The following is a 57671-nucleotide window of genomic DNA, read 5'->3' on the forward strand; positions in this document are numbered from 1 at the left end:
CGGGCCGACGTCAGTCAGTTCTGACCCAGGTCAGTCGCCACGCAGGATCGCGAAGATCCGCAGCAGCTCCAGGTACAGCCAGACCAGCGTCACGACGAGACCGAAGGCAGCCGTCCACGCGAGCTTGGCCGGGACGCCGGCCTCCACGCCACGCTTGATGGAGTCGAAGTCGACGATGAGCATCGCCGCCGCGAGCACGACCGCGATCAGACCGACGGCGACGCCGATCCAGCCCGAGCGCAGCGGGCCGTACTCGCCCCCGCCGACCCCGAAGAGCATGAGACCGAGGTTGATCAGCGAGAACACGAGGTAGCCGACCATCGCGATGAGCAGGGTGCGCTGGAACTTCGGCGTGACCCGGACCTTGCCGGACTTGAAGAGGAAGAGCGAGACCGCGAACACCGAGAGCGTCGCGAGCACGGCCTGACCCACGATGCCGTTGTAGAACGACTCGTAGAACTGGCTGATGCCACCCAGGAACACGCCCTGCGCGGCGGCGTACAGGAGGATGAGCGGCGGGCTCGGCTCCTTCTTGAACGCGTTGACCAGCCCGAGCACCAGGCCGACGATCGCGCCGACGATCCACAGGCCGGGCGCGAGGACCCACGTCGCCGCACCGGTGACGACCAGCACGGCCAGCAGGCCGGCGGTCTTCATGATGACGTCGTCGTAGGTCAGGCGGCCCGTCTCGCGCGTCGTCGCAGCGGGGGCGTCGTACATCTGGTCGAGCGTGGCGGCGTCGGCCACCTGCGCTCCGGCGGTCCCGTAGGAGACCGTCGACGCGGGCGACTTCTGACCCCGACGCTGGACGGGGTCCTGGAAGACCGGACTGTTGTTGAAGATCGGATTGGCCATGGCGTCCTCCTGGACGGATCGGGCGCTGTCAGACAAGGCTGTCACCGTAGCGAACGTCGACGGGGGCGCGTTCGTTCCCGGGTCTTTTCCCACCTCGGCCTTTCGGCTGGGCCGCGGTCCCCCCATAGTCCGATGTATGTGGTTGCGGCGCACCCCTAGGGTCGTCACGGCTCCACTCCCGACGACGAGGACACGCGATGATCGAGGCCCACGACCTGACGAAGAGATACGGCAGCAAGCTGGCGGTGGACGGCATCTCGTTCACCGTGCAGCCCGGACGGGTCACCGGATTCCTGGGACCCAACGGCGCCGGCAAGTCCACGACCATGCGGATGATCGTGGGCCTCGACCGGCCGACGCACGGCACGGTGACCGTCAACGGCCGCCGTTACGCCGAGCACCGCTCCCCCCTCACCGAGGTGGGAGCGCTCCTCGAGGCCAAGGCGGTGCACACCGGCCGCAGCGCACGCAACCACCTGCGCGCCATCGCGGCGACGCACGGCATCGGCGACAAGCGCGTCAACCAGGTCATCGAGATGACCGGGCTCGACACCGTCGCCAAGCGGCGGGTCGGCGGGTTCTCGCTCGGCATGGGCCAGCGCCTCGGCATCGCGGCGGCCCTGGTGGGCGACCCGCAGACGCTGATCCTGGACGAGCCGGTCAACGGCCTCGACCCCGAGGGCGTCCTGTGGGTGCGCAACCTGGTCAAGTACCTGGCCGCCTCCGAGGGCCGCACGATCTTCCTGTCCTCGCACCTGATGAGCGAGATGGCCGTCACGGCCGACCACCTGATCGTCATCGGCCGCGGGCGGATCATCGCCGACGGCCCGGTCGACTCGGTGATCGCACAGGCCACCACGGCCACCGTCCGCGTCCGGTCGCCGCAGGCCACCGACCTCGCGGCGCGCCTGGCCGGCCCGGCGATCACCGTGACGCCCAGCGCGGACGGGCTGCTCGAGGTGCACGGCGCCACCGCCGCCGAGATCGGTGAGATCGCGGCGCGGTCGGCCATCGTCCTGCACGAGCTGACCCCGCTGTCCGGATCGCTGGAGGAGGCGTACATGTCGCTGACCTCCGAGGCCGTCGAGTACCACTCGGCCGCCCTGCCCGGCGAGGAGCCCCACGCCGCGGGCGCCCACGCCGCCACCCCTGCCACCGGAGAGGACGCCCGATGAGCGCCGCTGTCGCCACCGAGCCCCACCGCCACGCCACGGCCGCCAAGCCGGGCAAGCTCACGTTCGCCCACCTGCTGCGAGGCGAGTGGATCAAGTTCTGGTCCGTCCGCTCGACCGCGTGGACGATGTCGATCTTCCTCGTGGCGATCGTCGGGCTCGTCCTGCTCTTCACGCTCGCGGTGCTCAACGCCCCGTCGCCCGAGCAGGGCGGTCCGCCCGAGGGGACCGCGGTCAGCCCCCTGGACGCGTACATCCCCGCCGTCTATCTCGGGCAGTTCGCGCTCGCGGTGCTCGGGGCGCTGACGATCACCGGTGAGTACACGACCGGCATGATCCGTTCGAGCCTGACCGCCGCGCCCAAGCGTCTGGGCGTGCTGTGGTCGAAGGCCGTCGTGCTCGGCGTCGTCACGCTGGTCGCCGCCGCCGCGGGGGTCGCGCTCGCCGCGGCGCTCCAGGCGCTCTTCTTCGGCGGCCAGGACATGGCCGTCGACCTGAGCGCCGACTCGGCGCCCCGGGCGTTGTTCGGCACCGCGCTGTACCTCGCGACGATCAGCCTGCTGTCGTTCGCGTTCGGCGCGCTGCTGCGGCACTCGGCCGCCGCCGTCGCGACGATCCTCGGGCTCCTGCTCGTGCTTCCGATCGTCTTCTCGCTCGTGCCGTGGAAGCCGCTCCAGTACGTCCTGCCGTTCCTGCCGGGCGCGGCCGGGCAGCAGATCACGATGACCGACGCCGCCATCGAGGCCCAGGCCGCAGCGACGGCCGTGGGCGCCGACCTGAGCGCGTGGGAGGGCTACGGCGTCCTCGTGGCCTGGGTCGTGGTCGTCCTGGCCATCGCGGCCGTGCTGCTCAAGCGTCGCGACGCCTGACGCCTGAGCGCGACGGGGACGGTCCGGAGGGGACCGTCCCCGTCGTCATGCGTGACCCAGGGTCCGGTTCGGTTCGGCACCGTTCGACGAGGCCTCATGATGTATCTGTAGGGACCAGGTAACTCCGTGTATGCTACACCGAGGATCCTGGAGGTGAACCGTGACCGCTGACACCGAGCACCCGGCAGTGACCGAGATCGAGGCGCAGGTGGCGCTGCTGCTGCGCCTGGCCGACCGCAACCGCCGCTCCACCAGCCGCCTGGCCACGTCGCTGGAGCGTTCGGCGTACCTGGCCCTGCGCCTGCTCGACGCCACGGGACCGGCCGGCATCAACGAGATCGCGGACCACCTGCGCCTCGACGCCTCGACCGTGACGCGGCAGGTGCTCGCCATGGAGGCGGCCGGCTACGTCACCCGCGAGCGCGACGTGCACGACGGTCGGCGCGCGGTCGTCACCACCACCCCCGCGGGCCGGAGCGCGCTGGCCGAGACGCGCGCCGCGCGGGCCGAGGTCTACGCCGACGTGCTCGCCGACTGGACCGACCAGGACCGGGGCCTGCTGGCCGAGCTGCTGACCCGGCTCAACGGGGACCTCGACGCTTACGCCACCCGCACCTGACAGCGGGCTCGGCTAGCGTGGACGGCCGCACCCGCCCCGACGAAGGACCTCGATGACCGCACCGCCCCGTCCCCGCCCTGCGCCGTTCGTGGCGGAGGTGGTCCGGACCGAGCACCTCGCCGCGACGATGGTGCGGGTGGTCGTCGGGGGCCCCGGCCTGGCCGGCTTCGCGCCGTCGCCGCACGCCGACTCCTACGTCAAGGTGCTCTTCCTGCCCGCGGGCAGCCCGCGCCCGCTGCGCGAGGACGGCCGGCTCGACCTCGACGCCGTCCGCGCGAGCCTGCCGCCGGACGCGCAGCCGCGGCAGCGCTCGTACACGGTCCGCGCGTTCGACCCGGCGGCCGGCGAGCTCACGCTCGACTTCGTGGTGCACGGCGACGAGGGGATCGCGGGACCGTGGGCGGCGAGCGCGAAGCCCGGCGACGAGGTGCTGCTCAGCGGACCCGGCGGCGCGTGGTCGCCCGACCCGGGCGCGGCGTCGCACCTGTTCGCCGGCGACGCGAGCGCGCTGCCAGCCATCGCCGTCGCACTCGAGAGGCTCCCCGCGGACGCCGTCGGCCACGCCGTCGTCGAGGTGCACGGCCCCGAGGACGAGATCCCGCTGACCTCCCCCGCGGGCGTGCAGGTCCTCTGGGTGCACCAGGGCGTCGCGGTGGCCGGCCTGGCGCTCGTCGACACGGTCGTCGCCCTGCCCGAGCTCCCGGCGCCGGTGAGCGCGTTCGTGCACGGCGAGGCGGGGGCGGTGCGCGAGCTGCGCAAGCACGTGCGCACCGACCGCGGGGTCACCCGCGAGCAGCTGTCCGTGTCGGGCTACTGGCGCCTCGGCACCGACGACGAGGGCTGGCGCGCGACCAAGCGGGACTGGCTGGCCACGATCGAGCACGCGGAGGCGGCGCAGGGCCTCTCCTGAGCACCGGACTCGGGCCTTTCGTCACGTCCGCGCCGCCCGTGCCGGCGGGAGCATGGAAGTCATGTACACGACGTACCCCGAGGGCTGGCTCCGGCTGACCAAGAACGACCGCCAGCAGCACTTCTTCCGGGACGGCATGAGCATCTGCGGCCGGTTCGTGACGCCCACCACGCGGTTCCCCGAGGACGACGGCCCCGACCGCGGCGAGTGCCCCGGCTGCCGGGCGATCTTCGACACCGACAAGGGCACCGTCCGGTACTGATCGCGTCGTCGGTGCCCCCGCCCGGGTTCGAACCGGGACTGTGCCGGGTTTAAGCCGGCTGCCTCTGCCAGTTGGGCTACGGGGGCCGCGCGCCACATCCTGCCAGGGCCGCCGTACCGGCCGAGCCGAGGCCTAACCGATTCACGCCTTGCCGGGCACGCCGCGAGGCCGCGAATGTGAGCGCTCACACGATCGCAGCCCCGGTCGCGAGGACTCGTCGGGGCGTGGCCCGGAAGAGACGACGATGACCCCTGCACGCACCCGCACCGGCCGGCGCAGGCGGTTCGGCGCCCTCGCCGCGGCGGCCTCCCTGGTCTGCACCGCGACCCTCACCGCCCTGGCACCCGCCGCGCACGCCGCCGCGCCGCCCCTCGTGTCCGCACAGTCGGGCCGGTGCCTCGACGTCGCCGGCAACGACGCCACCCCCGGCGCCGGGATGCAGATCTGGGACTGCAACGGCGTCGCAGGCCAGGGCTGGACGCTGACGGCCGCCGGGGAGCTGCGCGCGTTCGACGGCACCCGGTGCATCGACGCCCTCAGCTGGGGGACGACGGCCGGCACGAAGCTCATCTCGTGGAGCTGCACCGGCGGCGCCAACCAGCGCTTCGCCTGGGGGTCGAACGGCGCGCTGGTGCACCAGCAGTCGAACCTGTGCGTCGACGTGACCGGCTCACGCACCGCCAACGGCACACCCGTCGCGCTCTGGACGTGCAACGGCCGCGACAACCAGCGCTGGTCGGCGCCGGCCGCCTACCCGGGTCCCGGGACGATCACGGGTGCCACGTGGGCGCACGACCCGACGGTCGTGAAGCGTCCAGACGGCTCCTACCTGGTGGCGACGACCGGGCGTGGCATCCCGCTGAAGACCTCGTCGAACCGCACGGCCTGGACCGACGCCGGCGCCGCGTTCCCGAACGGCACGCCGTGGACCTCGGCGCACACCACCGGCGACCTGTGGGCACCTGACCTGTCCTACCGCAACGGCCAGTACTACCTGTACTACTCGGCCTCCACGTTCGGCAGCTCGACCTCGGGCATCTACCTGGCCACGAGCCCCAGCGGCAACGCCGGCACGTGGACGAACCGCGGCCTGGTGGTGAGCACCACCAGCTCGAGCGGCTACAACGCGATCGACCCCGACCTGGTGGTCGACCAGCAGGGCCGCTGGTTCCTGAGCTTCGGGTCGTTCTGGTCCGGGCTCAAGCTCATCGCGATCGACCCGTCGACGGGCCTGCGGTCCGGGAGCACGATGACGTCGCTCGCCTCGCGCAGCGGAGGCATCGAGGCCCCCGACATCTACTACCGCGGCGGCTACTACTACCTGTTCGTCTCCTTCGACGCCTGCTGCCGCGGTGCGCAGAGCACGTACCGGATCGCGGTCGGCCGGTCGGCGTCCGTCACCGGTCCCTACGTCGACCGCAGCGGGGTGGCGATGACGAGCGGCGGGGGCACGCAGATCCTCGCCGGCCACGGGTCGATCCACGGTCCGGGGCACTCCGCGACCCTGACGGACGCGGACGGGTCGGTGCTCTTCTACCACTACTACACCGACGCGGGCGATGCCCGGCTGGGCATCAACCGGCTGAGCTGGGACGCGTCCGGCTGGCCGTACGTCAGCTGACCGCAGACGGGACGAGCCCCCGACCTGTGAGGGTCAGGGGCTCGTCCGCGAGTGGGTCAGGCGCTCTTGGTGCCCTTCGCTGCCTTCTTCTCGGCAGGCGAGCCGGCCTCGGCCTTGATGGCGGGCAGCGCCGGGTCCGCCTCGCCGGGCTCGACCGCGCGCGGCTTGGCCGGCACGGACGCGGCGCGGAACTCGGCGCGCGGGTCGTGCAGGGTGCCGAGCGCGACGACCTCGCGGCGGAACAGCAGCGAGCCCGTCCAGCCCGCGGCGATCTTGATCTTGCGGTTGAAGGTCGGCATCGCGGCCACGTGGTACGTGCGGTGCAGCACCCACGCCAGGAAGCCGCGGACCTTGATCCGGCCGAACATCTGCGCGACGCCCTTGTACATGCCGAGCGACGCGACCGCGCCGATGTTCTTGTGCTTGTACTCCGTCGGCTCCGCCGAGCGCAGCACGCGCGCGAGGTTGTCGCCCAGGTGGTTGCCCTCGCGCAGCGCGTGCTGGGCGTTCGGCGGGCAGAACTGGCCCGGGTTGTACAGGTCCGGCACCGCGGCGCAGTCCCCCGCGGCGTACGCATCCGGCACCGGGGTGCCGTCGGCGTCGACCACCTGGAGGAACGCGTTGCAGGTGACACGGCCCATCTTGTCCAGCGGCAGGTCCGAGTTCTGGAGCACCGGGTTGGCCTTGACGCCGGCCGTCCAGACGATGGTCTCGGCGTCGAACTCCATCTTGTTCGACAGGACCACGTGGCCGTCGACGCAGCTGTTGAGGAAGGTCGACAGGTGGATCTCGATGTCCCGCTTGCGCAGCTGCTCGAGCGTGTAGCCGCCCAGCTCCTCGCTGACCTCCGGGAGGATGCGCGGCGAGCCCTCGACCAGGACGAAGCGCACCTCCTCCTGCTCGATCGCGTTGTAGTACTTGACCGCGGCGCGGGCCATGTCCTCGACCTCGCCCAGCGCCTCGATGCCGGCGAACCCGCCACCGACGAAGACGAACGTGAGCATGCGCTTGCGCAGCTCCGGGTCCCAGGTGCTGGCCGCCAGGTCGATGCGGTTGAGCACGTGGTTGCGGACCGCGATGGCCTCTTCGACGTTCTTGAACCCGATGCCCTGCTCCGCCAGGCCGGGGATGGGCAGCGTGCGGGCGACCGAGCCGAGGCCGACGACCAGGTGGTCGTAGGTGATCCAGTACGGGTCACCCTCCTCGGGCGTGATCTGCACCGTGCGCCCGCCGTGGTTGATCTCGCTGACCTTGCCCTGGAGCACGTCGACACCCTTGAGGGCGCGGCGGTGCGGGGCGACCATGTTGCGCGGGTCGATCGAGCCGGCCGCTGCCTCCGGCAGGAACGGCGCGTAGGTCATGTACGGCCGGGGGTCGACGACGACGATGGCCGCCTCCCGCTTGCCCAGGCGCTTGCGCAGCCGGCGGGCGGTGTACAGACCGACCGTGCCGCCGCCAAGGATCACGACGCGGGGCACCTTGCGGGACTTGCCCGACCGAGCCGCGGCCACCGCAGCGGCCGGGCTGGTGGCGACATCGGAGACAGGCGTAGGCATGTGTCAACGGTAGCCGCGCGGGGATGGTGACGCCCTACGGGGAGCCGGTGACCCTGCGCACAGTGGCGCTCAGGACCGCGGCACGGCGTTCGCGGCGACCACCGTCGAGTACCACCGCGCGCTGTCCTTCGGCGTCCGCTCCTGGGTCTCGAAGTCGACGTGCACGAGCCCCCAGCGCTGGCTCAGGCCCTCGGCCCACTCGAAGTTGTCCAGCAGCGACCACGCGTAGTACCCGGTCAGCCGCACGCCGTCGCCGATCGCGCGCGCGGCCTGCTGGAGGTGCGCGCGCAGGAACTCCAGGCGCTCGGTGTCGTCGGCGGTGCCGTCCGCCGTCGGGTCGGGGATGCCGTTCTCCGTGATGACCAGGGGCGGTGCGTCCGGGTAGTCGATGAGCAGGTCCATCAGCAGGTCGTACAGACCCTCCGGGTGCACCTGCTGCCAGGGCGCCAGCGACGTCGGGTACAGCTCGACCTGGTTGCCGGCGTCGTCCACCCCGGTGACCCCGTAGTACTGCACCGCGACGAGGTCCAGCGGCGCGGAGATCACCTCGAGGTCGCCGTCCTGGACCAGGTCCTCGAACGCACCCGGGTCCGCCGGCAGCTGCCCGGCCAGCGTGCCGATCGCGTCCGTCGGGTACCGGCCGAGCAGGATCGGGTCCAGGAACAGCCGGTTCTCGACCGCGTCCGCCCGCACGGCGGCGGGGTCCGCCTCGAGGTCCACCGGGTAGACCGGCAGGAGGTTGAGCGCGATGCCGATGCCGCCCGCGGCACCGCTGGCCCGGAACGCGCTCACCGCCCGGCCGTGCGCGAGCAGCTGGTGGTGGACGGCCGCGGCCGCCTGGTCGACGTCGGAGATGCCCGGCGCGTGCGCACCCCACCGGTAGCCCACGTACGCGGTGGTCTTCGGCTCGTTGATCGTCAGCCAGGTGGCGTCGACGTCGCGCAGGGCGTCGAACATGATCGCCGCGTAGTCCGCGAAGCGGTCCGCCGTCGCGCGCACCGCCCAGCCGCCGTCGTCCTGGAGCGGCTGCGGCAGGTCCCAGTGGTAGAGCGTGATCGCGGGGTGGATGCCCCGGGTGAGCAGGCCGTCGACGAGCCGCCGGTAGAAGTCGACCCCGCGCTGGTTCACCGCCCCCGACCCCGTCGGCTGGATGCGCGGCCACGCGACCGAGAAGCGGTAGGCCGGCAGCCCGAGGTCGGCGATCAGGTCCAGGTCGGACTCCCAGCGGCTGTAGTGGTCGGCCGCGGGGTCACCCGTCGAGCCGTCCGCGATGCGTCCGCGCTCCGCCGCGAAGGTGTCCCAGATCGACTGCCCACGGCCGTCCGCGGTGGTCGAGCCCTCCACCTGGAACGCCGACGTCGCCGCGCCCCAGACGAACCCCGCGGGGAACGCCATCGGCTCGGCGGGCGGCTCCCACCCGGGCACCGTCGGCGCGGGCTCCGGCGGCGACGACCCGCGCGAGCAGGCGGCGAGCGCACCCGCGGCGGCCCCCAGCTGCAGGAGCAGACGTCGGTCCAGGACGGGACCGGCACCGCGGTCAGGAATGGCATCCACGAGCCCTCAGCCTGCCACTGCGCGGCCGCCGCGTCGGGCGGTCAGGGGGTCGAGGTCGGCGAGGGTGCGTCAGCCTCGGCGCCGAGGGTGACGTCGGCGGGTGCGTCGAGGGCCGGCGCCTTGGCGAAGGGCCACGGCGGCATGGACGCGCTGGTCCCGGCGGGCAGCACCTGCGTCCCGTCGTCGTAGGTGAACTGCGACGTGGGCGCGCCGTGCAGCGGGTAGACGTTCCAGCGGGCGCGGCCGTCGGCGTCGGTCCGGCTGACGAACGACCAGGGCTCCGTGCCCTCGGGGAACCAGTACTGCCCGAACCCGTCGTCGTAGGTGGTCCGCACCGGCCGTCCGCGGTCGTCGTAGACCTGCACGTCCGTCAGCGGGTTGCCCTCGGCGTCGTACACGAACAGGTTGCTCACCTGCATGCCGTCGACGACCACCCCGTCGACCGGCGTCTCGCGGTAGATCGTCTCCGTGTCCAGGCCACCGAGGCTGCCGTTGATCCAGCCGGCGTAGATCCCGTCGCGCTCGGCACTCTCGTCCTGCAGCCACCCGAGGAGCGGGAGCACGGCGACGACCGCGACCACGTTGGCGGTGGTGGCCAGCCAGCTCACCCGGCGGGAGGTGAACCACGCACCGCGGCCCCACTGCACGCTCAGGACGACCGAGCCCGCCAGCACCAGGAACGCCGCCAGGTTCGGCGGCACCCACAGCGACCGGTCGGAGCCGAGCATCAGGGCGACCAGCTCGTAGACGACCCACCCGCGCACCAGCCACCAGACGGGCCGCAGCGCCACGAGGAACGACTCCACGGGCGCCCACCAGGCCTGCGCCCGCAAGCGCAGCAGCGTCCACCTGCCGAGCCGGCGCGCATCCTCGACCGGATCGGGGAACAGCCGCGACCGCCGTCCGTGCGCCGCCGCGGGCGCCAGCCCGGCCGCCGCCCGCAGCTCGGCCGCGTACGCCTCCGGCGGCCCGAACTGCTCCAGCAGCCCCCGACCGTGCGCCACGTGGCGCTCGTCGGCCAGCGCGTCGGTCAGGTCCGCCTCGAGGTCGTCGGTGAGGTCCTCCACCAGCTCCGGCCCGAGGTCGGCCAGGCTCCGGCGGACCGCCGCGGCGTACCCCTCGACGTCCAGCACGTCCGTGGTGTCCAGCACGCTCATCGCACGACCTCCGTCTTGAGCAGGCGGCCCATGGTGCCTGCGAACTCCTGCCAGTCCTTGCGCTGGGCCTCGAGCATCGCCCGCCCCTGCGCGTTGATCCCGTAGTACTTGCGGTGCGGCCCCTCGTCGCTGGGCACCACGTAGGACGTCAGCGCGCCCGACGAGTACAGCCGCCGCAGCGTCCCGTACACCGACGCGTCGCCGACCTCCTCGATGCCCGCGGCGCGCAGCCGGCGGACGACGTCGTACCCGTACCCGTCCTCGTCGGCGACGACCGCGAGCACGGCCAGGTCGAGCACGCCCTTGAGCAGCTGTGTGGTGTCCATGGGTCCTCCGGTCGACGCCCCGGGCCGGGAAGCTGGTGCGGGAGCCCCCTCCGGCTCCCGCAGGCGCGACGCTACTGCACAGTGCGCACTACCGTCCAGAACACACCAGGCGTGTCGGGAACCTCGTTGCGTCCGCACTCGTGCCCGCTGGGCACCCCCCGAGTGCGGACGTCCCGTAGAGGGCCGCGCTTGCGTCCGCACTCGTGCGGGTGGGAACCCTGCAGAGTGCGGACGTCGCGCCGGATCAGCGGGTGGCGACGCTCCAGGCGATGCCGTCGAGGATGTCGTGCTCGGAGGTGACGACCTCCGTCAGCTGCCCACCGGCCGCGGCGACCTCGTCGCGCACCCGCCGGACGACGTCGGCCCACACCAGCGCGCCGGCGCCGATCACGTCGACACGGCCGGGGTGCATGAAGCCCAGCGCGGCGCGGTCCGCACGGGACCGGGCCAGCAGGTCGTCGCACGCGGCCAGCACGACGTCGACCGGCAGCACGGACCCGTCGATGACCGCGGCGTCGTAGGCGGGCAGGCCGAGCCCGTGCGCCGTCACCGTGGTCACCGTGCCGGCGAGGCCGACGAGCGTCACGGTCTTGCCGAGCGGCACCGCGGCCGACGCGGTGTCCAGCGCGGCGGCGACGTCGGCGTGCGCGGCGGCGATCTCCGCGGCGGACGGCGGGTCGCCCACCAGGTGCCGTTCGGTCATCCGCACGCAGCCGACGTCCATCGAGAAGGCCGCCTCGGGGGTGGTCGTGCCGAGCACCAGCTCGGTGGAGCCGCCGCCGAGGTCGACCACGAGGAACGGTCCCGGGTGGTGCGCGCCGAGCACGCCGGTGGCCCCGCGGAACGAGAGCTCGGCCTCCTCCTGCCCGTCGACGACCTCTGGCTCGACGCCCAGGGCGGCGTGCACCCCGGCGACGAAGTCGGCGCGGTTCTCCGCGTCGCGCGACGCCGACGTGGCGACGAACCGGATGGCCTCGACCCCCAGCTCCGTGCACACGTCGTTGTACCGACGGGCCGCGTCGAGCGTGCGCTCGAGGGCCTCGGGGGCGATGCGCCCGGTCCGGTCCACGCCCTGGCCCAGGCGGACGACCTCCATGCGACGGTCCAGGTCCACCAGCGTCCCGGCGTCGGGATCCACGTCCGCGACGAGCAGTCGGATCGAGTTGGTCCCGCAGTCGATGGCAGCCACACGCGTCACGCGGACCATCCTCGCACCGCTCAGCAGGTGCAGCGGTCCGGGCGCCACTCGTCGCGGACCAGGGCCAGGGCCTCGTCGCCGATCGGGTTGACGCCCGGCCCGGCCGCGAGCGCGTGCCCCACCAGCACGTGCAGGCACTTCACGCGCGTCGGCATGCCCCCCGCCGAGATGCCCGCGATCTCCTCCACGTGCCCGAGCGCCTCGCGGTCCACCAGGTAGGCGTCGTGCGCGCGCCGGTAGGCCGCCGCCAGCTCCTCGTCCTCGGCCAGCCGCGCCGTGAGCTCCTTCATGAGCCCGCCGGCCTCCAGCGTGCTCACGGCCGCGACCGCGGGCGGGCAGGTGAGGTAGTAGGTGGTCGGGAAGGGGGTGCCGTCGTCGAGCCGCGGGGCGGTGCGGACCACGAGCGGACGCCCGCAGACGCACCTCGCCGCGATGCCGACGACGCCGCGCGGCGGCCGGCCCAGCTGCTCGGCGAGGACCGACAGGTCCAGGTCGGTGACGGCGTCCAGCGGGGTGGGGGTCACAGCAGCGATCCGTTCGTGCGGGGGTGGGTCAGCCGCCCGCGGGCGGGGCGGGCGTCCCATTGTCGCCCGCGACCGGCGTCTGCCCCGCCACCTCGACCGACTCCCAGACGTTCGCGTACCAGGGCAGCGTCGAGCCGGCGTCGAGGACCGGCGCGGAGCCGTCGGTGGCCGGCGGGGTGTCGGGGACGGTCTCGGGGTCGACGACGCGGAAGGCCTTCTCGCCCGGCAGCACGAACGAGAGCCGCTCGCGCGCCTGGGCCGCGACGTACGCGGGGTCGTCCCAGCGCCGCAGGTCGGCCTCGAGGTCGTCGTTGCGCTGCCGGGCGGACTCCACCTGGCTGCGGAGCTGGTCCACCTCGACGCGCTGCTGGAGGTACGAGTGCAGGGTCGGGTACACCAGCACGAACGCCAGCAGGAGCACGCACGAGAACACCATCGCGCGCACCGTGAACAGTCGGGGCACGCGGATCTGCACCCGCTCGGCGCGGGGGGTGCCGCGCGGCGGCGTCGCGGTTCCCCGGGTGGCCGGACGGGAGGCGCCGGGCCGCGACGAGGACGGTCGGGCCGACGAGGACGGCGTCGGACCGACGCGCGGCGTGGCACCCGACCGGGGGCCCGACGAGCGTGGCACTGCCGGTCGGCCGGTGGTGTTCCCGCGCGGCACGTTCGCCGCCGGGGTGGTGGCCCCGGGCCGCGGGGTCGCCGCGCGCCGACCCGGGGCGCTCGGGGACGCCGGGCGTCGGGGGGCGGACATGGCGTCGATTCTGCCCCGGACCGTCCCGACCTGGGCGGAGGTCGCTCCCCGTGGCGCGCCGAAGGCCGGCCACCCGTGCAGGATGACCGGCCTTCGAGGGTCGAGCGTCAGGCCGTGAACCGCGGGAAGGCGGAGCGACCGGCGTAGCGTGCGGCGTCGTCCAGCTCCTCCTCGATGCGGAGCAGCTGGTTGTACTTGTTGATGCGCTCGCCACGGGCGGGGGCACCGGTCTTGATCTGGCCGGCGTTCGTGGCCACCGACAGGTCGGCGATCGTGGTGTCCTCGGTCTCGCCGGAGCGGTGCGAGGTCATCGTGGTGAAGCCGCTGCGCTGGGCCAGCTCGACGGCGTCGAACGTCTCCGTCAGCGTGCCGATCTGGTTGAGCTTGACCAGCAGCGAGTTGGCGGCCTTGAGCTCGATGCCCTTGCGCAGACGCTCGGGGTTGGTGACGAACAGGTCGTCGCCGACGATCTGCACCTTGTCGCCGATGGTGGCGACCAGGTGGGACCAGCCCTCCCACTCGTCCTCGGACAGCGGGTCCTCGATGGAGACCAGCGGGTAGTCCTTCACCAGCTGCTCGTAGTAGGCGGACATCTCCTCGTTCGACAGGGACTTGCCCTCGAACTGGTAGGCGCCGTCCTTGAAGAACTCGGTCGCGGCGACGTCGAGCGCGAGGCCCAGGTCGACGCCCGGCGTGAAGCCGGCCTTCTCGATGGCGATGAGGATGAGGTCGAGCGCCTCACGGTTGCTGCCCAGGCTGGGGGCGAAGCCGCCCTCGTCGCCGAGGCCGGTGGACAGGCCCTTGCTCTTCAGCACGGACTTGAGCGAGTGGTAGACCTCGACGCCGGTGCGCAGCGCCTCGCGGTACGTGGCCGCACCGATGGGGGCGACCATGAACTCCTGGATGTCGACGTTGGAGTCGGCGTGCGACCCACCGTTGAGGATGTTCATCATCGGGACCGGCAGCACGTGCGCGTTCGGGCCACCGAGGTAGCGGAACAGCGGCAGGTCGGCCGAGTCGGCGGCGGCCTTGGCCACGGCGAGCGAGACGCCGAGGATCGCGTTGGCGCCGAGCTTGCCCTTGTTGGCCGTGCCGTCGAGGTCGATCAGCGCGGCGTCGACGAGGCGCTGCTCGGTGGCCTCGAAGCCGATGAGCTCGGGCGCGATCTCGTCGATGACGGCGGCAACGGCATCCTCGACGCCCTTGCCCAGGTAGCGGGTCGCGTCGCCGTCACGGCGCTCGACGGCCTCGAAGGCGCCGGTCGAGGCACCCGAGGGGACGGCCGCACGGGCGATGGTGCCGTCGTCGAGAGCGACCTCGACCTCGACAGTGGGGTTGCCGCGCGAGTCCAAGATCTCGCGGGCGCCGACGGCCTCGATGCTGGCCATGGGTGCTCCTTCTGAAGCGGGTGGGTTTACGACCTCACCCTAGTGGCGTCCCCGAACGGCCGCCCTAGGCCCTTCGACTGGTGGGACGGGAGTGGTCAGAGCGCCAGCATGATGTGCTCGACCTGGTCCTTGGCGTCGCCGAACAGCATCGACGTGTTGTCGCGGAAGAACAGCGGGTTCTGCACGCCCGCGTAGCCCGTGGCCATCGACCGCTTGAACACGATGACGCGCGCGGCCTTCCACACCTCGAGCACCGGCATGCCGGCGATCGGGGAGGACGGGTCGTCGAGCGCCGCCGGGTTCACCGTGTCGTTGGCGCCGATCACCAGGACGACGTCGGTCTCCGCCAGGTCGCCGTTGATCTCGTCCATCTCCAGCACGATGTCGTACGGCACCTTGGCCTCGGCCAGCAGCACGTTCATGTGCCCGGGCAGCCGGCCCGCGACGGGGTGCACCCCGAACCGCACGTCGACGCCGCGCGCCCGCAGCTTGGCCGTCAGCTCAGCCACGGGGTACTGCGCCTTGGCCACGGCCATGCCGTACCCGGGCGTGATGACGACCGTGCGGGCCTCGGTGAGCAGCTCCGCCGCCTCGGGGGCCTTGATCTCGTGGTACTCCCCCAGGTCGACGTCGGACGCCACCACGGTGCCGCCCTCGGCCCCGTACCCGCCGAGGATCACACTGATGAACGACCGGTTCATGGCCGTGCACATGAGGTAGGACAGGATCGCACCGGAGGAGCCGACCAGGGCGCCCGTGACGATCAGCAGGTCGTTGCTGAGCATGAAGCCCGCCGCGGCGGCCGCCCACCCGGAGTACGAGTTGAGCATCGAGACGACCACGGGCATGTCCCCGCCGCCGATCGAGGCCACCAGGTGCCACCCGAGCAGGAGCGCGACGGCGGTCATGAGCAGCAGCGGCAGCACGGCACCGGTGCCCAGGAACCAGGCCATCAGCCCGCCGGAGACCACCACCATGCCGAGGTTCAGCCAGTTGCGGCCCGGGAGCATCAGCGGCGCCGAGCTGATCCGGGTGGAGAGCTTGAGGAACGCGACGATCGACCCGGTGAACGTCACGGCGCCGATGAGGACGCCGAGGAACACCTCGACCAGGTGCGCGGGGTCCGCGGGCTCGGTGAGGAACGAGTTGTACCCGACGAGCACGGCCGCGAGACCGACGAACGAGTGCAGGATCGCGATGAGCTCGGGCATCTGCGTCATCTCGACACGGCGCGCCTGCCAGGTACCCACCGTGGAGCCGACGAGGAACACCACGAGGATGAGCACCGCGGTCACCTCGACCGGACGCTCGGAGCGCTCCAGGGCGAGCGCGACGGTCGCGGCGAGTGCCAGGGCCATGCCCACCATGCCGGCGAGGTTGCCGCGGCGGGCGGTCTCCTGCTTGGACAGGCCCGCGAGGCTGAGGATGAACAGGACGGCGGCGCCGAGGTAGACGGCCTGGGCCAGGGAGGTCAGCACGGGTTCAGGCGTCCTTCCGGAACATACGGATCATGCGGTTGGCGACGAGGAACCCGCCGAACACGTTGATGCTGGCGACCGCGGCGGCGACGACCGCGAGGACCGTCACCAGCCAGCTGTCGTCGCCGATCTGGAGCAGCGCGCCGACCAGGATGATCCCGGAGATGGCGTTGGTCTGGGCCATCAGCGGCGTGTGCAGCGAGTGGCTGACGTTGGAGATGACGTAGTAGCCGACGATCACCGCGAGCACGAACACGGAGAAGTGGCCGAGGAAGGCCGCCGGCGCGAACGAGATCCCCAGCAGGACCACGACCGCGAGGAGCGCGAGGACCACCGACCGGCGCTGCCGCCGACGGGCCTTGTCCTCCAGCGCGGCGGCCTCGGCCTGCGCGCGCTCCTCCGGCGTCGGCCCGGCGACCGCGGCCGGCGCGGCCGACACCTGCACCGGAGGCGGCGGCCAGAGCACCTCGCCGTCGTGCGTCACGGCCATGCCGCGCTGCACCGGGTCGTCGAGGTCGAGCACCAGCTGCCCGTCCTTGCCCGGGGTGAGCAGCTGGACCAGGTGCACGATGTTGGTGCCGAACAGCTGGGACGTGTGCTGCGGCATCCGGCTGGTCAGGTCGGTGTACCCGACGACGGTCACGCCGTTCTCGGTCACCACGGCCTGCCCCGGGACGGTGACCTCGCAGTTGCCGCCGCCGGACGCGGCCAGGTCGATGATCACGCTGCCCGGTCGCATCCCGGCGACCATGGCCGCGGTGATCGTGGTCGGCGCCTGCCCCCGCACCAGCGCGGTGGTGATGACGATGTCGGCGTCGGCCGTCTCCGCGGTGTACATCTGCGCGGTCAGCAGCTCCTGCTCCTGCGTCAGCGCGCTCGCGTACCCGTCGGAGCTGACCGCCTGCTGCGCGGCCTCGGCCTGCACGAACGTGGCGCCCATCGACTCGATCTGCTCGCCGACCTCGGGCCGCACGTCGAACGCGCGGACACGGGCACCCATGCTGCCCGCGGCGCCGATCGCGGCCAGCCCGGCCACCCCGGCCCCGATGACGAAGACCCGAGCGGGCGGCGTCTTGCCGGCCGCGGTGACCTGCCCGGTGAACATGCCACCGAACACCTCGGCGGCCTCGACGACCGCGCGGTAGCCCGCGACGTTCGACATGGTGCTCAGCACGTCGAGCGCCTGCGCTCGCGAGATGCGGGGCACGGCGTCGAGCGCCAGCGCGGTCACGCCCTGCGCGTGCAGGCTCTCGACCAGGGCCGGTGCCGCCGCGGGCGCGAGCATGGCGACGAGCGTGGCGCCCGGGCTCAGGGACGCGACCTCGGCCTCCGTCGGCGGGTTCACCTTGGCGACCACGTCGCTGGACCAGACGTCGGCCGCGTCGCCGACCGTCGCGCCCGCGGCCTCGTACGTCTCGGCGCGGAACGTGGCGGCATCGCCCGCGCCCCGCTGCACGACGACCTCGTACCCGAGGCCGACCAGCTGGGCGACCGTCTTGGGAGTCGCCGCGACCAGCCGCTCGCCGGCTCGGCTCTCGGTGGGGATACCGATGCGCATCGCTGCGGTCCTCCGTCGGATCGTCGTAGTGGCCTGTCGCCGGGGAGCGACGGGCCGCGCCCATCATGGCGGCCACGGGCAGGCTATGGGGTCCGACGGACTCCCGGCAAGCGCTTTCCTTCCGCCGGTCGGACGATCCGTCGAAACCTCATATCAAACCGGCGGGGCAATCTCCCCGGCCCGAAGGTCCTGTTCCCACGCGGCAGCCGCCTGCCGGAGGGCGCCCTCGGCGTCCACGCCCGCGGCATCCGCCTCGAGGACGAGCGCGAGCAGCCGCTCGCCGACGCCGTCGCCCGCGGGCACCCGCGCCGCGAGTCCTGCACGCCGCGCCCGCCCGGCGATCTTCTGCGCACGGGCCAAGGCGCCGAGCGCCAGCGGGATCCCGTCGAGCGCCGACCCGCGCTCTTTCTCCGCGTTCTTCAGCCGGTCCCACTGCACGTGCACGTCGCCCTCGATCGGGGCGTCCTCGAACACGTGCGGGTGCCGGCGCACCAGCTTGGCGACGAGATCGGCAGCGACGTCGTCGACGTCGAACGGGTCGGTCGGGTGCTCCGTCGCGATGCGCGCGTGGAACACCACCTGGAGGAGCAGGTCACCCAGCTCCTCGCGCAGACCGGGGCGGTCCCCCGTCTCGATCGCCTCCGCCAGCTCGTGGGCCTCCTCGAGCGCGTAGGGCACCAGCGACTCGTGCGTCTGCTGGGCGTCCCAGGGGCAGCCGCCTGGTGAGCGCAGCCGGTCCATCACGCCCACGAGGGCGCGCAGGGCGTCCTGCTGCGGGTCCGTCACGAGGCCGAGGGGCTCGGCTCCGGCGTCGGCTCTGTGGACCCCTCGTCGGCCGCCGGAGCCTGGGGTGCGACCAGCCACGGGACCGCGACGGGCGCGGCCACCTGGTTGCCGTCCTGCAGCGAGCCGAACCGCGGGTTGACCTCCACGTCGAGCTCCCGCAGCCGCGTGTCGATCTCCTGGCCGATGCCCTCGGTCTCGGGGAGGCCCTGAAGGTTGGTGTAGGCGATCGAGTAGCGGGCGAGGGCCAGGGACGGGTCCGTGAACGTGGCGGTGGCGCCCTGCACCTTCTGCTGGACCACCTGGGCGAGCAGGGCCTCGGCGTCCTCGTCGGAGACCCCGACACCCTTCTCGGCCGCGAGCTCCACGACAGTCGGCTCCTGCACGAGGACCGCGAGGACGTTGGTGGTCGTCACGCCCTCGAACCACGGCTCCAGCTCGTCGAGCGCGGCGCGCACGTCCGCGGTGGGGATCGCCGTGCCGTCGACCACAGCGGCGGCCCCGGGCTGCCCGGCGCACCCCGCCAGACCGGCCGTCGTCGTGAGCGCGACAAGCACACCCGCTGCCCGCGCTCCCGCACGCCACTGCACCGCCACCTGAGACCTCCTGCGTCGTCGCTCGTCGATCGGGGTCATCGTAGGGCCCCCAGCCAGGTGCGGGCGCGAACGGGTGAAACGCACCCGTACGTCACCCGCGGACCTCGATCGGGCGCGGGGAGCGCAGGTACGATCCGTCCCATTCGCGGCTTTTCCACCAGCTGCCGCGGCATCCGGGGAGGTCACGCGTGACGAGTGCACCGTCGACCGCCTCGAGCCTCGGGGTCTCCCGGCACGGCCGCTACGAGCACATCGACGCGCTGCGTGCCGTGGCCGTCCTGCTCGTCGTGGTGGCGCACGCCGGCCTGGGTGCCGTGGTGCCCGGCGGCAGCGGCGTGACGATCTTCTTCGCCATCTCCGGCTTCATCATCACCCACATCCTGCTGGTCGAGCGGGAGCGCACCGGCCGGTTCTCGCTCTCCGACTTCTACCTGCGACGCCTCCTGAAGCTGGCACCGCCGTTCCTGCTGATCATCGCCATCCCGACGCTGATCTACGCCCTGTGGCGGCCCATCGACTGGGGTGCGTTCGGGTCGCAGGTGTTCTTCGCGTTCAACTGGGTCTACATGCAGGGGCCGGCGCTGGTGCTGCCCGGCTCGGCGGTGGTGTGGAGCCTCGCGATCGAGGAGCAGTTCTACATCGCGTTCGCCCTGATCTGGCTCTGCGCGGGCCTGCTCCGGCGCCGGCTCGTCTTCCTCACGGCCATCGCGCTCACCACGGTCGTCGGCGCGCTGGTGCTCCGCCTCGTCATCGTCGCCGGCACCACCCCCGAGCTCGCCCACCGCCGCATCTACTACGGCACCGACACTCGGGTCGACGGCATCGCGTGCGGCATCCTCGCCGCCGTCGTCTTCGCGCTCCTGCGCCAGCAGCAGGTGGGCCCGCGACTGCGCGCGGCGATCGGGAGCACCTGGGTCCCCGTGGCCGCCGCGGTCCTCTACCTCGCCTCGCTCACCATCCGGGACCCGTGGTTCCGGGAGACGTTCCGGTACACGTTCCAGGCCGTCGCCACCGCGGCCGTCATCCTGTACGGCCTCGAGCGCCAGGACGGGCGGTTCCGGCAGGTGTTCGGTGCGGTCGTCGGCGCGCGGCCGGTGCAGATCATCGGGCTGGCCAGCTACAGCATCTACCTCGTGCACCTGGTGGCCGGGCACGCGCTGCGTCCGCTGACGCAGGGGTGGCCGTTCCCGGCGCGCTTCGTGCTCACGGCGTCGGTCGGGGTGGCGCTCGGCGTCGCGGTCTGGCACTTCCTGGAGCGCCCCGTCGAGGCGTACAAGGCCGCGCTGATGGCCCGCCGTCGCCGGGCCCGAGCGCCGGAGCCGGCCGGCGAGCCGGTGCACGCCGCCTGAGCCGCTCCTAGCGGACAGTCCCCACCTTCGCGGCCGCGGCGACGTCCCCGCGCACGACCGCGTCGATGAACTGCCTCGCCCAGAGCATGACCTCGCGGCCCTGCACCGGCTTGCCGCCGATCCGTGCAGTCATCGGCCAGGGCACCAGCACCGTGCGCACCGTCGGCTTCAGCACCGATCCCGGGTAGAGGCGCTTGAGCCGCAGCTGCGCGGACTCGGGCAGCTCCACCGGCGCGAACCGGATGAACTTGCCCTGCGCTGTGACGTCCGACAGCCCGGCGTTGCGCACGTGCTGGCGGAACTCCGCCACCTCGAACAGGTTGTCGACGGCCGCGGGCACCGCGCCGTAGCGGTCCACCAGCTCGGCCCGGACCTCGCCGAGGGCCGCCGAGTCGGCCGCCGCCGCGATCTTCCGGTACGCCTCGAGCCGCAGGCGCTCGTGCGCGATGTAGTCGTGCGGGATGTGCGCGTCCACGGGCAGCTCGATGGTGACGTCCGGGACCTCCTCCTGCACGTCGCCGCGGAAGTTGGCCACCGCCTCGCCCACCATGCGGATGTACAGGTCGAAGCCGACACCCTCGATGTGCCCCGACTGCTCGCCCCCCAGCAGGTTGCCGGCGCCGCGGATCTCCAGGTCCTTCATCGCCACGGCCATGCCCGCGCCCAGGTCGGTGTTCGCCGCGATCGTCTGGAGGCGGTCGTGCGCGGTCTCCGTCAGCGGCTTCTCCGGCGGGTACAGGAAGTACGAGTACGCGCGCTCGCGCCCGCGGCCCACCCGCCCACGCAGCTGGTGCAGCTGCGAGAGGCCCAGCAGGTCCGCGCGCTCGAGGATGAGGGTGTTCGCGTTGGAGATGTCCAGGCCGGTCTCGACGATCGTCGTGCAGACCAGGACGTCGAACCTCTTCTCCCAGAAGTCGACGATCACCTGCTCCAGCTGGTGCTCGTTCATCTTCCCGTGCGCCACCGCCACCCGGGCCTCGGGCACCAGCTCCATCAGCCGCGACGCGGTCCGCTCGATCGAGTCCACCTTGTTGTGCACGTAGAACACCTGGCCCTCGCGCAGCAGCTCGCGGCGGATGGCCGCGCTGATCTGCTTCTCGTCGTACGCGCCGACGAACGTCAGGACCGGGTGCCGCTCCTCCGGCGGGGTGGCCAGCGTCGACATCTCGCGGATGCCCGTCACCGCCATCTCCAGGGTGCGCGGGATCGGGGTGGCGCTCATGGCCAGCACGTCCACGTTGGTGCGCAGCGCCTTGAGCGTCTCTTTGTGCTCCACGCCGAACCGCTGCTCCTCGTCGATCACCACCAGGCCCAGGTCCTTGAACCGCACCTCGCCCGTGATCAGCCGGTGCGTGCCGATGACCACGTCGACCGTCCCGTCGGACAGCCCGGCGACGACCTCCTTCGACTCCTTCGGCGACTGGAACCGGCTCAGCGCCTTCACCGTCACCGGGAACGCGCTGTACCGCTCGGAGAACGTGTCGAGGTGCTGCTGTACCAGGAGCGTCGTCGGTACCAGGATCGCCACCTGCTTGCCGTCCTGCACCGCCTTGAACGCGGCCCGCACCGCGATCTCGGTCTTGCCGTAGCCGACGTCGCCGCAGACCAGCCGGTCCATGGGGATCGGCTTCTCCATGTCGGCCTTGACCTCGTCGATCGTCGCGGCCTGGTCCGGGGTCTCCACGTACGCGAACGCGTCCTCGAGCTCTCGCTGCCAGGGGGTGTCCGCCGAGAACGCGTGCCCCGCCGTCGCCATGCGCGCCGAGTAGAGCCGGATGAGCTCCGCGGCGATCTCCTTGACCGCCTTCTTGGCGCGGCCCTTGGTCTTGGCCCAGTCGCCCCCGCCCATCTTGGACAGCGACGGCGCCTCGCCGCCCACGTACTTGGTGACCTGGTCCAGCTGGTCGCTGGGCACGTAGAGCCGGTCGCCCGGCTGGCCCCGCTTGCTGGACGCGTACTCGATCACCAGGTACTCGCGCGTCGCAGCGTTGGCGCCCGACCCGATGGTCCGCTGCACCAGCTCCACGAACCTGCCCACGCCGTGCTGCTCGTGCACCACGTAGTCGTGCGGGCGCAGCTGGAGGGGGTCCACCACGTTGCGGCGCCGGCTCGGCATCCGGCGCATGTCGCGGGTCGACGTGCCCGCGCGGCCGGTGAGGTCGGACTCGGAGAACACGGCGAGGTGCAGGGGCTCGGAGACGAAGCCGGGGCCGACGGGCGCGGGCACGACGAGGACGACGCCGCCCTCGGGCTCGTCGGTGATGGTGCCGACCAGCCGCGCGGGCACCTCGGCCGCGCGGAGCTGCTCGACCATGCGCTGCGCGGGGCCGTGCCCCTCGGTGGCCAGCACCAGGCGCCAGCCGGCCTGCTGGAGCAGTCGCACGTCGGCCACCGCGCGCGCGACCTCCCCGCGGTAGCGCTCGACGTCCCGCGCGGCGATCACCACGGTCTGCGCGGTCGCCGCCAGGTCGTCGGCCATGGCGCTCAGGTGCGGCGCCTCGTTGCGGGCGGCCGTGTGCCCGGTGCCGGTCTGCCCCTCGTAGAAGTCGTCGGGCTTGGCCGCCTCGGCGGCGTCGACGTCGAGGGAGAACGGTGACAGCGTCCACCAGCCGAGTCCCCGCACGGCCGCGAGCGCGCGGACCTCCGCGAACGAGGCGAAGCTCGCCGCCGACAGGTCCAGCGGCGTCGCCGCCCCGGCCGCGGCCGACGTCCACGCCGCCTCGAGGAACTCGTGCGTGGTGGCGACGAGGTCGTGCGCGCGCCGCCGGACGCGCTCCGGGTCGACGAGCACCAGCAGGCTGTCGTCCGGCACCAGGTCGAGCACGGGCACCATCGCCTCGACCAGCGCGGGCGCCAGCGACTCCATGCCCTCGACGGCGATGCCCTGCGCCAGCTTGTCCAGCATGTCGACCGCGCCCGGCAGCTGCGCGACCAGCTCGGTGGCGCGGGCACGCACGGCGTCGGTCAGCAGGATCTCCCGGCACGGCGGCGCCCACACGCCGTGGTCGGCCACCTCGAGGCTGCGCTGGTCGGCGATCGAGAACCAGCGGATCTCCTCGACGTCCTCGCCCCACAGCTCGACGCGCAGCGGGTGGTCCTCGGTGGGCGGGAAGACGTCGATGATCCCGCCGCGCACCGCGAACTCGCCGCGCTTCTCCACCATGTCCACTCGCGTGTAGGCCGCCGCGACCAGCTTCTCCGCCAGGTCGGCCAGGTCCACCCGGTCCCCCGTGCTGATCGACACGGGCACCAGCTCACCGAGCCCCTGGACCACCGGCTGCAGCATCGCCCGCACGGGGAGCACGAGGACGCGGACCGGGCCGGCGTGGCCCTCGGTCTCCGGGTGCGCGAGCCGACGGAACACGGCCAGCCGGCGGGCCACGGTGTCGCTGCGCGGGGACAGCCGCTCGTGCGGGAGCGTCTCCCACGACGGCAGGACCGCGACGTCGTCGGCGGGCAGGTAGCAGCGGACGGCGGCGGCCAGCTCGTCCGCGTCGCGGCCCGTGGCGGTGACGACGACGAGCGGGCGGCCCGACGCCAGCGCGGCGAGCAGCGGCGGCCGGACGCCCGCGGGACCGACCACGTCCAGCTCCCCGCGCGTGCGGACGTTCTCCACCGCGGCGGCGGCGGCCGGGTCGGCGAGCAGGGCGGGCAGGAGGCCGGTGAGGTCCATGAGGTCCTTCGTCGATCGGCGAGACACGCGCGGGCACGCCTGCGCACAGTCACAGGCAGCGCGAACGCCCCGATTCCTCAGAGGAGCCGGGGTGCGCGAGAAGTCTACGTCGCAGGTCCGACACCCACCGGTGCCGGAACCGTCAGACGGCTGCTGCCTCCGGCTCGCGACCCTCGAGGAGCTCGAGCGCCCGGCGCAGCTGCGTGGAGGACGTGTGCACGGTGTACGGGAAGTAGACGACGCGGACGCCGACCTCGGCCATGGACGCCTCGAGCGCCGCGCCCTGCGGGGTCCCCCGCCAGTCGTCGCCCTTGAAGATGACGTCGAACCGGACGTGGTCCCAGGCCTCGCGCTTGGAGCCCCAGACCTCCGCGACCGCCTCGTCGACGATCGAGAGCGCGGACACGACCTCGAGCCGCTCGGCCAGCGGGACCACGGGGTACTTTCCCTTGACCCGCGCGGCGTTCTCGTCGGAGACGACGCCGGCGATCAGGCGGTCGCAGTGCTGGCGGGCGTGCCGCAGGATGTTGAGGTGGCCCACGTGGAAGAGGTCGTAGACCCCGGGCGCATAACCGACGACCGTCATGTGCGTCCTCTCGCTCGACCCGACCGTGGTGCCGAGTCTAGGAAGTGACGTCCGAATTGTCCGCCCTTCTCCCCAAAAGTCACCCGCACGCCCGGCACCACCCGTTCGGGTACCGCTGAGCGGGCGAAATCTGCCGAGGGGTGCTAGTCGGATGTCCGCATTGGGGTACTTTCGACGTGCTTCCCCCGTCGGCGCCCCCGGGCGTTCGCGTCCCGTACACCCCGAGGTCAGGAGGATCAGCCGATGACGAGAACGGTGCGGATCCTCGGCACGCACGGCGTCCCGGCTGCCTACGGCGGCTTCGAGACCGCCGCCGAGAACGTCGCGCGCCACCTCGTCGACAACGGGTGGCGCGTCGTCGTCTACTGCCAGGAGCAGGGGTCCGGGCCGGTGCGCTACGACTCGTGGGAGGGCATCGAACGGGTGACGATCCCCGAGCCCCGCGACGGCTGGCTGGGCACGTCCCGGTTCGACCTCAAGGTGATCCGGCACGCGGGCCGGCACGGGGACCTGTGCCTCACGTTCGGCTACAACACGGCGGTCCTGAACACCTGGCACAAGCTCAAGCGCATCCCCACGGTGATCAACATGGACGGGATCGAGTGGTCCCGCGCCCGCTGGGGCCCCGTCCGGCAGGCGATCCTGTGGACCAACGAGCGGATCGGGTGCGTGATCGGCGACGCCCTGATCGCCGACCACCCGGAGATCGCCGTCTACCTGAGCAAGCACGCCAAGGAGCGCAAGATCGCCACGATCACCTACGGCGCCCCGACGGTGGAGTCCGCCCCCACCGCCCCCGTCACGGACCGCGGCCTCGAGCCCGGTCGCTACCTGACGCTCATCGCGCGCCCGATCCCGGAGAACTCCGTCGTCGAGCTGCTCACCGCCTTCTCCCGCCGGCCCCGCGGCGTGCGCCTCGCGGTGCTGGGCGACGTCGGCCACGACGACCCGTACCACCAGGCCATCCGCGCCGCGGCGGGCGACGAGGTCGACCTGCTCGGGCCGGTGTACGACCCGCAGACCGTGACCGCGCTGCGCTTCCACAGCGCCGCCTACCTGCACGGTCACACGGTCGGCGGCACCAACCCGTCGCTGGTCGAGGCGCTGGGCGCCGGCAACGCGGTGCTCGCCCACGACAACGAGTACAACCGGTGGACCGCCGGCGACGCGGCACTGTTCTTCTCCACGGTGGACGACGCCGACGCGGCCCTGACCCGGCTGCTCGAGGACGACGCGCTGCGGACCGAGCTCGGTGAGAACGCTCGCAAGCGGCACGCGGCGGAGTTCACCTGGGCGCACGTCGCCGGGCAGTACGAGGAGCTGCTGGAGCGGCACCTGCCGGTCGGCGCCGGGGTGCAGCAGGGGGTGGCCGCGTGATCCGCGTCGGCATCGTCGGCCTCGGCAAGATGGGCCTGTCCCACCTGGCCATGTTCAACGCGCACCCGGACGTGACGGTCGCCGGGGTCTGCGACACGTCCTCCTACGTGCTCTCCGTGCTCGGCAAGAACACGGGCCTGACCACGTACACCGACTACGACACCATGCTCGAGAAGGCCAAGCTCGACGCGGTCGTCATCTGCACCCCGTCGGTCATGCACGGCGCGCAGGTGTCCGCCGCGCTGGACCGCGGACTGCACGTCTTCTGCGAGAAGCCGTTCTGCCTGGACCCGGCCGAGTCGGACGCGCTGGCGCAGCGTGCCGAGAAGCTGGGCCTGGTGACGCAGGTGGGCTACCACTACCGGTTCGTCGGCGCGTTCGAGGAGGTCCGCCGCCTGCTCGACGCGGGCGCCATCGGGACGGTCACGCACGTGCTGGCCGAGGCGTACGGACCGGTCGTGCTCAAGCCCAAGGGCGGCACCTGGCGCAGCCAGCGGACCGAGGGCGGCGGCTGCCTGTACGACTACGCGGCCCACCCGCTCAACCTGCTGACCTGGTACTTCGGGGTGCCGACGGGCGTCAGCGGCTCGGTGCTCGGGCGTGTCTTCTCGCAGGAGACCGACGACGAGGTCACCTCGACGCTGCACCTGCCAGGCGGTGCCACGGCGAGCCTGAGCGTGAGCTGGAGCGACGACTCGCAACGCAAGATGACCACCAAGCTCACCCTGTGGGGCACGCACGGCAGGATCTTCGTCGACCGCCAGGAGGTGCAGGTGTACCTGCGCGACACGGCCGAGGTACCCCCGGGGTACGAGCAGGGCTGGAACGTCCGGTACACCACCGACCTCACCGAACCCGTGTGGTTCTACGTGCGCGGCGAGGAGTACAGCAGCCAGGTCGACGCGTTCGTGCAGCGCGTGGTCACCGGCACCACCAAGGGCGAGAACACGTTCCGGTCGGCCGCGGACACCGACCTGGTGATCGCGGCGATCGTGGCCGACGCCGAGAAGGCGCCGACCCCGGTCGGCGGCGCGCACCCGGCGGTCCGCAAGGCCCCGGCGCCCCCCGCCCGCACGGGCCTCCGTCGACTCCTCCCGCAGCGGTGACCGCCATGGACCAGCTGCTGTTCGGCGACAACCAGTTCTTCGGCGTGAACCACATGTCCGAGGAGAAGGCGCGCGCCCAGGAGATCAAGTTCCAGGACCTCTCGGCGATCATGGGCGTCCTGGACGCCGCGTTCGACGAGGGCGTCACCACGTTCATGTGCACCACGCACGACCGGGTCGCACAGATCGCGGACCTGGTCCGCGCGGACCCGGCGCGCGCGGCGGCGTCGACCTTCTACCCGTGCATGCCGTACGCCCACAAGTACGCCAACGCGATGGCCGAGGACGGGATGCTCGGCGCCGTCCGCCGCTTCCTGCCCGACGAGGGGTTCCTCGACTCGGCGATGCGCGGTGGCCGGGCGCTGGCCCGCAAGGACGTCGAGAGCCTGATCACCCTGCTGGTCGACGCCGAGATGACCATGTTCCGCGGCCTGTCGACCCCGGTGATCTTCCTCCAGAACGTGGTCGTGGACCTGCTGCTGGGCCTCGGGTTCGACGACGCGTTCGCGATCTTCGCCAACCACGTCCGCAAGCGCTACGACGCGGAGCCGGGGTTCATCACGATGAACCTGCCGATGCTGCTGGACGCCCTCGAGCGCGTGGGCGTGCAGAACCCGATCGTCTGCTCCAGCATCAACAAGCTCGGCTTCCGGATGTCCGGGGGCATCGCCGAGTACGAGCGCGTGCTCAAGGAGAAGACGTTCCGGCCGGTCGCCATGTCGGTGCTCGCCTCCGGGGCCATCCCGCCGCGCGAGGCGCTCGAGTGGGTGTGCGGGCTGCCGAACGTCGAGTCGATCGTGTTCGGCGCGTCGAGCCGGGCGAACATCCGCTCCACGCGCCAGATCGTCGACGAGCTCTGGGCCGACCGGGGCTGACGTGCGCGTCCTCGTCGACGGCTACTGGTGGGCCGACGGCCCGATCTCCAACCGGCAGGTCCAGCGGGAGATCATCCGGCACTGGGTGGACCTGTTCGACGACGAGCTCACGATGGTGGTGCCCCACAAGGCGCTGGCCGGCATCGACGCTCCCCCGGGCGTGACCTGCGTCGGCACGCGGCTCTGGCCGCACGGGATCGCGTCGATCGTCGACTACCCCCGGATCGCACGCCGGGTGGGTGCGGACGTCGCGGTGGTGCACAACTTCACGCCCTGGACGGGCCGCAGCGCGGTGTTCGTGCACGACGTGATGTTCCAGACCAACCCGGAGTGGTTCACGCTCCCGGAGCGCGCCTACCTCGCGCTCGTGCCCTGGACGCTGGGCCGGGCGGACGTCGTCGCGACGAGCTCGCAGCACGAGGCCGAGCGGATCGCCGCGCACAACCGCGGCATCGCCCCGGTGGTCCCGATCGGCCTGGCGGTCGGCACCGAGCTCGCGTCGGCCACCCCGACGAGGCCCGCGGGCGTCGATGTCGACGAGTACGTGCTGAGCGTCGGCCGGCTGAACGTGCGCAAGAACCTCGGGCGGCTGTTCACCGCGGCGGCCCGGTCCGGGGCGATCACCCCCACGCGCCCGCTGCTGGTGGTCGGCGAGCCCGAGGGCGCCCGCGCCGACCTGGGCCCGGACGTGCGCGACGCCGTGACGTCCGGCGCCATCCGGTTCCTCGGCCGGGTCGACGACGGTGAGCTCGCCTGGCTGTACGGGCACGCGGCGCTGTTCGTGTACCTGTCCCTGGACGAGGGCTTCGGGCTCCCCCCGGTCGAGGCGCTCAGCTTCGGCTCCCCCGTGCTGGCCGCGGACATCCCCGTGATGCGCGAGAACCTCGGGCCGAGCGCCGCCTACGTGGACCCGTACGACGTGGACGCGATCGCGGCCGCACTCCAGGCACCACCGGTCACCCCGGCGTTCGTCGCGCCGGACTGGGCCGACGTCACGCGCCGGCTGCGTGCCGCCGTGGTGTCAGCCCTTGCTCCGCAGCTCGCGTGACCAGCGGCGCAGACCGACCGCCAGGAACGCCACGTTGGCCAGCAGGAACAGGGCGTACACCGGCGCGAACACCGCGGGCAGGCCGAGGAGCAGGAAGGCCACGCACAGCAGCCCGTAGTCGTTGGGCAAGGTCATCAGCGAGGCCATGACGGGCGCCTTCTGCGCGATCGCCTCGGCGGACGTCGACGTCGGCTTGCCCCCGTACAGCCGGCGCAGCTGGTCGGTCAGGGTCATCGCGAAGAAGAAGACGGTGGACACGATCGCGAAGAGCAGCGGGACCAGCAGCAGCGAGTCGCCGTCCCACGGGCCCACCTGCTCGCCCTCGAACCGGAACCAGGCGACCAGGACCGCCAGGTGCACCGACACGTTCTTGGCGGAGTCGACCACGTGGTCCAGCCACTCGCCCCGCGGCGAGCCGCCCCCGCGCAGCCGCGCCAGCTGCCCGTCGGCCGAGTCGAACGCGTAGCCGAGCACCAGGGCGAGCGAGACGACGACACCGACCCAGAGCGCCGGGGGGACGGTCACCAGGAACCCGAGGCCGACGAGCGTCAGGCACGCGCTGATGCCGGTCACCTGGTCCGGCGTCAGCCCGCGCAGGTACGCGGCCGCCGCGATCCGTCGCCCGAGCGGGCGGTTGACCCACCGCGAGTAGGCGGGCGCGTTGCGCGATGCCTTCTGCGCCGCCGCCAGTCGGGCGACGATCTCGCGATAGCTCGGTGCAGCTGTCACGTCGTTCACTTGACCCCCTGTCACGGCGCCGCCGCCGTGATCGCGTAGTTGTCGAACCGAGCCACGACCGGCGCGTTGGACGCCGACGAGGACAGGATGGCAGCCAGACCGGTGCTGCCGGGACCTTGCAGGACTCCTGTTGCGTCGGTCGCCTGGACCAGCCACGCCGACGGCTCCGGCTGGGACGCGTCCCAGACCTTGACCTGCAGGGTGGTCGGTGACGTACCGACCACCTCGAACGCGACCGCCAGCACCGTGCCGGCGTTGTACGTGACGCCGGACGACACCGAGGCGGACACGGGCGTCTCGGCGCCGGCCGCGTCGGTGCGGTGCAGGCGGACCGAGACGCCGCCGCCCGAGGTCAGGGCGAGCTTGGCCCGGTACTCCCCGACGCCGTCGAGCATCCGGGAGCGCAGGAGCACCCAGCCGCCCGAGCCCGAGGGTCGCCTGTCGAGGGAGACGGTGAGCTGTTGCCGTGTCGACGTGCTGCTCACCCCCGGAAGGCTCGCGGTGACCACGCCGCCCGGGGCACCGAGCGTCAGCGCTCCGGCTCCCCCACCGACCGACGCGGCTCCGGTCGTCGTCCACGCGCCGCCGGTGTCCGCGGTCCCCCAGCCGTCCGGGGTGGTCCGCTCGAACGTGTCCGAGGCCAGCACCGCCGGGGCGGGCCCCGCGACGACGCTGACCGACACGGTCTCGGTGTCCACCCCGCCCCGGTCGTCCGTCACGGTGAGCGTGATCGGGTACGTGCCGGTGGTCAGGTACTGGTGCGAGGCCGTCACGCCCGTGGCCGTGCCGCCGTCGCCGAACGTCCACTGGTACGTGCTGATCGTCCCGTCCGGGTCGCCCGAGCCGGCACCGGACACCGAGACCGTGGCGTCCGGCGGCCCGCTGACCGCGATCGCCGCGGTGGGCGGCTGGTTCGGCGTCGAGCCGCCGGTGCCCAGGGTCCGGTGCCGCTCGACGTCGGCCGCGTCGAGCTGGCGGCCGTAGACCGCGACCTCGTCGATGCTGCCGACGAAGGTGGTGCCCGCGGCGTTGGGCCAGCCGGACAGGCTGTCGCCGCCGATCCGCCAGTAGCCGCTGGTGGTCTGCGAGAACGTGACGTCCCGGTTGGTCGTCACCAGCGCGCCGTCCACGTACATCTCCATGCCGCGCGCCCCGACGCTGGCGACCACGTGGTGCCACACGTTGTCGTTGTAGGCGCCCGGAGACGTGATGGTGCGTACCGCGTTGGGGAACACGCCGAAGTTCAGTCGCCCGTCCGCGCTCATGTACACGTGGCGGTCGACGGTGCCGCTGTTCCCGGTCCCCGACACCGAGCCGAAGCCGACGATCTTGCCCCCCGCGCTGGAGCCGGTCCGGAACCAGGCCTCGACCGAGAAGCGCAGCGGGCCGGCCACCCGGCGCGCCGTGTACACCCGCGACGCGGCCGTGCCGTTGAACGTCATGGCAGCGTTCGGGTCTCCCGCGAGCGCTCCGGCCTGCCCACGTGCCACGCCGCTGCCCGCCGTGGCCGGCGCGTAGGAGGTCCAGTCCTGGACCGTCCCGCTGGGCTCGCTCAGCCGCCAGTACCCGGCCGGGCTGTCCGCCAGCACGCCCGTCGCGTAGGAGCGCAGCGGCCCGGCCGACGAGCCGGTGGTGGTCGCCGTGACGGACGGGGACGTCACCGAGTTCCCCCCGGAGTCCACCGCCACGACGCGGTACGTGTACGACGTGCCGTTGGCCAGCCCGGTGTCCGTGAACGACAGCCGCGGGAGGTCCCAGAACCGCGAGCCGCGCGACACCTGGTACACGGGCGTCGAGGAGCTGCCCCGCAGGACGCGGTAGGTGAGGACCTCGTCGTCGCGGTCCCAGTTGGCCGGCCACGACACCTGCATCGTGCCGGTCGCGTAGGACGCCGCGGTCGGCTGGAGCGCCGAGCCGGTGAGCACCGGTCCGACGCGGTCGGGAGCGATGTCGGACGTCGCGAACCGGACCAGGCCCTGCTGCCCGACGTTGTTCACCCGCAGGAACTCCCCGCCGTAGACCACGTAGGGGCCGCTGCCCGACACGCTCCACGTCGCCTGGTTGGTACCGGTGTAGGTGCCCGGCTGGAACACGGGCCAGAACGCGCGCTTGTCGGTCGAGGGCAGCCCGGCCAGGTCGTGGTAACCACCCTGGGAGTTCGGCTGGATCTTGCCGACCGGAGCCTTCGCGAAGGCGACCCCGTACATGTGGCGCCGCGGAGTGACCTCGGGGTACCCGCCGAAGTTGGCGCAGCTGTGCGGGTGCCCGGCCAGGTAGACGTGGTCCTTGCCGGGGTTGGCGTAGACCGAGTACGAGTCACCGTGGCAGTCCTCGACCCACGCCAGGTCGGCGGTCACCGCGTCCGCGGCGAACATGCCCTCGAGGTTGGTGTCGCTGGCCTCGTCGTTGATCAGGCCGAAGCTGGTGCCGTAGACGAGGGTGCCGTCCGTGGCCAGGCTCAGGATGCCTGCGGAGTACCCCCAGGCGAAGATCTCGGGGTTGACCGTCCAGGACGTCGTCGCCCCGTTGGACGTGGCCGCGGCTCCGATGCCCTGCCGCGCCACCCCGTTGATCGCGTCGAACCGACCCCCGATGTACAGCTGCGACCCGTTGGGGCTGAGCGCGATGGCGTCCACCTGCCGGGGCTGGACCGAGACGCGCCACGACGTGATGGCGCCGGTGGACGCGTTGAACGCAGCCACGCGCGGCCGCGACTGGCCGGCGACGGTGTTGAAGTTCCCGCCGATGTACACGGTCGAGGCGTTGGCCGCGATCGAGCGCACCGCCGCGTTGGCGCCGCCGTTGAACGAGGTGATCACCGCGCCCGTGCTCGCGTCGAGGGCGGCGAACCGGTTGCGGGCCGAGCTGTTCACGCGCGTGAAGTCACCACCCACGTAGATGCGCGTGCCGTCGGGGGACGCGGCGATGGCGTACGCGGGCGCGTCCAGGGTCGGCGCCCACGTGGTGATCAGCACACCGGTGGTGAGGTTGTAGGCGAGCAGGTTGGCCCGCGGGGTCGTCGAGACCCCCGCGGCCGCACCGGCCGGGCGCGCGGTGGAGAAGTCGCCGGCCACGTAGACCGTGTTGCCGACCACCACCTGCGACCACGCGACCCCGTTGATCTGCACCGTCGGCAGCGCGTCGGCCGTCACCGTCGGGTCCAGCGCCACCGCCTCCTGCGCCGTCGCGACCACCGCGGCGACCATCACGACGGCGGAGCTCACCACCGCTCCGACCGCCCTACGCCACCCCACCCGTGCTGATCGCATCGGGCCCCCCCTTCGTGGACCGCGCGCAGGGCGTGGTCGCCTCACACCGTCACGGCACCGCCGTGATCCTGTAGTTGTCGAACCGGACCGCGACGGGCGCGTTGGTCGCGGTCGACGACAGGATCGTCGCCAGACCGGTGTACCCGGCCGCCTGGAGAGCGGGCGTCGAGTCGGTGGCCTGCACCAGCCACGTCGCCGGCTCGGCCTGCGCCGCGTTCCACACCTTGGCGCGCAGGGTGGTGGGCGAGGTGCCCACCACCTCGAACGCGACGGCCAGCACCGTGCCCGCGTTGTAGGTGACCCCGGAGGCGGTGACGGCGGTGGAGACTGCCGTCTCGGTCCCCGCGGCGTCGGTCCGGTGCAGCCGCGTCTGGACCGAGCCGCCCGAGGTCAGGGCGATCCGCAGCCGGTACTCGCCCGCGCCGTCGATCATCCGTCCGCGGACCAGGATCCAGCCGCCGGACCCTGCCGGCCGCTTGTCCAGCGAGAACGTCAGCTGCTCGCGCTGGGAGGTGCTGCCGGGTCCGGGGAGCCGCGCGCTGACCACGCCGCCCGCCGCGGCGATCGTCATCACGCCCGAGCCCGAGCCGACCGATGCCGCACCCGCGGTGGTGATCCAGGTGCCGCCGGCGTCGGCGGGTCCCCAGCCGTCGGCCAGTGTCCGGCCGAACGCGTCGGACGCCAGGACCACCGGCCCGGGCGGCGCGACGACGCTCACCGACACGGTCTCGGTGTCCACGCCGCCGCGGTTGTCGGTCACCGTGAGGGTGATCGGGTACGTGCCCGTGGCCAGGTACTGGTGGGTGGCGGTCACGCCCGTGGCCGTGCCGCCGTCACCGAAGGTCCACGCGTACGTGCTGATCGTCCCGTCGGGATCGGTCGAGCCCGACCCGGACACGGAGACCCCGAGCGCGGGCGGTCCCGTCACGGAGATCGCGGCCGTCGGCAGCTGGTTCGGCGCGGAGACCACCGCGCTGCCCGACGCCTCGGCCGACCCGCCGTCGTCGTCCGTGACCGTCACCGTGACCGGGTAGGTGCCGGCCGCGGCGTACGGGTGCGTGGTGGTGGGTGTCGTCGTCGTCGTGGTGCTGCCGTCGCCCCAGCTCCACGCGTACTCGACGATCGTGCCGTCGAGGTCGGTGGACGCGGACGCGTTCCCGGTCGCCGAGAGCTCGCCGCCCGTCACCGTCACCTGCGCGAGCGGCAGCAGGTTCGTCGCCGTGCCCGTGGTGCCGGTGCTGAGGTGCCGCAGGATGTCGACCTGGTCCAGCTGGCGGCTGTAGACGGAGACCTCGTCGATGCTGCCGATGAAGTTCTCGCCCGCAGCGTTGGGCCACGTGCCCAGCGCGTCCCCGCCGATGCGCCAGTAGCCGCTGGCCGGCGCCGTGAACGTCACGTCCGGGTCCGTGGCCACCAGGGTGCCGTCGACGTACATCTCCATGCCGCGGATGCCGACGCTCGCGACCACCTGGTGCCACGTGTCGTCGTTGTAGGCGGCCGGCGACGTGACCGTGCGGCTCGCGCCCGGGTAGACCCCGAAGGTCAGCCGACCGTCGGCGCCCATGTAGACGTGCCGGTCGTACGTGCCGCTGTTGTTGAGGCTGGCGGTGGAGCCCAGGCCGACGATCTTGCCGCCCGCGGTGGAGCCCGTCTTGAACCAGGCCTCGATCGAGAACCGGATCGGGCCGGCGATCCGTCGCGTGCTGTACACCCGCGACGTCGCCGTGCCGGTGAACTGCATCGCGGCGTTCGTGCTCCCCGCCAGCGCTCCCGGGGCACCGCGGACCACCTCGGCGCCCACGGTCCCGGAGGCGAAGCTCGTGGTGTCCGCCGTGCTGCCGCTCGTGTCGCCCAGCCGCCAGAACGCGGAGGGGTTGTCGCCCAGGACCACCCGGGCGTACTCACCGATGTCCGGGGTGCCGCTGCCGGTGGTCGTCGCCGTCACCGGAGGCGAGGTCACCGAGTTGCCGGCCGCGTCCGTCGCGACCACCCGGTAGGTGTACGAGGTGCTCGGGTCCAGGCCGGTGTCCGTGAAGGAGAAGCGCGGCAGGTCCCAGAACCGGGACTCGCGGGAGACCTGGTAGACCGGGGTCGTGCCGCGCAGCACCTGGTACGTGAGCAGCTCGTTGTCGCGGTCCCAGTTGGCCGGCCACGAGACCTGCATCGAGCCCGTGCCGTTGGAGGCCGCGGTCGGCTGGAGCGCGTTGCCGGACAGCGACGGGCCGATCAGGTCGGGTGCGACCTCGGAGGTCGCGAACCGGACCAGGCCCTGCTGGCCCACGCCGTTCACGCGCGTGAACTCGCCGCCGTACAGCACGTAGTTCCCGCTGCCGGTCACGTGCCACGTCGCCTGGCCCGTGCCGGTGAACGTGCCCGTGGAGAACGTCGGCCAGAAGGTGCGGAGCTCGGGTGCGTCGTGCCCCTCGAGCGAGAAGTAGCCGCCCTGCGTGTTGGGCTGGACCTCACCGAAGGCCGCCTTGGACACCGCAGCCGTGTACTGGTGGCGGCGCGGGTTGATCTCCGGGAACCCGCCGAAGTTGCCGCAGTTGTGCGGGTGACCGGCGAGGTAGACGTGGTCCTTGCCCGGGTTGGCCCACACCGAGTACGAGTCGCCGTGGCAGTCGTCCACCCAGGTCAGGTCGGCCGTGACGGCGTCCGCCGAGAACATGCCCTCGAGGTTGCCCTCGCTGTCCGGGTCGTTGATGAGTCCGAACGACGTGCCGTAGACGTTGGTGGCGTCGGTGGACAGGCTGGTGATCCCGGCGGCGTACCCGTAGGCGTAGATGTCGGGGTTGATGTTCCACGCGGACGTCGCACCGGTCGACGTGGCCGCGGCACCGATGCCCTGGCGCGCGACCCCGTTGATGAAGTCGAACCGGCCGCCGATGAACAGCTGCGACCCGCTGGCGTTGAGCGCGATCGCGTCCACCTGCCGGGGCTGGACGGACACCCGCCACGCCGTCACCGCGCCCGTGGAGGCGTTGACCGCCGCCACCCGCGGCCGGGACTGGCCCGCGACGGTGTTGAAGCTCCCGCCGAGGTAGATGGTCGAGGCCGTCGCGACGATCGAGCGCACCGAACCGTTCGCGCCGCCGGTGAAGGTGTTGTTCAGGGCGCCCGACACAGCGCCGACGACCGCGAACCGGTTGCGGGCCACGTTGTTGACGCGAGTGAAGTCGCCGCCGACGTAGATGCGCGTGCCGTCGGGCGACGCGGCGATCGAGTACGCCGGGGCGTTCAGCGACGGCGCCCACGTGGTGATCAGCTCACCGGTGGTGAGGTTGTACGCGAGCAGGTTCGAGCGCGGCGTGGTGTCCACCCCGACGGCAGCGCCGGCCGGGCGCGCGGTGGTGAAGTCGCCCGCCACGTAGACCGTGTTGCCGACCACCACCTGCGACCAGACCACCCCGTCGATCTGCACGGTCGGCAGGGCGTCGGCGGTCACCGTCGGGTCCGCCCACACCTGCGGCGCAGCCGTCGCCGCGGTCGGCACCGTCACCAGCCCGACCACCACGAGGGCCGCCGCTGCGGCGGTCCCCACGGCACGACGCCACCACAGCCGCTGTGCTGCTCGCATCGAACTCTCCTTCGCTGACCGCGCGGGCAGGCCGCGCGGCCGTGGGGTCACGGGACGGTCGTGACGGCGTAGCCGTCGAACCGCACAGTCACGGGGACGTTGGTGGCGGTGCTGGACAGGATCGCGGCGAGCCCGGTGTAGCCGGGTGCCTGGAGTGCGGCCGTGCTGTCGGTGACGGTGGTCAGCCAGGCGGCGGGTTCCGTGCCGGTGGCGGGCCAGACCTTGGCGCGGATGGTGGTCGGGGACGTCCCGACGACCTCGAGCGCCGCGGTGAGCTGCGTGCCCGCGGTGTACGTCACCCCGGTGACGGTGACGGCGGTGCCGATCGCCGTCTCGGTGCCCGCCGCGTTGGTGCGGTAGAGGCGGGCCGAGATGGAGCCGCCCGAGGACAGGGCGAGCCGCAGCCGGTAGTCGCCGGCCCCGTCGATCATGCGACCGCGGAGCAGCACCCAGCCGCCGGACCCCGCCGGACGCTTGTCCAGCGAGAACGTGACGGTCTGCCGGTGGGACGCGCTGGCGATCCCGGGCAGCCGGGCACTCGCCGTGGCGCCGGCGGCCGAGAGGGTCATCGCACCCGTGCCCGAGCCGACGCTGGTGGCGTTCGCGGTGGAGAGCCACGCCCCGCCGACGTCCGCCGTGCCCCAGCTGCCGACCACCGTGCGCTCGAACGTGTCGGTCGCGAGCGGCGGGGGCGGCGGCGGCACGTGCACCGTCGGCGCGTCGCCGGGCAGGCCACCCCAGAAGGCGAGCGACGCGGCCCCGACGTCGGCGTTGTCCAGGTACGCACCGCGCACCGGGTCGGTGCCCGTGGCCTTGGCCGCGAGCGCCGCGGAGCCGACGCCCATGGCGTAGAACGGCACCAGCTGGTTGGAGTGGTTAACGGTGTTCCACTGGACGGCCGGAGCCGTGCCGGGGGTGCCGACGATCGGGTTGCGGACCGGGTTGGAGCCCGGGCCCCACAGGTACCCGGTCTCGTGGTCGGCCGTGACGATGACCAGGGTCTCGTCCCAGCTCGAGCTGGCCTCGACCCAGTCGACGACGGCCTGGACCGCGTCGTTGAAGTCGACCTGCTCCTCGACCACGCCGGCCGTGTTGTTCGCGTGCGCCGCCGAGTCGATGGCGCCGCCCTCGATCATCACGAAGAACCCGTCCGGGTCCTCGTCCAGGACGTTCAGCGCCGCCTTGCTCATCTGGGCGAGGGTCGGCACGTCCGCGTTGCGGGTGGTGCTGAACGGCACGCTCGCAGGCAACAGGGCCGAGCGGGAGGCCTGGAGCGTCGTGAACGCGTGCGCCACGCCGAACACCTGCTCCGGGGTCTCCCCCGTGGCCAGGGCGTCGAACTCGGCCGCCGAGTCGACGAACGTGTACGGCGTCTGACCGGTGGTGAGCTTGTCCCACGTCGGCTGGCTGATGTACGTGTAGTCGGGCGTGCCGCGCAGGTTGGCGTCGTTGTCGTACAGCGGGTTGCCGGCGCCGAAGACCACGTTGGCGTTCGACGCCACGATCTCGTCGGCGATCTGGGTGTAGTTGCCGCGGTCCTCGTCGTGCGTGAGGTAGGCCGCGGGCGTCGCGTCCGACAGGTACTTCGTCGTCACCACCCCGGTCGCCTTGTCGACGTCCTGGGCGAGCTCGGCGATGCTGCGGATGTCCTTGCCCGTCGCGTCCTTGCCGATGACCTCGTTGTTGGTCTTCAGGCCCGAGGACAGCGCCGTGGCCGAGGCCGCGGAGTCCGTGGTCCCGCTCAGCGGCTGCGTGAACGTCGACCAGGCACCCGTCGGGCTGTAGGAGCCACCGGCCGGGAAGTTCGACACCGCGGCCTGCACCGAGAAGTACTGGTACGGCTGCGTGGCGCCCTGCCCGCCGATCTTGGTCAGGTTCGGACCGTTGGTGATCTTCTGCTGGTACAGGGTCTTGCCGGACTGGAACACGCTGCCCAGGTCGACGGTGTTGAAGCCCATGCCGTCGCCGATGAGATGGATGATGTTCTTCGGCGTGCCCGTCTGGGCGGGCGGCAGGGTGGGCGTCGGGTCGTCCGGCGGGATCTGCGTCTCCGGCGGAGCGGCGGTACCCACCGAGAGCACCGAGTAGTCGTCGGTGCGGAACGTGATGGGCACGTTGGTCGCCGTGCTCGAGAGCACCACGGCCGTGCCCGTGTGGCCGGCGTCCTGGAGGCCCGCGGTCGAGTCGGTGGTGGTGTACTGCCAGTCGGCAGGCTCCGTCCCGATCCAGACCTTGGCGCTCAGCGTCGTCGGCGTGCCGCCGCTGACCTTGAGCGCGGTCCTGATGACCGAGCCGGCGCTGTAGGTGAACCCCGGGATGGTCACGGCCGTCGTCAGCGCGGTCTCGGCGCCGGCGGTGTTGGTCCGCACGAAGTTGGCGGTGGCCGAGCCGTTGGACTTGAGGCTGAGCTTGAGCCGGTACTCGCCGGACGGGGTGATCCGCCCGCGGGACAGGATGGCGCCGCCCGAGCCGGCGGGCCGCTTGTCCACGGTGGTGGAGAAGCGGGTGACCAGGTCCGTGCCGGTGACGCCGGTGAGCCGCGCGCTGAACGAGCCGTTCACCGCCGCGATCGCGGAGACACCCTGCGTGCCGTTGACCGAGCCGGCACCCGCCGACGAGGTCCACGCGCCGCCCTGCTCGGCCGTCCCCCAGCCGGGCGAGACCGTCCGGGTGAACGTGTCGTTGGCGACGAGGATGTCGACCACGGGCGCGATGATCGTCAGCGGTGCGGTCGTGGTCGTCGCGACCCCGTCGTCGTCGGTCACCGTGAGGGCGACCGTGTAGATGCCGCTGCCCGTGTAGGCGTGCGAGATGGTGGCGCCGGACGCGCTGGTGCCGTCGCCGAAGTTCCACTGGTAGGACACGATCGTGCCGTCGGGGTCGGTGGAGCCGGTCCCGTCGAGCAGGCCGGTCAGCCCGGTGGAGCTGGACGTGATGACCGGCGTCGGTCCGACGTTGGGGTTGGCGACGACCACCTGGTGCACCAGCGAGCTGGTGCCGCCGTCGTTGTCCGTGACCGTCAGGGTGACGTTGTACGTGCCCCCGGTGGCGTACGTGTGCGACGAGGTGATCCCGGTCGACGTGCCGCCGTCGCCCCAGTTCCAGTCGTACGCCGCGATGGTGCCGTCCAGGTCGGTGGCCGCCGTCGCGTCCGAGGTCGCCGACAGCTCGCCGCCGGTGACGGTGAACTTGGTGATCGGCGGCAGGTTGGGCACCACGCCGGTGGCGCCGAGCCCCTGGTGCCGCACGACGTCGACCAGGTCGAGCTGCCGGCCGTAGACCGAGACGTCGTCGATGGTGCCGACGAACGAGGTGGCCCCGACGTTCGGCCAGCCGCCCAGGTTGTCGCCGCCGATCCGCCAGTAGCCGTCATAGGCCTGGGCGAACGTGACGTTCGGGTTGGTGGCGACGAGCACGCCGTCCAGGTAGAGCTCCATGCCGCGGGTGCCGAGCGTCGCCATGACCTGGTGCCAGGCGCCGTCGTTGTACGCGGCGGGCGACGTGACGACGCGGACCGCGTTGGGGTAGACGCCGAAGTTCACGCGGCCGTCCGGACCCATGTACACGTGCCGGTCGTAGTTGCTGCTGTCCGCGGTGCCGCTGGTGGAGCCGAAGCCGACGATCTTTCCGCCGGTGGTCGAGGTCGTCTTGAACCAGGCCTCGACCGAGAACTGGTTCGGACCGGGCACGCGGACCTGGCTGTACGCCCGGGAGTTCGACGCTCCGGTGAAGCTCATGGCGCGGTTGGTGTCGCCGAAGATCGCGCCGGTCTGGTTGCGGCTCACGCCGTTGCCGACGGACGCGCTGCTGTACGCGGCCCAGTCGAGAGCGGGCCCGGCGTTGTCGCCGAGGCGCCAGAACCCGGCCGGGTTGTCGGCCAGGACGGCCGCCGTGTACTCGCCCATGGCACCGGCGGACGATCCCGAGCTGGTGGCGGTCACGTTGGGTGACGTCACCGAGTTCCCGGCGGCGTCGACGGTCACCACCTTGTACGTGTACGTGGTGTTGTTGGACAGACCCGTGTCGCTGAAGGAGAGGCGTGACATGTCCCAGAACCGGGACGGCCGCGTGGTCGTGTAGACCGGCGTCGCGCCGTTGTTCCGGAACACCTGGTACGTGAGCTCGCCGTTGTCCTTGTCCCAGTTTGCCGGCCAGGAGACCTGCATCGTCCCGGTGGTCCGCGACGCGGCGGTCGGCTGCGTGGCCGAGCCGGACAGCATCGGACCCTGGTCGTTCGGGGCGATGTCCGGGGTAGCGAACCGGACGAGACCCTGCTGGGCGACGCCGTTCACGCTGAGGAACTCGCCGCCGTACACGACGTAGTTGCCGCCGCCGTTGACGCTCCACGTGGCCTGGCCCAGACCCGTGTAGGTACCGGCCGTGAAGGTCGGCCAGAACGTGCGCTGCGCCGGGGCCGGCATGCCCTGGAGGTCGTAGTAGCCGCCCTGCGAGTTCGGCTGGATCTGGCCGACGGCGGTCTTGGTGAACGCGACGCCGTACTGGTGCCGGCGCGGGTTGATCTCGGGGAAGCCGCCGAAGTTCGAGCACTGGTGCGGGTGGCCCGCGATGTACACGTGGTCCTTGCCGGGGTTGGCGTACACCGAGTACGTGTCGCCGTGGCAGTCCTCGACCCAGGCCACGTCGGCCGACACGGGGTCGGCGGCGAACATGCCCTCGAGGTTGGTGTTGCTGTCGGGGTCGGTGAGGAACCCGAAGCCGGTGCCGTAGACGAGGTTGCCGTCGGTGGCCAGGCTCATGATCCCGGCGGAGAACCCGTAGGCGAACAGCTCGGGGTTGACGGTCCACGCGGTCGTCGCGGCGCTCGACGTCGACACCGCTCCGATGCCCTGGCGTGCGACGCCGTTGATCATGTCGAAGCGCCCGCCGATGTACAGCGTGGAGTTGTCGGGGCTCAGCAGGATCGCGTCGACCTGGCGCGGCTGCACCGAGACCCGCCACGTGCGCAGCGCAGCCGTCTGGGCGTCGAACGCCGCGACGCGCGGACGCGACTGGCCGGCGACGGTGTTGAAGTTGCCCGCGAGGTACACGGTGGTCGCGGTGGCCACGATCGACCGCACGGCGCCGTTGGCCCCGCCGGTGAACGAGCTGATCAGGGCGCCGGTGGTGGCGTTGAGCACCGCGAAGCGGTTCTTCGCCACCCCGTTGACCGCGGTGAAGTCGCCGCCGACGTAGATGCGCGTCCCGTCGGGGGACGCGGCGATCGAGTACGCGGGGGCGTTCAGGGACGGCGCCCAGCCCGGGACCAGCTCCCCGGTGGTGACGTCGTAGGCCAGCAGGTTGGCCCGCGTGGTCGTCTGCTCACCGACAGGGGCGCCGGCCGGTCGCGCCGTGGCGAAGTCGCCGGCCACGTACACGGTGGTGCCGACGACGATCTGCGCCCAGGCGACGCCGTCGATCTGCACGGTGGGCAGCGCGTCGGTCGTGACGGTCGGGTCGAGGGAGCCGGTGCCCGAGGGCAGGGGGTCGTCGGCCCACGCGGGCGCACCGAGCCCGAACAGGACGAGAGCGGCGGAGACCGCCGCTGCGACGAGGGCACGCGCAGACCGCGTGCGGGACGAGGGGGACATCGAAGGGCTCCTCACGGGGTGACTTCACCCTGGAACGCCGCCGCGGGAACTGCGGCGTCGTGACTGACCGTGACTTTGACCGGGCCCCCCTCGGTCGGTGCACGGAAGACATAGGTCGCGTCCGCCGACTCCCCCGGCGCGAGCACGCCCGAGTAGCCCTTCACGTTCGGGTCGCTGGCGAGCTCCACGCTCGGCACGCCCGACTGCGAGTAGACGTTGACGACCACGAAGTTCAGGTCGAGCGGTGCTCCCGAGTCGTTCCGGACGGTCATCGCGATGGCGAGCGCCGGACCCGACCGCTCGCCGATGGCACGGCCGACGCCCTCGATCCGGGTGATGCTGGTGAGGCTGACCACGGCCTTGTCGCCCGGGTCCGCCGGCTGGTCGAGCGCCACCGGCGGCGCCTCGGCGAAGTCCTCGACGTGCACGACGGTGCTGTCGGCCGGGTCCGTCCCCTCCACGGGCCCGGTCGTCGGCACCTGCGCGGGGTCGACCGACGGGTCGGCGGACGGGTCCGCCTCGTCGCTCGAGGACTCGTCCGCTCCGGCGGACCTGGTCGCGGTGGGAGTGGGCTCGGACGCCCCGGGGTCGGTGCTCACACCCCAGTTCTGGGCGATGCCGAAGGCGGCGCCGCCGAGCAGGACCACGGCTGCCGCCGAGCCTGCGACCCACTGGAGCGTTCGCCGCTGCATGACTCCACCCGATCCAGAAAGGCCCCCAGGGTCTGGGGGCTCATCCGGCGAGAATACGAGCGAAATCTGGACAGACCACCATATTCCTGCACACTTCACCCCGTCCGATCGGGTGATCTCCAGTCACCGCAGCGCGTAGGCCGCCAGTGCACCCGCTCGGAGGACAGATGCGCAGGTCAGAGCGATGGCGGCGCCCGTGATGCCACCCAGCGAGGCGCCCAGCGGGACCGCTGCCACGGTCACCGCAGCGGAGATTGTGCCGATGACTGCGACCAGGTGCTCGCGTGACTGACCCTGCAGCAGCGCGGCCAGCACGGCGGCGACGGCGAAGAACGGCAGTCCGGCGAGCGTCCACGCCAGCACCGGACCGCTGCCCGCGTACGTGGGGCCCATCACGAACGTGACGATCTGCTCGGCGAACACCATGAACGGGACCAGCAGCAGCCCCCCGCCGAGCAGGGCCGCCACCAGCCGCACGCCCAGCCGGCGGGCCCCCGGGGGGTCGAGCCGGGCCGCCCGGGGAGCCACGACGGCGGCCAGCGACTGCGGGATCAGCAGCACCGGCTGGACCAGCTTCACCGCCGCCGCGTACAGACCGGCGGCGGCGGGCGAGAGGACCGCGGCGACGAGCGGCACGTCGAGCGTCCGGGCCTGCCCGGCCACGTTGGCGACGAGGAACGGCCAGCCCCGGCGCGCGAGATCCCCGGTCGGCACGGCTGACGCGCTGCCCGGCAGGTCCCGCACGCGCAGCCGGACGTGCACCTGGGCGGCGACCGCCCCGGCGAGGAGCCCCAGCGTGTACGCCACCACCGGGTCGATGCCGGCCACGATCCCGAGCGCCAGCACGACGAGGCTGACCGTGCGGCGCAGCACCATCGAGGTCGCGGCGGTCCGCGCGTCGCCGTCGGCGATCGGCACGCCGAGCACCGTGTCCACGTTGCGCTCGAGGCCGAGCGACAGGCAGATCAGCGCCACGGCCAGCGGAGCGTGGTGCTCCACCGCCCACCAGCCCGTGAGCGCCAGGAGCACCGGGGTGGTCACGGCGGTGCTCAGCCAGTTGAGCCGCAGGCCTGCCCGGACGTCGTCGTCGGCGCCCAGGGCCCGCGCGCGCGGCACGAAGGCGGCCATGCCGAACCCGGTGACGACGAGCAGGAAGCCGACGAGGGCGATGACGGCCGTCACCGCACCGAACGAGGCGGCAGGGACGGACCGCGCGAGGACGATCAGGGCGAGCGCCTGGAGGCCGCTGCCCAGCCCGCGCGAGACGAGGATGCCGAGGAACTGGGCCCTCACCGCGCGGCCCCGGGGCACAGGGGTGGCGCCAGCAGGGGCCGGGGGCGCGACATGGCGGCGAACGTAGCACCGACTTTTCACCATCGACCCCGCCGGGTCCGGCCCGTAGCCTCGACCGCGTGACCACACCCGGCCTGAGCAGCGCAGTCGTCTCCGCGCGCGCCGCGCTCGCCGACCGCACGGTGCCGTTCGTCGTGGTCGGCCTCACCGCGGCGCTCGTCGGCGCCGGGTGGGTGGGCGGCCTGCCGTCGGTCGTCCTGATCGCCTTCGCGACGCTCCCGCTCGTGATCGTCTTCGGCTACCGCGTCGCGCTGCTCGGGCTGACCGTGATCCTGGTCCTGCGGGCGCTCGTCGACAGCTCGGGCGGGCCCACCATCTCGGCCGGCGTCGCCGCCGGGGTGATCGGGCTGTCGGTGTTCGTGCTCGTCCGCTCCCCCAGCTGGCCGGTCCGGGTGCTGGTGATCGCGCTCGCGCTCTTCGCGTCGGCCGCCGCCGGCTCGGCGACCTACGGGGCGGCGGAGACGTACGGGGAGGCCGTCCGGGTCCTGTCGCTCGTCGCGGTCGCCGTCGTCACGATCAACGCGCCCGGCACGGTGACGTTCGGGCGGGTCACGGGCGTCGTCCAGCTGATCGGGGTGGTGCCGGCGCTCGTGGCGCTCCTCCAGTTCGTCACCGGCACGGGGACCCCCAGCGCCGGCGTCCTGAGGTCGACGGGCACCCTCTCCCAGGCCAACTCCGCGGCCGCCCTGTTCGCCCTGTGCGCCATCGCCACGTTCGCGCGGCTGCTGGCGGGTGGGCGGCGGAAGTGGCTCGACGGCGGCCTGCTCGTCGTCTTTCTCGTCGCGCTGGTCACCACGGCGAGCGTCGGCGGCTTCCTCACCGTGCTGGTGATGGTGATCGTCTACCTGCTGGTCGAGGCGGGACGCCGGATGCACCGGGTGGTGCTGGGCATGCTCGCGATCGTTGTCGTCGTGGCCGCCACCGTGAACTCGGAGATCGGCGCCGCCCGGTTCTCCGAGTTCTCCGGGGGCACCCAGGACAACTCGCTCGGGTGGCGCTTCCAGGCGTGGGGCAAGGTGCTGGCGGCCTGGCACGAGCACCCCGTGTTCGGCAACGGGCTGGGCGCGACGACCAGCGGCATCATCCTGAAGTCGATCCCGCACAACGAGTACGTCCGGATGCTGGCCGAGGTGGGGCTGGTCGGCCTCGCCGCCGTGTCGCTGCTGGCCGTCTGGTACGCGGTCGCGATGGTCCGTCGCCTCGGCACCGGCGCCCCGCGCAAGGTCGTCGCGCTCGGGATCGCGGTCCTCGTCGGCAGCATGGTCAACGCCGTCGCCGCCAACACCATGCTCTACACCGTCGCGTTCATGGCCACCGTGTACGTTCTGGCGGCATGCTGGCGGATGGCTCGAGAGACACCCTTGCCCGACGCGGTGCCCGCGAGCGGGGCGGCGCCCGCGAGCGAGCCGGTGCGGCACCGGGTGACCGCGTGACGCCCCGCGTGCGCGTGCTGGAGGTGCTGGAACCACCGGACGGCACCACGCGCTACGCCGACCAGCTGGTGGAGCCCCTCCCCGACCACGTCGAGGTCGTCTGGTTCACGTGGCGGCGCGCCCTGCGCGAGAAGTACGACGTGCTGCACGTGCACTGGCCCGAGTGGCTGGTGCGGACGCGCCCCTCGACGCTGCCCCGCCGGGTGGCCACGCGGCTGGCGTTCGTCGCGCTCCTGCTCCGGCTGCGCCTGACCCGCACGGCGATCGTGCGCACCGAGCACAACCCGGAGCCGCACGAGCCCGGCGGTCGCACCGAGCGCGCGCTGCTGCGCTGGCTCGACCGGCGCACCACCCTGCGGGTGCACCTCAACCCGCTGCCCGGCGGCGAGGGGCCCCACGACGTGGTCATCCCGCTGGGGCACTACCGCGCGCAGCTCGGCGGCCACCCCATCTCCGCGCGCGTGCCCGGCCTGCTCGTGTACTTCGGCAAGATCCGCGACTACAAGGGCGTCGACCTGCTGCTCGACGCGTTCGCCCAGGCGCGCGCCGGTCTCACGCTCCGGGTGGTGGGCAACCCGCAGACCCCGCAGTGGCGCGCGCTGGTCGAGGACGCGGCCCGCGAGGACCCGCGGATCGGGCACGTGCTGGAGTTCGTCGCCGACGACACCCTGGTCGGGGAGGTCACCGCGGCCGAGCTGGCGGTGCTGCCCTACCGCGACCTGCACAACTCCGCCGTGGTCCTGGTGGCCCTGTCGCTGGACACGCCCGTCCTGGTCCCGTCGACGCCGGTCACCCGGGGGCTCGCGCAGGAGGTGGGTCCCGGCTGGGTGCACTTCTTCGAGGGGACGCTGGACACGGCCGACCTGCACCGCGCGGTCGACGACCTGCGCGCAGCGCCTCCCGTCGGCCGGCCGCAGCTGGACGCCCGGGCGTGGGACGTCATCGGTGCGTCGTACGCACGGGCGTTCGAGGCCGCGGCGCGCTCGGCGCACCACCCGGGGGCCGCCACGAATCACCCGGAGAGCGTGCAGATCGCTTAGTAGAGTGGGCGGACGTCACGGGGGGATCTCCGCCGCGCGGGACTGCCGCCGACGACGTCGAGGAATCCGAGGGCCACTGTGGAGCTTCGTCAGCTGATCGCGCTCATGCGCCGCCACTGGCCCAGCGTCGTCATCCTGACGGTCCTGGGTGCCGTGGCGGGCCTGGGCCTGTCGCTGGCCACTCCCAAGGAGTACAGCGCCCGCAACCAGGTCCTCATCACGGTGCAGGTCGGCGACTCGATCGGTGACCTGAACCAGGGCACCTCCTACGCGGAGCGGGTGGTCGCCACCTACTCCATGGTCGCCCGGTCCCCCGTGGTGCTCGACCCGGTGGTCGCGGAGCTCGGCCTGCCCGGCAGCGGCCGCACGCTGCGGGGCGCCGTCGCGGTGAGCACCGACCCCGCCGCCCCGATCATCACGATCACCGCCACCTGGGGGAACCCGGAGGCGGCCGCCGCGATCGCCAACTCCGTGGCCAAGAACCTCGCGCTCACCGTGCAGGACCTGTCGCCCACCGCCGTGGACGGCTCCCCGACCGTCCTGGTCAACTCGATCGACCCCGCGACGCCACCTGGCCGTGCGTCCGTCCCGCACACGCGGCAGAACATCGTGCTCGGCGCGGTCCTCGGCCTGGTGCTGGGGCTCGGCTGGGCGGCGCTGCGCACCACGCTCGACGTGAAGGTCCGCACCGGTGAGGACGTCGCCGCGCTCGTCCCGGTGCCCGTGCTGGCCACCGTGGCCGTCGACGCACAGGCCTCCGCGCGCACCCCCGTGATCATCGCCCCGACCGCCAGCGCACGCTCGGAGGAGTACCGCCGGCTGCGCACCAACCTCCAGTTCGTCAACGTGGCCAACCGGCCGCGCTCGATCGTCGTGACGTCCTCCCGCAGCGGCGAGGGCAAGTCGGTGACGGTCGCCAACCTGGCGGCCACCCTGGCCAGCGCCGGTGCGCGCGTCTGCCTGGTCGACGCCGACCTGCGGCGCCCGTCGATCGCCAAGTACCTGGGCCTCGAGGGGGCCGTCGGGCTGACGACCATCCTCATCGGCCGCGTGTCGCTGGACGACGCCCTCCAGCCGTACGGCGACGAGAACCTCCAGGTCCTGGCGTCGGGCCAGATCCCGCCGAACCCGAGCGAGCTGCTCGGGTCGGACGCCATGGTGGCCCTGCTGGCCCAGCTCCGGCACAGGTTCGACATGGTGCTGGTGGACACCGCCCCGCTCCTGCCCGTCACCGACGCCGCGATCCTCAGCACGTCGGTGGACGGCGTCCTGGTGGTGGCCGGCAGCGGCATCGTCACGCGCGAGCAGCTCAAGCAGTCGATCTCGATGCTCGACGCGGTGGACGCGCACATCCTCGGCATCGTGCTCAACCGCACCAAGCGCGCCGGCGACGGCATGGCCACCTACACCTACCGGGCCGACGCTCGGCACGGCCTCCTCGAGGCCACGGCCGCCGAGCGTCGGGCCTCCTCCGCGAGCACCCAGCAGGCGGCACCGGTTGCGGCTCCGACGGCCCCGGACGCAGCTCCGGAAGCCGCTCCGGCGGCGGCCTCCGCGGCACCAGCCACAGCAGACGATCACGACGGGACCCCCGACGAGCTCGCGGCGGCCTCGGGCGCCGGACCCCTGGTCGGCGCGCCGCCCGCCGAGGACTCGCACGACCGGTCGGTCTCCGACGGGCTGCGCGAGCACGACTCCGCGGCGTTCGCCGGGCTGGCGCACCACGGGGAGAGGGACGCCCGGTCCCCGCAGGACGCGCCGTCCGAGCCAGGCACCGAGGAGGAGCACCGCCACCCGGTGGCGTGACCGACCGGCTCAGGGCTGCGGGGAGGTCTTCTCGCCGCGCTGCGCCGCGTGCCGGACCAGCGTGACCACCTCGGCCACGTCCCGGCGGACGGGCCGCACCGCGAGGGCGACCACGGCGACGAGGGCGGCCCCGGCGGCCAGCCCCGCCGCCAGCGCGATCAGGGGCCCGTCGATCGCCTGGCTCACGTACCAGCTGGCCAGTGCGGCCGGGAGCGCGACGCCGAGCAGGGCCCGGACCGCGCGCCACACCAGCGGACCGGCGGCCAGGCCGGCGGACCGGCTGGCGACGAGCAGCCCGACGATCCAGTAGACGGGCCAGACCGCGACGGCGGCCCAGGCGGCACCGACCGCCCCCTGGCTGGCGCCGAGCACGATGACCGCCACCATCACGGGCTGCGCCCACAGGTCGAGCGCGAACTGGGCACCGGGCCGACCGCTGGACAGGAACATCCAGTACGCCAGCTGGGACAGCGACCGGAACACGCCGGCGATCGCCAGCAGGGCCAGGATCGGCGCCGCCTCCGACCAGCCGGGGCCGAGCAGGACGGCGACGATCGGCACGGCCAGCCCGGCGACGAACGCCAGGACCGTGGCCGTGCCGTACGCGCCGGCCAGCTGCGCACGCAGGACGGCACGCGAGAACCGGGCGGGATCGAGGTGCGCCTTGGAGAGCATGGGCAGCGCGACGCGGGTGAGCGGTCCGTTGATCTGGTTGAGCGGAACCACGGCGATCTGCTGCGCGCGGTTGTAGCCACCCAGCACCGAGGAGCCCCAGAACGCACCCAGCGCCACGGTGTCCGCGTTCTTGGCCGCGTACCCGAGCACCTGCGTGCCGAACACCGACAGGCCGAACCGGAAGAACCGGCGGATCGAGGTGCACCGCTGCGGCAGACCGGGACGCCACCGCGTGCTGACCACGTTCACCACGAGCGCCACCACCGCCACCGTCAGCTGCTGCGCGACGATCGCCCAGTAGCCCCCGCCCAAGAGCGCGACGGCGATCGCGACGAGGGTGCCCACCAGCTGGGCGAGCACGTCGGAGCTGGCCAGGGCGACGAACCGTAGCGCGCGCCCGAGGTCGGCGCGGTACTGGGTGTTGATGCCGGAGATGAGCAGGACGAGCGAGAGGGCCGGGACGATGTGCGCGAGGGTGGGCTCGTCGTAGAGCGCGACGAGCAGCGGGGTGGACGCCGCGACGGCCACGGTGCACAGCAGCCCGAGACCGGTGTTGGCCCAGAAGAGGTTGACCCGCTCCCCGCGGCTCACGCTCGGTGCCTGCACCGCCGCGGACGACAGGCCGAAGTCGCGCAGGATGTCGGCGAGACCGATCGCGGCGGTGACCATCGCCACCACACCGAAGTCGGCCGGCTCGAGCAGCCGCGCGAGCACGGCGAGCCCGACCAGCTGGAGCACGATCCGGAAGCCCTGGCCGCCGATGGACGCGGCCGAGCCGCGCACAGCCGTCCTGGCCAGGGTCATCCGGTGCCTCGCACGGCCCCGCGCAGCCGCCCGCGCAGCCCGTCCAGGCTGTCGCGCGCCCGGCGGACGGCGTCGATTAGCTCGGGCCGACGCGCGTCGAGGGCGTCGACGCGTGCCAGGGCCGCGGGCACGTCGACGTCCTGGCTGCTGAACGCGACCCCGGTCGCGCCCACCGTCGCCAGGCTCCGCTCCAGCTTGCCGGCCGACCCGGGGGCCAGCCCGACGGGCAGCGCACCCTCGGTGTGGCCGAGCACCAGCGCGTGCAGCCGGTCGCTCACCACGAACGACGCGCGCCGGTAGACGTCCCGCACCACCTTCTCGGCGGCGGCGTGGTCGATGCCGTCCCACGCGACGAGCTCCCCGCCCAGGTCGGCGGCCAGGTCCCGCGCCCGCGGGAGGTCGCGCCCCACCTGCGGGACGACGACGACATCGAGCGACCGGTCCGCCGCCAGCGCGCGGACCGTGTCGGTCCAGACCGGGCCCGGGGCGGGCCGGTCGCCGCGCAACGAGACCGCGAGCACCGGACGGTCGGCGCCGGTGAGGGCTGCCGTGAGGTCCTGCGTGCCGAACGCGTACCCCCAGTCGGGGGCCACCGACCCACGGCCCACCCAGGCGCGGCTGTCGGCGTCGCGCCAGGCGACGACGCTCACCGGCAGCAGCCCGAGGTTCAGCACCCGGCCCCACAGCGGGTGCGGCGCCCGCAGCCCGAGGCCCACGTGCAGCCCGGCGCCGCCGCGCAGCCGGCTGAGCGCGACCAGCGGTGCGGTCTTGAGCAGGTGCCCGGCGTAGCCCGGGGTCGCGTAGGTCTCCCCGGCGTTGAAGCCGTACACCGCGCCGCCCCACGCGCCCGCGGCGGACCGGCGGGCCCACTCGCGGCGGTCGCGGACGAGCAGGTCCTGCGCCTGGAGCCCCAGCGCGCCCACGTAGCCGTCGGGCAGCCCGTCGACGTTCACCACCAGCCGCCCGAGCGGGCGCAGCGCGTCCAGGAGGCCCCGGCGCAGCACGGAGTCACCCAGGTTGTCGGCCTGCCCGCGGGCGGAGACCAGGACGTCACGCACGGGGACCACCCTGCCCTGCGGTGATCGCGTCGGGAACCCCGTCGCCGGCGTCCACCCGTTCGCCGTCGGCCGGGCGCGGGGCACCGAGCAGCACGACGCACAGCGGCACCAGCACGTACGGCCAGAACATGGTGCGGTCGACCACCCCGAACGGCACCTCGACGATCCCTGCCGCGACGATCGCCGTGACCGTGAGCGTGGGCCAGACGTCCCCGACGGCCGCGGCACGGACAGCGCGCACGGTGCCGACGACCAGCAGCGCGCCGACCACCACGACCAGGACCGCTCCCCCGGTGACCAGCAGCTGCATGAGCTGGTTGTGCGCGTGGTACGCGTAGCCGCCGAGGTCGTCCGCGGACCCGGCCAGCCGGTCGTAGAAGTCCCAGCCGCGGCCCAGCACGGGGGCGTCCGCCCACTCGTCCCGGCCGGCCATCCAGTAGCCACCGCGGTTCGCCATCGCGCTCGCCGACGTGGTGACCAGCGGCAGCACCACCGCGACCAGGGCCACCACCCCCATGCCGAGGCCGGCGACCAGAGCCCGCCGGCGCGCGGGCACGAGCGCCAGCACGGCGGCCGCGACGAGCACGACCACCGCGGCGAGCCACGCGCCCCGGGAGTAGGACCAGCCGAGGGCGACCAGCACGAGCGCACCGGCGACCAGCCGGGAGGCACCCCGCAGCGCGAGCACCGACGGGATGCCGACCGCGAGCGCGAGGCCGAGGTTGTTCCCGGAGGGCAGCAGCCCGGCCAGGATGCCGAAGGGTCCGGACTTCTCCGCGTCCGCGCCCTCGTAGTCCTGGTACCGGGCCAGGTCGGGGACGACGAGCCCGGCGACGATGCTCAGCGCGGCGGTCGCGGCGGTCAGCCACCCGAGCACGGGGACGGCGCGCCACGAGATGCGGACCACCCACGCCGCGCCGACGACCGCGGGGTACAGCACGGTCATCACCGGGGGCCGCGAGCCCGCGACCAGCGCGGCGGCCATCACGACGACCCACGGGAGCACGAGCAGGGCGAGCAGCGGCCACCGGGTCCAGGGGGCGGTCCGCAGACCGAGCACGACGAGCACCGCGCACAGGGCGAGCAGCCCGGCGTTGCACACCGTCGTGAGCCCGTCGACCAGGGAGCTCGTGCGGTCGGTGCCATCCGTGACGGGCTGGAACCCGCGCCCCTCGGTGGCCAGGACCGCCAGCTGCGGGAGCACGGCAGCGAGCCAGACGCCGACGACGAGCACGGCGTCGCGACGGTCCCGGAGCGCGTCGAGGACGCGCGCGATCACCGGCCCTCCCCGAGCAGGACGCCCACCGCGCGGTGCCCCACCACCGTGACCGTCGACCACCACCGCACGGGGGCGCTCGCGCCGACCACCCGGCGCACGTCCGCGGCCTGCCCACGCAGGTAGCGGCGGTCGCTGCGGGTGAGCAGCGCGTCGTGCTTGCGGGCGTACATCCGGATGCCGTCGAGGCGCCGCTGCGTCTTGTCCGTGAGCTGGCCCTGGGCGTGCACCCGGTTGGTCACCAGCAGCTCCGGCACCACGGCGTAGGTGAGCCCGGCCGAGAGCGCGCGGACCAGCAGGTCCTTGTCGTTGGACACCGGCAGCACCGGGTCGAAGCCGCCCAGCCCGCGGAACGCCGCGGTGCGCATGACGAAGTTGGAGCCGACGAAGCCGGGGTTGCGCGCGACGACGTCCTTCGCCCCCAGGCCCGGGGCGATGCGTGCCATCCGGTAGCCCGGCTCGTCGGCGTGCGTCCAGGCGACCGCGAAGTCGTGGTCGCCCTCCACGAGCGCGCCGACCGTCCTGCGCAGGAAGTCGGGCTCCCACAGGTCGTCGTCGTCGAGGAACGCCACCAGCTCGGTCTGCACCAGGACGGTGCCCGCGTTGCGCGACGCCCCCGCGGTGCCGGCCTGCGGGCCCGACGAGTCCAGGTAGCGCACGGGCACGTCGGACTCGGCGTGCAGCCGTGCGACCACGGCCTGCGTAGCCGCCGATCCCAGGTCGTCGCTCACCACGACCCCCCGCAGACGGACGTCCGTGCCGAGGTCCTGCCCCAGCACGGACGCGACGGCCTCGGCGAGCAGACGGTCGCGGCCGTGGGTCGGGATCACGCAGGTGACGTCAGCCACCACCGGCCCCGATGTACTCCCACTGGCGGGCGAGGCCCTCCTCGACGCTCACCTTGGGCTTCCACCCGAGCAGGTCGCGTGCCAGCGACGCGTCGCCGCCGGTACGCCACGCGTCCCCGTCGACCGTCGGGTGCCGCTCGACCCTGACCTGGCGGCCGGTCACGGAGTGGATCACCTGGAGGACCTCGTTGACGGTGACGTTGGTGCCGCCGGCGACGTTGAGCACCGTGCCGGGCGCGACCGTCTCGGTGGCCGCCAGCACGTTGGCCTCGACCACGTCGTCCACGTAGGTGAAGTCGCGGATCTGCTCGCCCGAGCCGTACAGCGTGATCGGCCGGTCGTCGCGGACCGCGGTGAGGAACCGGGTGAACGCCATGTCCGGGCGCTGCCGAGGACCGAAGACCGTGAAGTACCGCAGTGAGACCGTCGGGACCCCGAAGTTCGAGGCGTACAGCGAGCACAGGTGCTCGGCCGCCAGCTTGGTCACGCCGTAGGGGCTGACCGGCTGCGGGAGGTCCACCTCGAGCACGGGGAACCGCGCGGCGTCCCCGTACACCGACGAGGAGGACGCGTACACCAGCCGGCGCAGGCCGGAGGCGCGCTTGGCGGCCTCGAGCAGGGCCTGCGTGGCCGCCACGTTGGCGTCGAGGTAGATGCCGAACTCGTCGCCCCAGCTGGCGCGGACGCCGGGCTGGCCGGCCTCGTGGAACACCACGTCGACGCCGTCCAGGAGCGCGTCGAGGTCGGCCGTGCGCAGGTCGTCCTGCACGAACGTGAAGGCGCCGCCGAGCCGCTCGAGGTTGGCCCGCTTGAGCGCGGGGTCGTAGTAGGGCGTCAGCGCGTCGATCCCCGTGACGTCCCACCCGTCGGCGAGCAGGCGTGCGCTCAGCGTGCTCCCGATGAACCCTGCGGCCCCCGTGACCAGTGCCTTCATGGTTGATCCTTCCGCTGGGCGAACGACCGGGCGACGACACTGAGGAAGTGCGGACCGCGGACCAGATACCGACCCGCCAGCCGACGCGGTTCCTGCGCCATCCGGAAGAGCCACTCCATACCGATCTTCTGCACGAGCACCGGAGCGCGACGCTTGGTCCCGGCGACGAAGTCGACCGCGGCACCGGCGCCCACGTAGACCCCCGGCGGCAGCTTCTCGCGCCAGTGGGAGACCCAGACGTCCTGCTTGGGCGAGCCCAGGCAGACGAAGACGATGTCCGCCTGTGCCGCGTGCAGGTCCGCGATCACCTGCCCCGACTCGGCGTCGCCCACGTCCGCGATCTTGGGGAACGGGATCGAGACGACGTCGGCGCCGTAGTGGTCACGCAGGTGGTCGGCCGCGAGCTCGCTCACGCTCGGGGCACCGCCCATGAGCGCGATCCGCCAGCCGCGCTGGCAGGACAGCCGCGCGGCGATCGGGAGCAGGTCCGCGCCGGTGAGCCGCTGGAGCCCGTGCGCGCCCAGCATCCTGGCCAGCACCACGAGCGGCGTACCGTCCGCGATCCGGATCTCCGCCTCGTCGTACGCGACGTGCAGCGCCGAGTCGTGCTCGATCCCGATGGTCTGGTCGACGTTGGGCGTGACGATGGAGTACACCTCGTCCGCGGGCAGGAGCTGGTCGATCCGCGCGATCAGCGCGTCCGCGTCCCCGACGAACAGGGGCCGACCCGCCAGCGTGACCTCACCCGAGCGGGAGACGTGCACCGAGACCTTCGAGCGGTCACCCCGGGGCACCGACGATCCTCGCGACGAGCCGCGGGGCGGCGTAGACGGAGGCGGTGTCCCGGGCCGCGCTGCGGTGGAGGACGCTGGCCTCGCTGATGGCGTGAGCAAGGTCATCGGGGTTCCTCTCGGTGACGACGTAGCCGTTGTGGCCGGGTCGCACCAACGACCCGGTGTCGGAGCCGTCCGTCACCACGGCCGGCAGACCTGAGGCCATCGCCTCCACGAGCACGCGGGGGAACCCCTCGTAGCCCGGGTGCGAGGTCATGAGGAAGACGCCGGCGTCGGCCATGGCCGTCGCGACCTCCTCGGGGGCGAGCCGACCCAGGAGCCGGACGCGCCGGCCCACCTCGGTGGGGAGCTCGGCGACCGCACGCTCCAGGTCGGGCAGCTGGGTCCCGGTGCCGACGACGTCGAGGGTCCAGTCCTGGTCCGGCGCGGACTCCAGCAGCCGCCGGAACGACTCGATCGCCAGCGCGGGGTCCTTCGGCTGCTCGAGCCGGCCCACCCAGATGACGCGCTGCGGGTGCAGCGCCTGGGCGCGGTAGCGCACGAGCGTCGGGTCGAACCACGTCGGCGAGAACATCGCGTCCGGGTTGATGGTCTGCGCGGTCTCCGCGAAGTCCGGGTTGAACACCACCACGGAGTGCGCGTCGCGCAGGAGCTTGTGCTCGACGCGGGCGTGCACCGAGCCCGCCTTGCGCCAGAACGAGTCCGAGGTGGCCCCGGTCAACCCGTGCTCCTGCGTGTGCACGAAGTAGGCGAGGGGCCGCCTCAGCACCCGTGCGGCGACCGCGGCGACGTCGGCGCGGTGCGCCTGCACGACGGTGCTCGCCGGCAGCGCGTGCCGGTACCGGACGAGCCCCGCGGCGAGCCGGACGGAGTGCGGGACGCGTCGGCGCTGGTCACCCGGGTCGAGCCGGACGACGGGCAGGAACCACACCACCCGCTCACCCACCCGGTGCTGCTCCCACTGCCCGAGCCTGCGGTCCTCGACGACGCCTCCCGCGTCCACCCCGACGATCGCGAACGTGACGTCGGCAGGCGCGTGCCGGACGAGGCCACGGATGCACGTCTCGATCCCCCCGGGCGACTGGCGCGCGAGGTCGATCTGGTGGACCACGAGGCGGTCGACGACGTCCGGAGGGGCGGCCCGCACGACGGCGGGCTCGTCATCCTCCAGGAACGAGATGTCGGGCCGGGTCTCGGTCACGAGTACCTCCAGGTCCAGGGTGTGGTCGGGGCCGCGGTCGCGGGCGATCGGGTCAGTAGGCACCGCTGGGTCGCAGCACGGCCCGGAAGGTCTTCCAGAGGATGAGCAGGTCCATCGAGACGGACCAGTTGTCGACGTAGCGCAGGTCGAGCTTCACCGACTCCTCCCAGGACAGGTCGGAGCGGCCGGAGACCTGCCAGAGGCCGGTCAGTCCCGGACGGACCCGGAGGCGCCGCTGGACGGCGTCCGCGTAGGCGGCCACCTCCTCGGCGAGCGGGGGACGCGGACCGACCAGCGACATGTCGCCACGGACCACGTTGAACAGCTGCGGGAGCTCGTCCAGCGAGTACTTGCGCAGCACGCGACCCACGGAGGTGACCCGTGGGTCGTGACGCATCTTGAAGAGGATCGCGTTGCCCTCGCTGGAACCCAGCAGCTCGGCGCGACGCCTGTCCGCATCGACATACATCGTGCGGAGCTTCCACATGGTGAACTCCGCGCCGTCGACGCCGATGCGGGTCTGCTTGTAGAAGGCCGGACCCGGGGACGTCAGCCGCACCGCGAGCGCGGCCACGAGGATCACCGGCAGGGCCACCAGCATGATCAGCCCGCCGAGCGTCCGGTCCAGGGCGGTCTTGGCCGCCATCCGACCGCGCGAGGCGCCCACCTCGACCTCGAGCAGCGAGAGGCCGCCCGTGGGTCGCATGGTCAGCCGCGGGGCGGCGATGTCCTCGAGGTCGGTGGCCATGATGAGCTGGGCACCGGCCCGGTCCAGCGCCCACGAGAGGCGCCGCAGTCCGTTGCCGCCGATGTACGAGCCCGCGACCACCACGACGTCCACGGAGCGGTCGACGACCACCTGCGGGACGTCGCACACCGCGCCGATCATCGGGGCGCCCGCGACGGTCTGCTGCTCGTCGACGCTGGGCAGGCACACGCCGACCACCCGGTACCCGTGCGCCGGGTCGACCGCGAGGTCCTGGACCACCGTGGCCACCGGACCGGGCTCGCCGACGACGACCGTGCGCATCATGGCCTGCCCGTGCAGCCGCAGCTTGGTCAGCGAGCGGCGCAGGAGGAGCCGCGCGGCGACCGCGAGGAGCGCGGCGGCCGGCACGACGACGAACACGAGGAAGCGGGAGACCTCGGCCTTGAACGCGTAGCTGGCCAGGACCAGGACCACGACGCTCACCAGGCCGGCCCGGACGAGCACCCGGGACTCGGCGGCCGAACGACCCAGGACGGCGTCGCCGTAGCCGTGCAGGACGGCCACGAGGCCGACGAAGCCGAGCGTCGCGCCGGCGATCATGAGCGCCGTCTGGGCTCCGGGCTCGTACAGCGCGATCATCACCGGTGTGGCGACGAGCAGGATGGCCACGAGGTCGAGCAGC

At 72.8% G+C, this 57671-nt stretch carries 43 protein-coding genes and 1 tRNA gene (1 of these 44 running past the window's edge); 14 read left to right on the forward strand and 30 right to left on the reverse strand.

What is annotated here, in order from left to right; translation table 11 throughout:
* Positions 1-30 precede the first annotated feature (30 nt).
* Positions 31-855 carry a Bax inhibitor-1/YccA family protein gene (locus tag HP550_RS06160; protein WP_175346718.1) on the reverse strand — a complete coding sequence of 275 codons (825 nt, stop codon included), beginning with the start codon at positions 853-855 and terminating at the stop codon, positions 31-33.
* A 197-nt stretch (positions 856-1052) separates the two neighbouring features.
* Here HP550_RS06160 and HP550_RS06165 point away from each other — a divergent pair, with 197 nt between their 5' ends.
* From HP550_RS06165 to HP550_RS06185, 5 genes are all read left to right on the forward strand, one after another.
* Positions 1053-2030, forward strand: a complete 978-nt coding sequence (locus HP550_RS06165) for an ABC transporter ATP-binding protein (protein WP_175346719.1) — start codon at positions 1053-1055, stop codon at positions 2028-2030.
* Positions 2027-2896, forward strand: coding sequence for an ABC transporter permease subunit (locus tag HP550_RS06170; protein ID WP_175346720.1), 870 nt, complete (start codon positions 2027-2029; stop codon positions 2894-2896). Before HP550_RS06165 ends, HP550_RS06170 begins: the two co-directional genes overlap by 4 nt.
* Positions 2897-3056: 160 nt before the next feature.
* Complete coding sequence (locus HP550_RS06175; RefSeq protein ID WP_175346721.1) at positions 3057-3515, forward strand: MarR family transcriptional regulator; 459 nt, start codon at positions 3057-3059, stop codon at positions 3513-3515.
* 52 nt (positions 3516-3567) lie between these two features.
* Positions 3568-4425: a siderophore-interacting protein gene (locus tag HP550_RS06180; protein WP_175346722.1), complete on the forward strand. Its 858-nt coding sequence runs from the start codon at positions 3568-3570 to the stop codon at positions 4423-4425.
* Between the two features lie 61 nt (positions 4426-4486).
* Entirely contained in the window at positions 4487-4687 is a 201-nt protein-coding gene (locus tag HP550_RS06185; protein WP_175346717.1) for a hypothetical protein, read from the forward strand.
* A 12-nt stretch (positions 4688-4699) separates the two neighbouring features.
* Here the strand turns inward: HP550_RS06185 and HP550_RS06190 are convergent.
* A tRNA-Leu gene (locus tag HP550_RS06190) sits at positions 4700-4773 on the reverse strand.
* Between the two features lie 158 nt (positions 4774-4931).
* Between HP550_RS06190 and HP550_RS06195 the strand changes: the two genes are divergently transcribed.
* Positions 4932-6308, forward strand: a complete 1377-nt coding sequence (locus HP550_RS06195; RefSeq protein ID WP_175346723.1) for a family 43 glycosylhydrolase — start codon at positions 4932-4934, stop codon at positions 6306-6308.
* Positions 6309-6364: 56 nt separating this feature from the next.
* Here the strand turns inward: HP550_RS06195 and HP550_RS06200 are convergent, their stop codons facing one another.
* The 12 genes from HP550_RS06200 to HP550_RS06255 form a co-directional block, all read right to left on the reverse strand.
* Positions 6365-7864 (reverse strand): NAD(P)/FAD-dependent oxidoreductase, encoded by a 1500-nt coding sequence (locus tag HP550_RS06200; protein WP_175346724.1) that lies wholly within the window; start codon positions 7862-7864, stop codon positions 6365-6367.
* A 69-nt stretch (positions 7865-7933) separates the two neighbouring features.
* The gene (locus HP550_RS06205) at positions 7934-9418 is read right to left on the reverse strand and encodes a GH1 family beta-glucosidase (RefSeq protein ID WP_343048009.1); all 1485 of its coding nucleotides are present in this window, start codon (positions 9416-9418) and stop codon (positions 7934-7936) included.
* A gap of 41 nt (positions 9419-9459) precedes the next feature.
* A complete protein-coding gene (locus HP550_RS06210) occupies positions 9460-10575 on the reverse strand; it encodes a hypothetical protein (RefSeq protein WP_175346725.1) in 1116 nt (371 codons plus the stop codon).
* Positions 10572-10901, reverse strand: a complete 330-nt coding sequence (locus HP550_RS06215) for a PadR family transcriptional regulator (RefSeq protein WP_056095706.1) — start codon at positions 10899-10901, stop codon at positions 10572-10574. The genes HP550_RS06210 and HP550_RS06215 overlap by 4 nt, the downstream gene beginning before the upstream one ends.
* 244 nt (positions 10902-11145) lie before the next feature.
* Positions 11146-12099: a Ppx/GppA phosphatase family protein gene (locus HP550_RS06220; RefSeq protein ID WP_343048010.1), complete on the reverse strand. Its 954-nt coding sequence runs from the start codon at positions 12097-12099 to the stop codon at positions 11146-11148.
* Between the two features lie 20 nt (positions 12100-12119).
* Complete coding sequence (locus tag HP550_RS06225) at positions 12120-12623, reverse strand: DUF501 domain-containing protein (protein ID WP_175346727.1); 504 nt, start codon at positions 12621-12623, stop codon at positions 12120-12122.
* Positions 12624-12651: 28 nt separating this feature from the next.
* Positions 12652-13377, reverse strand: a complete 726-nt coding sequence (locus HP550_RS22150) for an FtsB family cell division protein (protein ID WP_246280619.1) — start codon at positions 13375-13377, stop codon at positions 12652-12654.
* A gap of 107 nt (positions 13378-13484) precedes the next feature.
* Entirely contained in the window at positions 13485-14765 is a 1281-nt protein-coding gene (gene eno / locus HP550_RS06235) for a phosphopyruvate hydratase (RefSeq protein ID WP_175346728.1), read from the reverse strand.
* A gap of 95 nt (positions 14766-14860) precedes the next feature.
* Positions 14861-16243 (reverse strand): Re/Si-specific NAD(P)(+) transhydrogenase subunit beta, encoded by a 1383-nt coding sequence (gene pntB / locus HP550_RS06240; RefSeq protein WP_175346729.1) that lies wholly within the window; start codon positions 16241-16243, stop codon positions 14861-14863.
* A gap of 4 nt (positions 16244-16247) precedes the next feature.
* Positions 16248-17801 (reverse strand): Re/Si-specific NAD(P)(+) transhydrogenase subunit alpha, encoded by a 1554-nt coding sequence (locus HP550_RS06245; RefSeq protein ID WP_175346730.1) that lies wholly within the window; start codon positions 17799-17801, stop codon positions 16248-16250.
* A 153-nt stretch (positions 17802-17954) separates the two neighbouring features.
* Entirely contained in the window at positions 17955-18587 is a 633-nt protein-coding gene (locus tag HP550_RS06250; protein ID WP_343048011.1) for a nucleoside triphosphate pyrophosphohydrolase, read from the reverse strand.
* Positions 18584-19180 carry a hypothetical protein gene (locus HP550_RS06255; RefSeq protein WP_175346731.1) on the reverse strand — a complete coding sequence of 199 codons (597 nt, stop codon included), beginning with the start codon at positions 19178-19180 and terminating at the stop codon, positions 18584-18586. The genes HP550_RS06250 and HP550_RS06255 overlap by 4 nt, the downstream gene beginning before the upstream one ends.
* A gap of 188 nt (positions 19181-19368) precedes the next feature.
* Here HP550_RS06255 and HP550_RS06260 point away from each other — a divergent pair, with 188 nt between their 5' ends.
* The gene (locus HP550_RS06260; protein ID WP_175346732.1) at positions 19369-20529 is read left to right on the forward strand and encodes an acyltransferase family protein; all 1161 of its coding nucleotides are present in this window, start codon (positions 19369-19371) and stop codon (positions 20527-20529) included.
* Positions 20530-20536: 7 nt separating this feature from the next.
* On the opposite strand, the gene mfd is transcribed toward HP550_RS06260, so the two are convergent.
* Positions 20537-24202, reverse strand: coding sequence for a transcription-repair coupling factor (gene mfd, locus HP550_RS06265; protein WP_175346733.1), 3666 nt, complete (start codon positions 24200-24202; stop codon positions 20537-20539).
* A gap of 142 nt (positions 24203-24344) precedes the next feature.
* Positions 24345-24788: an FAD synthase family protein gene (locus HP550_RS06270; protein WP_175346734.1), complete on the reverse strand. Its 444-nt coding sequence runs from the start codon at positions 24786-24788 to the stop codon at positions 24345-24347.
* Positions 24789-25031: 243 nt separating this feature from the next.
* Between HP550_RS06270 and HP550_RS06275 the strand changes: the two genes are divergently transcribed.
* The 4 genes from HP550_RS06275 to HP550_RS06290 are packed head-to-tail and all read left to right on the forward strand — an operon-like array spanning position 25032 to position 29194.
* Positions 25032-26165, forward strand: coding sequence for a DUF1972 domain-containing protein (locus HP550_RS06275; protein ID WP_175346735.1), 1134 nt, complete (start codon positions 25032-25034; stop codon positions 26163-26165).
* Positions 26162-27271, forward strand: a complete 1110-nt coding sequence (locus tag HP550_RS06280; RefSeq protein WP_175346736.1) for a Gfo/Idh/MocA family oxidoreductase — start codon at positions 26162-26164, stop codon at positions 27269-27271. Before HP550_RS06275 ends, HP550_RS06280 begins: the two co-directional genes overlap by 4 nt.
* Positions 27272-27276: 5 nt before the next feature.
* Positions 27277-28146, forward strand: a complete 870-nt coding sequence (locus HP550_RS06285) for a hypothetical protein (RefSeq protein ID WP_175346737.1) — start codon at positions 27277-27279, stop codon at positions 28144-28146.
* A gap of 1 nt (position 28147) precedes the next feature.
* Entirely contained in the window at positions 28148-29194 is a 1047-nt protein-coding gene (locus HP550_RS06290; RefSeq protein ID WP_175346738.1) for a glycosyltransferase, read from the forward strand.
* Here HP550_RS06290 and HP550_RS06295 read toward each other — a convergent pair.
* From HP550_RS06295 to HP550_RS06320, 6 genes are all read right to left on the reverse strand, one after another.
* A complete protein-coding gene (locus tag HP550_RS06295; RefSeq protein WP_343048012.1) occupies positions 29168-29932 on the reverse strand; it encodes a CDP-alcohol phosphatidyltransferase family protein in 765 nt (254 codons plus the stop codon). The genes HP550_RS06290 and HP550_RS06295 overlap by 27 nt on opposite strands.
* An 11-nt stretch (positions 29933-29943) precedes the next feature.
* Positions 29944-33156 (reverse strand): LamG-like jellyroll fold domain-containing protein, encoded by a 3213-nt coding sequence (locus tag HP550_RS22950; RefSeq protein ID WP_175346740.1) that lies wholly within the window; start codon positions 33154-33156, stop codon positions 29944-29946.
* A 94-nt stretch (positions 33157-33250) separates the two neighbouring features.
* Positions 33251-36778, reverse strand: coding sequence for a PKD domain-containing protein (locus HP550_RS06305; RefSeq protein ID WP_175346741.1), 3528 nt, complete (start codon positions 36776-36778; stop codon positions 33251-33253).
* Positions 36779-36825: 47 nt separating this feature from the next.
* On the reverse strand, positions 36826-42366 hold the full coding sequence (locus HP550_RS06310; protein WP_175346742.1) for an alkaline phosphatase: 5541 nt from the start codon (positions 42364-42366) through the stop codon (positions 36826-36828).
* A gap of 11 nt (positions 42367-42377) precedes the next feature.
* On the reverse strand, positions 42378-43058 hold the full coding sequence (locus HP550_RS06315) for a hypothetical protein (protein ID WP_175346743.1): 681 nt from the start codon (positions 43056-43058) through the stop codon (positions 42378-42380).
* A gap of 123 nt (positions 43059-43181) precedes the next feature.
* Positions 43182-44351 (reverse strand): oligosaccharide flippase family protein, encoded by a 1170-nt coding sequence (locus HP550_RS06320; protein WP_175346744.1) that lies wholly within the window; start codon positions 44349-44351, stop codon positions 43182-43184.
* A gap of 119 nt (positions 44352-44470) precedes the next feature.
* On the opposite strand from HP550_RS06320, the gene HP550_RS22955 reads away from it, so the two are divergent.
* The 3 genes from HP550_RS22955 to HP550_RS06335 all read left to right on the forward strand — a co-directional run bounded on the left by HP550_RS22955 (position 44471) and on the right by HP550_RS06335 (position 48690).
* Positions 44471-45844, forward strand: a complete 1374-nt coding sequence (locus tag HP550_RS22955) for an O-antigen ligase family protein (protein WP_175346745.1) — start codon at positions 44471-44473, stop codon at positions 45842-45844.
* Positions 45841-46884 carry a glycosyltransferase gene (locus HP550_RS06330; RefSeq protein ID WP_175346746.1) on the forward strand — a complete coding sequence of 348 codons (1044 nt, stop codon included), beginning with the start codon at positions 45841-45843 and terminating at the stop codon, positions 46882-46884. The genes HP550_RS22955 and HP550_RS06330 overlap by 4 nt, the downstream gene beginning before the upstream one ends.
* 78 nt (positions 46885-46962) lie before the next feature.
* Complete coding sequence (locus HP550_RS06335; protein ID WP_175346747.1) at positions 46963-48690, forward strand: polysaccharide biosynthesis tyrosine autokinase; 1728 nt, start codon at positions 46963-46965, stop codon at positions 48688-48690.
* A gap of 9 nt (positions 48691-48699) precedes the next feature.
* On the opposite strand, the gene HP550_RS06340 is transcribed toward HP550_RS06335, so the two are convergent.
* The 8 genes in view from HP550_RS06340 to HP550_RS06375 are tightly spaced (at most 10 nt apart) and all read right to left on the reverse strand, a layout consistent with a single transcriptional unit that may run on beyond the window.
* The gene (locus tag HP550_RS06340; protein WP_175346748.1) at positions 48700-50169 is read right to left on the reverse strand and encodes a lipopolysaccharide biosynthesis protein; all 1470 of its coding nucleotides are present in this window, start codon (positions 50167-50169) and stop codon (positions 48700-48702) included.
* On the reverse strand, positions 50166-51227 hold the full coding sequence (locus HP550_RS06345) for a hypothetical protein (RefSeq protein ID WP_175346749.1): 1062 nt from the start codon (positions 51225-51227) through the stop codon (positions 50166-50168). Before HP550_RS06345 ends, HP550_RS06340 begins: the two co-directional genes overlap by 4 nt.
* Positions 51220-52506: an O-antigen ligase family protein gene (locus tag HP550_RS06350; protein WP_175346750.1), complete on the reverse strand. Its 1287-nt coding sequence runs from the start codon at positions 52504-52506 to the stop codon at positions 51220-51222. Before HP550_RS06350 ends, HP550_RS06345 begins: the two co-directional genes overlap by 8 nt.
* On the reverse strand, positions 52503-53333 hold the full coding sequence (locus HP550_RS06355) for a glycosyltransferase (protein WP_175346751.1): 831 nt from the start codon (positions 53331-53333) through the stop codon (positions 52503-52505). Before HP550_RS06355 ends, HP550_RS06350 begins: the two co-directional genes overlap by 4 nt.
* A gap of 10 nt (positions 53334-53343) precedes the next feature.
* Positions 53344-54285 (reverse strand): NAD-dependent epimerase/dehydratase family protein, encoded by a 942-nt coding sequence (locus HP550_RS06360; RefSeq protein ID WP_175346752.1) that lies wholly within the window; start codon positions 54283-54285, stop codon positions 53344-53346.
* The gene (locus HP550_RS22665) at positions 54282-55079 is read right to left on the reverse strand and encodes a WecB/TagA/CpsF family glycosyltransferase (protein ID WP_175346753.1); all 798 of its coding nucleotides are present in this window, start codon (positions 55077-55079) and stop codon (positions 54282-54284) included. Before HP550_RS22665 ends, HP550_RS06360 begins: the two co-directional genes overlap by 4 nt.
* Positions 55066-56343, reverse strand: a complete 1278-nt coding sequence (locus HP550_RS22960; RefSeq protein ID WP_175346754.1) for a glycosyltransferase — start codon at positions 56341-56343, stop codon at positions 55066-55068. Before HP550_RS22960 ends, HP550_RS22665 begins: the two co-directional genes overlap by 14 nt.
* Positions 56333-57671: the 3' portion of an exopolysaccharide biosynthesis polyprenyl glycosylphosphotransferase gene (locus HP550_RS06375; RefSeq protein ID WP_175346755.1), read on the reverse strand. Its footprint extends 185 nt past the window's final position; 1339 of the gene's 1524 nt are visible here — the last part of the coding sequence; its start codon lies beyond the right edge, outside the window — the gene reads right to left on this strand; its stop codon occupies positions 56333-56335. Before HP550_RS06375 ends, HP550_RS22960 begins: the two co-directional genes overlap by 11 nt.

Source organism: Cellulomonas humilata (genome assembly GCF_013359775.1).
In the GTDB taxonomy this organism is placed as follows: domain Bacteria; phylum Actinomycetota; class Actinomycetes; order Actinomycetales; family Cellulomonadaceae; genus Cellulomonas; species Cellulomonas humilata.

Coding starts and splice junctions, on each gene's coding strand:
- HP550_RS06160 (WP_175346718.1), bottom strand. CDS start 855: ATGGCCAATCCGATCTTCAACAACAGTCCGGTCTTCCAGGACCCCGTC.
- HP550_RS06165 (WP_175346719.1), top strand. CDS start 1,053: ATGATCGAGGCCCACGACCTGACGAAGAGATACGGCAGCAAGCTGGCG.
- HP550_RS06170 (WP_175346720.1), top strand. CDS start 2,027: ATGAGCGCCGCTGTCGCCACCGAGCCCCACCGCCACGCCACGGCCGCC.
- HP550_RS06180 (WP_175346722.1), top strand. CDS start 3,568: ATGACCGCACCGCCCCGTCCCCGCCCTGCGCCGTTCGTGGCGGAGGTG.
- HP550_RS06185 (WP_175346717.1), top strand. CDS start 4,487: ATGTACACGACGTACCCCGAGGGCTGGCTCCGGCTGACCAAGAACGAC.
- HP550_RS06195 (WP_175346723.1), top strand. CDS start 4,932: ATGACCCCTGCACGCACCCGCACCGGCCGGCGCAGGCGGTTCGGCGCC.
- HP550_RS06200 (WP_175346724.1), bottom strand. CDS start 7,864: ATGCCTACGCCTGTCTCCGATGTCGCCACCAGCCCGGCCGCTGCGGTG.
- HP550_RS06210 (WP_175346725.1), bottom strand. CDS start 10,575: ATGAGCGTGCTGGACACCACGGACGTGCTGGACGTCGAGGGGTACGCC.
- HP550_RS06215 (WP_056095706.1), bottom strand. CDS start 10,901: ATGGACACCACACAGCTGCTCAAGGGCGTGCTCGACCTGGCCGTGCTC.
- HP550_RS22150 (WP_246280619.1), bottom strand. CDS start 13,377: ATGTCCGCCCCCCGACGCCCGGCGTCCCCGAGCGCCCCGGGTCGGCGC.
- eno (WP_175346728.1), bottom strand. CDS start 14,765: ATGGCCAGCATCGAGGCCGTCGGCGCCCGCGAGATCTTGGACTCGCGC.
- HP550_RS06245 (WP_175346730.1), bottom strand. CDS start 17,801: ATGCGCATCGGTATCCCCACCGAGAGCCGAGCCGGCGAGCGGCTGGTC.
- mfd (WP_175346733.1), bottom strand. CDS start 24,202: ATGGACCTCACCGGCCTCCTGCCCGCCCTGCTCGCCGACCCGGCCGCC.
- HP550_RS06270 (WP_175346734.1), bottom strand. CDS start 24,788: ATGACGGTCGTCGGTTATGCGCCCGGGGTCTACGACCTCTTCCACGTG.
- HP550_RS06275 (WP_175346735.1), top strand. CDS start 25,032: ATGACGAGAACGGTGCGGATCCTCGGCACGCACGGCGTCCCGGCTGCC.
- HP550_RS06285 (WP_175346737.1), top strand. CDS start 27,277: ATGGACCAGCTGCTGTTCGGCGACAACCAGTTCTTCGGCGTGAACCAC.
- HP550_RS06305 (WP_175346741.1), bottom strand. CDS start 36,778: ATGCGAGCAGCACAGCGGCTGTGGTGGCGTCGTGCCGTGGGGACCGCC.
- HP550_RS06310 (WP_175346742.1), bottom strand. CDS start 42,366: ATGTCCCCCTCGTCCCGCACGCGGTCTGCGCGTGCCCTCGTCGCAGCG.
- HP550_RS06315 (WP_175346743.1), bottom strand. CDS start 43,058: ATGCAGCGGCGAACGCTCCAGTGGGTCGCAGGCTCGGCGGCAGCCGTG.
- HP550_RS06340 (WP_175346748.1), bottom strand. CDS start 50,169: ATGACCCTGGCCAGGACGGCTGTGCGCGGCTCGGCCGCGTCCATCGGC.
- HP550_RS06360 (WP_175346752.1), bottom strand. CDS start 54,285: ATGAAGGCACTGGTCACGGGGGCCGCAGGGTTCATCGGGAGCACGCTG.